The 57671-nt window shown below is 62.1% G+C and carries 53 protein-coding genes, 1 pseudogene and 1 riboswitch (1 of these 55 cut by a window edge); of the genes and pseudogenes, 24 read left to right on the forward strand and 30 right to left on the reverse strand.

Features of this window, described 5'->3' with window-relative positions; translation table 11 throughout:
- The coding region (locus QN222_RS14490) for a bifunctional diguanylate cyclase/phosphodiesterase (RefSeq protein WP_283962850.1) at positions 1–2278 on the forward strand (2278 nt) is incomplete at its 5' end.
- Positions 2279–2313: 35 nt separating this feature from the next.
- Here the strand turns inward: QN222_RS14490 and QN222_RS14495 are convergent.
- Positions 2314–2919: a YqgE/AlgH family protein gene (locus QN222_RS14495; RefSeq protein WP_283962849.1), complete on the reverse strand. Its 606-nt coding sequence runs from the start codon at positions 2917–2919 to the stop codon at positions 2314–2316.
- Between the two features lie 165 nt (positions 2920–3084).
- Between QN222_RS14495 and QN222_RS14500 the strand changes: the two genes are divergently transcribed.
- Both QN222_RS14500 and QN222_RS14505 read left to right on the forward strand, forming a co-directional pair.
- Positions 3085–3933, forward strand: coding sequence for a protein-disulfide reductase DsbD domain-containing protein (locus QN222_RS14500; RefSeq protein ID WP_283962848.1), 849 nt, complete (start codon positions 3085–3087; stop codon positions 3931–3933).
- A 50-nt stretch (positions 3934–3983) separates the two neighbouring features.
- Entirely contained in the window at positions 3984–4469 is a 486-nt protein-coding gene (locus tag QN222_RS14505) for a peroxiredoxin (RefSeq protein WP_283962847.1), read from the forward strand.
- Between the two features lie 52 nt (positions 4470–4521).
- On the opposite strand, the gene rnhA is transcribed toward QN222_RS14505, so the two are convergent.
- From rnhA to coxB, 11 genes are all read right to left on the reverse strand, one after another.
- Positions 4522–4983, reverse strand: a complete 462-nt coding sequence (gene rnhA, locus QN222_RS14510; RefSeq protein WP_283962846.1) for a ribonuclease HI — start codon at positions 4981–4983, stop codon at positions 4522–4524.
- Entirely contained in the window at positions 4980–5960 is a 981-nt protein-coding gene (locus QN222_RS14515; RefSeq protein ID WP_283962845.1) for a homoserine kinase, read from the reverse strand. The genes rnhA and QN222_RS14515 overlap by 4 nt, the downstream gene beginning before the upstream one ends.
- Positions 5961–6029: 69 nt before the next feature.
- The gene (ispH, locus tag QN222_RS14520) at positions 6030–7040 is read right to left on the reverse strand and encodes a 4-hydroxy-3-methylbut-2-enyl diphosphate reductase (RefSeq protein WP_283962844.1); all 1011 of its coding nucleotides are present in this window, start codon (positions 7038–7040) and stop codon (positions 6030–6032) included.
- Positions 7041–7198: 158 nt separating this feature from the next.
- Positions 7199–7987 carry an SURF1 family protein gene (locus QN222_RS14525; RefSeq protein WP_283962843.1) on the reverse strand — a complete coding sequence of 263 codons (789 nt, stop codon included), beginning with the start codon at positions 7985–7987 and terminating at the stop codon, positions 7199–7201.
- Complete coding sequence (locus tag QN222_RS14530) at positions 7980–8363, reverse strand: DUF983 domain-containing protein (protein ID WP_283962842.1); 384 nt, start codon at positions 8361–8363, stop codon at positions 7980–7982. The genes QN222_RS14525 and QN222_RS14530 overlap by 8 nt, the downstream gene beginning before the upstream one ends.
- A 74-nt stretch (positions 8364–8437) precedes the next feature.
- On the reverse strand, positions 8438–9316 hold the full coding sequence (locus QN222_RS14535) for a cytochrome c oxidase subunit 3 (protein ID WP_283962841.1): 879 nt from the start codon (positions 9314–9316) through the stop codon (positions 8438–8440).
- 64 nt (positions 9317–9380) lie between these two features.
- Positions 9381–9983 carry a cytochrome c oxidase assembly protein gene (locus QN222_RS14540; RefSeq protein ID WP_283962840.1) on the reverse strand — a complete coding sequence of 201 codons (603 nt, stop codon included), beginning with the start codon at positions 9981–9983 and terminating at the stop codon, positions 9381–9383.
- An 11-nt stretch (positions 9984–9994) separates the two neighbouring features.
- Positions 9995–10135, reverse strand: a complete 141-nt coding sequence (locus QN222_RS14545; RefSeq protein WP_153442220.1) for a hypothetical protein — start codon at positions 10133–10135, stop codon at positions 9995–9997.
- The gene (locus QN222_RS14550) at positions 10135–11091 is read right to left on the reverse strand and encodes a heme o synthase (RefSeq protein WP_283962839.1); all 957 of its coding nucleotides are present in this window, start codon (positions 11089–11091) and stop codon (positions 10135–10137) included. Before QN222_RS14550 ends, QN222_RS14545 begins: the two co-directional genes overlap by 1 nt.
- A 98-nt stretch (positions 11092–11189) precedes the next feature.
- The gene (gene ctaD, locus QN222_RS14555; RefSeq protein WP_283962838.1) at positions 11190–12878 is read right to left on the reverse strand and encodes a cytochrome c oxidase subunit I; all 1689 of its coding nucleotides are present in this window, start codon (positions 12876–12878) and stop codon (positions 11190–11192) included.
- Positions 12879–12898: 20 nt separating this feature from the next.
- The gene (coxB, locus tag QN222_RS14560; protein WP_283962837.1) at positions 12899–13783 is read right to left on the reverse strand and encodes a cytochrome c oxidase subunit II; all 885 of its coding nucleotides are present in this window, start codon (positions 13781–13783) and stop codon (positions 12899–12901) included.
- 447 nt (positions 13784–14230) lie between these two features.
- Between coxB and QN222_RS14565 the strand changes: the two are divergent.
- A pseudogene (locus QN222_RS14565) lies at positions 14231–14665 on the forward strand (invasion associated locus B family protein); the annotation flags it as partial.
- A gap of 71 nt (positions 14666–14736) precedes the next feature.
- On the opposite strand, the gene ribB reads toward QN222_RS14565, so the two are convergent.
- The 3 genes from ribB to QN222_RS14580 form a co-directional block, all read right to left on the reverse strand.
- Complete coding sequence (gene ribB / locus QN222_RS14570) at positions 14737–15837, reverse strand: 3,4-dihydroxy-2-butanone-4-phosphate synthase (protein ID WP_283962836.1); 1101 nt, start codon at positions 15835–15837, stop codon at positions 14737–14739.
- Between the two features lie 17 nt (positions 15838–15854).
- Entirely contained in the window at positions 15855–16952 is a 1098-nt protein-coding gene (aroC, locus tag QN222_RS14575; RefSeq protein ID WP_283962835.1) for a chorismate synthase, read from the reverse strand.
- Positions 16953–17070: 118 nt separating this feature from the next.
- Positions 17071–19788: an EAL domain-containing protein gene (locus QN222_RS14580; protein ID WP_283962834.1), complete on the reverse strand. Its 2718-nt coding sequence runs from the start codon at positions 19786–19788 to the stop codon at positions 17071–17073.
- Between the two features lie 289 nt (positions 19789–20077).
- On the opposite strand from QN222_RS14580, the gene QN222_RS14585 reads away from it, so the two are divergent.
- Entirely contained in the window at positions 20078–20338 is a 261-nt protein-coding gene (locus QN222_RS14585; protein ID WP_136507224.1) for a DUF1344 domain-containing protein, read from the forward strand.
- Between the two features lie 135 nt (positions 20339–20473).
- Here the strand turns inward: QN222_RS14585 and QN222_RS14590 are convergent, their stop codons facing one another.
- The 4 genes from QN222_RS14590 to QN222_RS14605 all read right to left on the reverse strand — a co-directional run bounded on the left by QN222_RS14590 (position 20474) and on the right by QN222_RS14605 (position 23848).
- On the reverse strand, positions 20474–21058 hold the full coding sequence (locus QN222_RS14590) for a histidine phosphatase family protein (protein WP_283962833.1): 585 nt from the start codon (positions 21056–21058) through the stop codon (positions 20474–20476).
- A gap of 52 nt (positions 21059–21110) precedes the next feature.
- Positions 21111–21929 carry an enoyl-ACP reductase FabI gene (gene fabI / locus QN222_RS14595; protein ID WP_283962832.1) on the reverse strand — a complete coding sequence of 273 codons (819 nt, stop codon included), beginning with the start codon at positions 21927–21929 and terminating at the stop codon, positions 21111–21113.
- Positions 21930–22130: 201 nt separating this feature from the next.
- Positions 22131–23189, reverse strand: coding sequence for a DnaJ C-terminal domain-containing protein (locus tag QN222_RS14600; RefSeq protein WP_283962831.1), 1059 nt, complete (start codon positions 23187–23189; stop codon positions 22131–22133).
- 206 nt (positions 23190–23395) lie between these two features.
- Positions 23396–23848 carry an RT0821/Lpp0805 family surface protein gene (locus QN222_RS14605; protein ID WP_283962830.1) on the reverse strand — a complete coding sequence of 151 codons (453 nt, stop codon included), beginning with the start codon at positions 23846–23848 and terminating at the stop codon, positions 23396–23398.
- Between the two features lie 141 nt (positions 23849–23989).
- On the opposite strand from QN222_RS14605, the gene pdxH reads away from it, so the two are divergent.
- Entirely contained in the window at positions 23990–24610 is a 621-nt protein-coding gene (pdxH, locus tag QN222_RS14610; protein ID WP_283962829.1) for a pyridoxamine 5'-phosphate oxidase, read from the forward strand.
- 12 nt (positions 24611–24622) lie between these two features.
- Here pdxH and QN222_RS14615 read toward each other — a convergent pair whose 3' ends face one another.
- A complete protein-coding gene (locus QN222_RS14615) occupies positions 24623–25678 on the reverse strand; it encodes a polysaccharide deacetylase family protein (protein WP_283962828.1) in 1056 nt (351 codons plus the stop codon).
- 200 nt (positions 25679–25878) lie between these two features.
- On the opposite strand from QN222_RS14615, the gene QN222_RS14620 reads away from it, so the two are divergent.
- Entirely contained in the window at positions 25879–27132 is a 1254-nt protein-coding gene (locus QN222_RS14620) for a D-alanyl-D-alanine carboxypeptidase (protein WP_283962827.1), read from the forward strand.
- Positions 27133–27152: 20 nt separating this feature from the next.
- Here the strand turns inward: QN222_RS14620 and QN222_RS14625 are convergent, their stop codons facing one another.
- The 3 genes from QN222_RS14625 to QN222_RS14635 all read right to left on the reverse strand — a co-directional run bounded on the left by QN222_RS14625 (position 27153) and on the right by QN222_RS14635 (position 30393).
- Positions 27153–27668, reverse strand: coding sequence for a GNAT family N-acetyltransferase (locus QN222_RS14625; RefSeq protein WP_283962826.1), 516 nt, complete (start codon positions 27666–27668; stop codon positions 27153–27155).
- A 34-nt stretch (positions 27669–27702) separates the two neighbouring features.
- Entirely contained in the window at positions 27703–29118 is a 1416-nt protein-coding gene (gene tldD / locus QN222_RS14630; protein ID WP_284005486.1) for a metalloprotease TldD, read from the reverse strand.
- Between the two features lie 75 nt (positions 29119–29193).
- Positions 29194–30393, reverse strand: coding sequence for a winged helix-turn-helix domain-containing protein (locus tag QN222_RS14635; protein ID WP_283965313.1), 1200 nt, complete (start codon positions 30391–30393; stop codon positions 29194–29196).
- 122 nt (positions 30394–30515) lie between these two features.
- Between QN222_RS14635 and QN222_RS14640 the strand changes: the two genes are divergently transcribed.
- From QN222_RS14640 to QN222_RS14660, 5 genes are read left to right on the forward strand one after another with little or no spacing between them, the layout of a single operon-like run.
- Complete coding sequence (locus QN222_RS14640) at positions 30516–31196, forward strand: energy-coupling factor ABC transporter ATP-binding protein (protein ID WP_283965314.1); 681 nt, start codon at positions 30516–30518, stop codon at positions 31194–31196.
- The gene (locus QN222_RS14645; protein WP_283965315.1) at positions 31190–31795 is read left to right on the forward strand and encodes an energy-coupling factor transporter transmembrane protein EcfT; all 606 of its coding nucleotides are present in this window, start codon (positions 31190–31192) and stop codon (positions 31793–31795) included. The genes QN222_RS14640 and QN222_RS14645 overlap by 7 nt, the downstream gene beginning before the upstream one ends.
- Positions 31796–31827: 32 nt before the next feature.
- Positions 31828–32391: a biotin transporter BioY gene (locus QN222_RS14650; RefSeq protein WP_283965316.1), complete on the forward strand. Its 564-nt coding sequence runs from the start codon at positions 31828–31830 to the stop codon at positions 32389–32391.
- Positions 32392–32395: 4 nt separating this feature from the next.
- Positions 32396–33895, forward strand: coding sequence for a class I adenylate-forming enzyme family protein (locus QN222_RS14655; protein WP_283965317.1), 1500 nt, complete (start codon positions 32396–32398; stop codon positions 33893–33895).
- Positions 33879–35072: a thiolase family protein gene (locus tag QN222_RS14660; RefSeq protein WP_283965318.1), complete on the forward strand. Its 1194-nt coding sequence runs from the start codon at positions 33879–33881 to the stop codon at positions 35070–35072. Before QN222_RS14655 ends, QN222_RS14660 begins: the two co-directional genes overlap by 17 nt.
- Here the strand turns inward: QN222_RS14660 and QN222_RS14665 are convergent.
- Positions 35060–35461 (reverse strand): thioesterase family protein, encoded by a 402-nt coding sequence (locus QN222_RS14665; protein ID WP_283965319.1) that lies wholly within the window; start codon positions 35459–35461, stop codon positions 35060–35062. The genes QN222_RS14660 and QN222_RS14665 overlap by 13 nt on opposite strands.
- Before the next feature lie 14 nt (positions 35462–35475).
- Here QN222_RS14665 and QN222_RS14670 point away from each other — a divergent pair, with 14 nt between their 5' ends.
- The 7 genes from QN222_RS14670 (at position 35476) to QN222_RS14700 (ending at position 43102) form a co-directional block, all read left to right on the forward strand.
- Positions 35476–36444 (forward strand): zinc-dependent alcohol dehydrogenase family protein, encoded by a 969-nt coding sequence (locus QN222_RS14670; protein ID WP_336621028.1) that lies wholly within the window; start codon positions 35476–35478, stop codon positions 36442–36444.
- A gap of 62 nt (positions 36445–36506) precedes the next feature.
- Entirely contained in the window at positions 36507–37436 is a 930-nt protein-coding gene (locus QN222_RS14675; RefSeq protein ID WP_283965321.1) for a histone deacetylase family protein, read from the forward strand.
- A 3-nt stretch (positions 37437–37439) separates the two neighbouring features.
- Positions 37440–37694 carry an exodeoxyribonuclease VII small subunit gene (locus tag QN222_RS14680; RefSeq protein WP_283965322.1) on the forward strand — a complete coding sequence of 85 codons (255 nt, stop codon included), beginning with the start codon at positions 37440–37442 and terminating at the stop codon, positions 37692–37694.
- Between the two features lie 337 nt (positions 37695–38031).
- A complete protein-coding gene (locus QN222_RS14685) occupies positions 38032–38955 on the forward strand; it encodes a pirin family protein (protein WP_283965323.1) in 924 nt (307 codons plus the stop codon).
- Between the two features lie 158 nt (positions 38956–39113).
- Positions 39114–41027 (forward strand): 1-deoxy-D-xylulose-5-phosphate synthase, encoded by a 1914-nt coding sequence (gene dxs, locus QN222_RS14690; RefSeq protein WP_283965325.1) that lies wholly within the window; start codon positions 39114–39116, stop codon positions 41025–41027.
- 57 nt (positions 41028–41084) lie between these two features.
- Complete coding sequence (locus QN222_RS14695) at positions 41085–41840, forward strand: TlyA family RNA methyltransferase (protein ID WP_283965324.1); 756 nt, start codon at positions 41085–41087, stop codon at positions 41838–41840.
- A complete protein-coding gene (locus tag QN222_RS14700; protein WP_284005487.1) occupies positions 41837–43102 on the forward strand; it encodes a class I SAM-dependent RNA methyltransferase in 1266 nt (421 codons plus the stop codon). Before QN222_RS14695 ends, QN222_RS14700 begins: the two co-directional genes overlap by 4 nt.
- Before the next feature lie 139 nt (positions 43103–43241).
- On the opposite strand, the gene mcpU is transcribed toward QN222_RS14700, so the two are convergent.
- The 3 genes from mcpU to QN222_RS14715 form a co-directional block, all read right to left on the reverse strand.
- Positions 43242–45383: a methyl-accepting chemotaxis protein McpU gene (gene mcpU / locus QN222_RS14705; RefSeq protein WP_283964893.1), complete on the reverse strand. Its 2142-nt coding sequence runs from the start codon at positions 45381–45383 to the stop codon at positions 43242–43244.
- 381 nt (positions 45384–45764) lie between these two features.
- Positions 45765–46517, reverse strand: coding sequence for a crotonase/enoyl-CoA hydratase family protein (locus QN222_RS14710; protein ID WP_283964894.1), 753 nt, complete (start codon positions 46515–46517; stop codon positions 45765–45767).
- 11 nt (positions 46518–46528) lie between these two features.
- Positions 46529–48310 (reverse strand): acyl-CoA dehydrogenase, encoded by a 1782-nt coding sequence (locus QN222_RS14715; RefSeq protein ID WP_283964895.1) that lies wholly within the window; start codon positions 48308–48310, stop codon positions 46529–46531.
- A 327-nt stretch (positions 48311–48637) separates the two neighbouring features.
- Here QN222_RS14715 and QN222_RS14720 point away from each other — a divergent pair, with 327 nt between their 5' ends.
- Both QN222_RS14720 and QN222_RS14725 read left to right on the forward strand, forming a co-directional pair.
- On the forward strand, positions 48638–49627 hold the full coding sequence (locus tag QN222_RS14720) for a transporter (RefSeq protein WP_283964896.1): 990 nt from the start codon (positions 48638–48640) through the stop codon (positions 49625–49627).
- Between the two features lie 372 nt (positions 49628–49999).
- Positions 50000–51064 (forward strand): glycoside hydrolase family 25 protein, encoded by a 1065-nt coding sequence (locus QN222_RS14725; RefSeq protein ID WP_283964897.1) that lies wholly within the window; start codon positions 50000–50002, stop codon positions 51062–51064.
- Between the two features lie 13 nt (positions 51065–51077).
- Here QN222_RS14725 and QN222_RS14730 read toward each other — a convergent pair whose 3' ends face one another.
- Together QN222_RS14730 and QN222_RS14735 are read right to left on the reverse strand one after the other, a co-directional pair.
- Positions 51078–52172: a hybrid-cluster NAD(P)-dependent oxidoreductase gene (locus tag QN222_RS14730; protein WP_283964898.1), complete on the reverse strand. Its 1095-nt coding sequence runs from the start codon at positions 52170–52172 to the stop codon at positions 51078–51080.
- A gap of 2 nt (positions 52173–52174) precedes the next feature.
- The gene (locus QN222_RS14735; RefSeq protein WP_283964899.1) at positions 52175–53419 is read right to left on the reverse strand and encodes an aromatic ring-hydroxylating dioxygenase subunit alpha; all 1245 of its coding nucleotides are present in this window, start codon (positions 53417–53419) and stop codon (positions 52175–52177) included.
- Between the two features lie 108 nt (positions 53420–53527).
- Positions 53528–53729, reverse strand: a riboswitch (cobalamin riboswitch).
- Positions 53730–54043: 314 nt separating this feature from the next.
- Here QN222_RS14735 and QN222_RS14740 point away from each other — a divergent pair.
- The 3 genes from QN222_RS14740 to QN222_RS14750 all read left to right on the forward strand — a co-directional run bounded on the left by QN222_RS14740 (position 54044) and on the right by QN222_RS14750 (position 57288).
- Entirely contained in the window at positions 54044–54643 is a 600-nt protein-coding gene (locus QN222_RS14740) for a DUF6656 family protein (RefSeq protein ID WP_283964900.1), read from the forward strand.
- 205 nt (positions 54644–54848) lie between these two features.
- Positions 54849–55823 carry an L-threonylcarbamoyladenylate synthase gene (locus QN222_RS14745; protein WP_283964901.1) on the forward strand — a complete coding sequence of 325 codons (975 nt, stop codon included), beginning with the start codon at positions 54849–54851 and terminating at the stop codon, positions 55821–55823.
- A 28-nt stretch (positions 55824–55851) separates the two neighbouring features.
- Entirely contained in the window at positions 55852–57288 is a 1437-nt protein-coding gene (locus QN222_RS14750; RefSeq protein WP_283964902.1) for an FAD-binding oxidoreductase, read from the forward strand.
- A gap of 104 nt (positions 57289–57392) precedes the next feature.
- Here QN222_RS14750 and QN222_RS14755 read toward each other — a convergent pair whose 3' ends face one another.
- A protein-coding gene (locus QN222_RS14755; protein WP_283964903.1) for a DUF1217 domain-containing protein crosses the window boundary here: on the reverse strand, positions 57393–57671 show its 3' end. The gene runs 1899 nt beyond the window's last position; only the last 279 of its 2178 coding nucleotides appear in the window; the start codon falls outside the window, past its right edge — the gene reads right to left on this strand; it ends in the stop codon at positions 57393–57395.

The raw sequence follows: 57671 nt of genomic DNA on the forward strand, positions 1-57671 counted from the left end.
GATCCTCTTCGTCGTCAAGGGAACGTCGATGCTGCCGGCGACCGCCGCGCTGGCCTGGGCGGTGCTCGCCTATATCTGCGTCGATTTCGGGTTCCTGTCGAAGCTGATCAGCGTCACCGCCGGCGACGAGCGAATATGGCGAGCGGGCACAGAAGTCTTCCTGGCGGCCGGACTGGTCGTTTTCCTGTTCACCTATCTCAATCTCAATCGCTGGCATCAGCACCTCGGCTATGCAACGCTCGCCTGGATTCTCGGCCTGGCGCTGCTCTTCGGCGTTGCGGTCTACGACCCGGCGATCGCCTCGGGTATTGCCCGCCTGTCCTTCGCGCTGACGGCAACCGCCGGCATCGTGCTGATCGCCTATCTCGGCTTCAACCGTTACGACCGCGCGATCCTTCTCGTTCCGGCCTGGCTATTGATCCTTGTCTGGCTTTTCGGCGCCTGGCTCGCGGTCACCGGCCAGCTTGCCAACGATATCGTCCAGCCGGCACTCGGCGGGGGCCTCGTGCTGATCGTGCTCCTGATCGGCTTCACGGTGATGCAGCATGCCTTTGCGGGCGGCGCCTATCAGCAGGGTCTTTTCTCCGATCTGGAGCGGCAGTCGCTCGCGTTGACCGGATCGGGCGACACCGTCTGGGACTGGGACGTGGCGCGCGACCGCGTCGTGACCATCCCCGACATCTCGCACCAGCTCGGTCTTTCGCTCGGCACGATGAACGGCCCCGTCCGGAATTGGGTGCCGCGCCTGCACCCGGACGACCGCGACCGCTTCCGCGCAACGCTCGACGTGCTCCTGGAGCATAGGCGCGGCCGGCTGAATCACGAGTTCCGCGTACGCGCCGAGGATGGCCATTACCATTGGCTGTCGATCCGCGCGCGCCCGGTGCTTGGCGCAAACGGCGAGATCATCCGCTGCGTCGGCACCATTGTCGACATCACCGAACAGCGCAATTCCGTCGAGCGGCTGTTGCACAATGCGCTCCACGACAATCTGACCGGGCTTCCGAACAGGCAGGTATTTCTCGACCGCTTGCAGGCAATCCTGCTTATGGCCGACGGCTCCAGCTCGGTGCGGCCGACCGTTCTTGCGATCGACATCGATCGCTACAAGCAGGTCAACGATTTGCTCGGCATCGCGGCCGGCGACAACATTCTCATCGCGTTGACACGCCGTCTGCGCCGGCTGTTGCGCCCGCAGGACACTTTGGCACGCCTCGGCGGCGATCAGTTCGGCCTGATCCTTCTGTCCGAGCGCGACCCGGCGAAAATCGCTGACTTTGCCGATGCAGTCAGTAAGGCGATCATGGTCCCGCTCAACTACGGCAATCGCGAGATCAATCTCACTGCCTCGATCGGTCTCGTTTCCTGGCTCGACCAGGAGCAGAGCGCAGCCGGTCTTCTCGACGACGCGGAGCTTGCGATGTTCCGCGCCAAGAAGGCCGGCGGCAACCGCGTCGAACCGTTCCGTCCGGCTTTCAGAACATCCGGGTCCGACCGCCTTCAGCTCGAGGCGGACCTGAAGCGAGCGATCGAGCGCAAGGAGCTTTCGCTCGTCTACCAGCCGATCGTCCGGCTCAGCGACGCCGAAATCGCCGGCTTCGAGGCGCTGATGCGCTGGGACCATCCGAAACGCGGCAACGTCTCGCCGACGGAGTTCATCCCGATCGCCGAGAATTCCGATCTCATCAATCAGCTTGGCATGTTCGCCTTCGACAAGGCGACCAGCGATCTCACCGATTGGCAGATACAGACGGGCGACCTGCCGATCTTCGTGGCGATCAATCTCTCGAGCGCACAGCTTCTGAACAACGAGCTCTATGACGACATCCGGACGGTTCTCAACAAGAACCGCTGCGATCCGGCAAAGGTCAAGATGGAGCTGACGGAATCGCTGGTGATGGAAAACCCGGAACAGGCGCGGCTCGTCCTTGAAAAGCTCAAGGAGGCGGGCCTGCGGCTGGCGCTCGACGATTTCGGCACCGGCCACTCGTCGCTCTCCTACCTGACGCGTTTCCCCTTCGACACGATCAAGATCGACAAGGCGCTCGTCCGCGACCCGAGCGACAAGCGCGGCATCCTCTTGCGTTCCGTGATTACGATGGCCCGCGAACTCGATATGCAGGTGGTCGCCGAAGGCATCGAATCCGAAGAGGACGCGATCCAGCTCGCGCAGATGGGCTGCGACTACGGCCAGAGTTTCCTCTTCGGCCCGCCGGTCGGATCGGAATCGATCCTGCGCCTGCTGAAGGAAAGGTTTCCATTGATGAAGAGGGCGTAGCCGAGCGACGAAGCGGACGGCCTGGCCGAAGAAGGTCAGGCGTGGCCGGCGTCCGTTGACAGCATGGCGGAACTGACGCCCATCAGTTCAAGCGCCCGGTCATATTTCTCGTCCAAGGCGCGGTCGAAGATGAGCTCCTCGCGAGCGGGGCAGGTCAGCCACCCGTTCTGGGCGATCTCGTTTTCGAGTTGCCCCGGCCCCCATCCTGCATAACCGAGCAGCATCGTCGCCTTCAGTGGTCCCTCGCCGCGAGAAATGGCTCTGACGATATCGAGCGTCGCAGTCAGGCAGATGTCATCGCTGACCGGAATGCTGGAGTCGCTGAGATAATCGTCGGAATGCAGAACGAAGCCGCGCCCTGTCTCGACGGGGCCGCCCGCCTGTATCTGAAAATCCCTCGTCGTTGGAGGGAGGCGGATCGCCTCCTCCTCGTCAAGGATCTGCAGATGCAAGAGGACATCCGGGAAAGTCAGCCGCTGGGGCCGGTTAATGACGAACCCCATCGCCCCGTCCTCGGAATGGGCGCAGACGAAAATGACCGTGCGGGCAAAATTGGCATCGAACATGCTCGGCATGGCGATCAGGAATTGACCGTCAAGGAAACCACGTTCGCGTGTCTTGTGCAGCACCGTTGTCGCCATAATGGATATAGCCTATCAATTCGCCACGAAATGAAAAGCGCCTCTACGTGGCGGCTGCGAAAATTTGCACGCGCGACGCTCGCGCGTGCCGATCAAGCGAATATGATCGCCGGCATAGGCCGGGGCGACTGGCGGCACGGGCCGAAGAACGGTAATGCTTAGCCCATGACCAAGCGCCCCACGGTAGAGAAGATGGCCCAACGCGTGGCTGCGGCAAGTCTTCTGCTCTTATTTTTTCTTCCTGCAAAATCACATGCGGCCGCCAGCGAATGGGTGACGTCAGCGGGCGGCGCCATCCGTCTCGTCGCCGCGCAGCCAGAAGCGGACGGCACCATTCCGGCTATTCTCGAGATCAAGCTCAAACCCGGCTGGAAGACCTACTGGCGCAATCCGGGCGCAAGCGGGATACCCCCACAGATTACGATCGACCCCTCCTCCGGCGTTGTTCTGGAGGGCATCGACTTCCCCGCGCCGAAGACGTTCGGTGAAGGACCGGCGCGCTATGTCGGCTATGACACGCCCGTCACCTTCCCGCTGGCGCTGAAGAGGACGCGTGACGATGGCGACCTCGCTGTCCGCGCGTCCGTCTTCCTGGGCATATGCGAGGACATCTGCATCCCGGTCCAAGGCGAATTGAGCCTTGTCCTGAAAAAGGGCGAGTTCGACAATCCACTCGACGGGGCACGGATCGCCGATGCCGTGGCGGCGCTGCCGCACGCCCCGTCGACCGATTTCAGGGTCACGGCAGCAAGCTTCGATGCAGAGGCAGGAGCGATCCGGCTCCGCCTGCAATTGCCTGCGGAAGCAAAGGCAGGCCAACCGGAGCTCTTTCTCGCCGGCCCTCCCGGCATGAGCTTCGGCAAGCCGGCTTTCGAAACTGAAACGGGCATCCAACGTACGGCAGATATTCCGGTAGCGTTCTCCGGCAAGGACAAGGACATCAAGGGAAAGCCCGTTGCGCTGACTGTGCGCGCCGGCGGCCGCAGCATGGAAACGACCCTTGCCTTTGATTGATGGCGACCTATAGTCCGCACCAAACCTCGCTCAAATCAGGGAGAAAGACCGTGACCATTTCCGTCGGAGACAAGCTGCCCATCGCAACCTTCAAGGAAAAGACTGCCGACGGCCCGGTTGAGGTGACGACGGACGAGCTCTTCAAAGGCAAGCGCGTCGTGCTGTTTGCCGTGCCGGGTGCCTTCACGCCGACCTGCTCGCTCAATCACCTTCCCGGCTATCTCGAAAATCGCGACGCGATCCTCGCGCGCGGCGTTGACGACATTGCCGTTGTCGCGGTCAACGACCTGCATGTCATGGGCGCCTGGGCGACCTCGTCCGGCGGCATGGGCAAGATCCATTTCCTGTCGGACTGGAACGCCGCCTTCACAAAGGCGCTTGGCATGGACATCGACCTTTCGGCCGGCACGCTCGGCATCCGCTCCAAGCGCTATTCCATGCTCGTCGAGGACGGAGTGGTCAAGGCGCTGAATGTCGAGGAGACCCCCGGCCAAGCGACCGTTTCCGGCGCCGCTGCCATGCTTGAACAGCTTTGAAAAGCTGACATCTTCGGGTCATTTTTGAAGCGGGCCTGATTGGCCCGTTTTCTTATACCGCAATACCAGGGCGGCGGTTTTTCTTGAACGGCTCCATGCCCTTGCGCGCGAGTTCATCCGCACGCTCGTTCTCGGGGTGTCCGGCATGGCCCTTGACCCAGTGCCAGGTCACGTTGTGGCGGCCCCTCGCCTCATCCAACGCCTGCCAAAGCTCGCCGTTCTTCACCGGCTTTCTGTCTCCGGTCTTCCAGCCGTTACGCTTCCAGCCGTGGATCCATTTTGAGATACCGTCCATGACGTATTTGCTGTCGGTATGAAGATCGACCTCGCAGGGTTGCTTCAGCGCGTTCAACGCCGAGATTGCCGCGAGCAGTTCCATGCGATTGTTGGTGGTCTCGGCTTCTCCACCGGACATTTCCTTCTCGACGTCGCCATAGCGAAGGACCGCACCCCAGCCACCCGGGCCGGGATTTCCCGAACAGGCGCCGTCGGTAAAGATGTCGACGTGTTTCATGCCGATGCCTCCTGGCGCGTGAGGCCGTATTCGGCGCTCGACAGGATGGCGCGATGGAAGCGGATCTTGGTGAGATATTCGAGCGGGTCCTTCTTCACCACGAGCGCGCCCGGTGGCGTCATCAGCCAGTCGTAGAGGCGCGTCAGGAAGAAGCGCAGGGCCGATCCCCGCGCGAGCAGCGGCAGGGCCGCCACTTCTTCCGCCGTCAGCCTTCGCACGCTCTGGTAGCCCGACAGCAGCGCCATGCCCTTGGTGATGTTGTAAGAGCCATTCTTCTCGAAGCACCAGGAATTCAGGCAGATGGCGACGTCATAGGCGAGGAAATCGTTGCAGGCGAAATAGAAATCAATGAGACCCGATAGACGATCGCCGAGAAAGAAGACGTTGTCCGGAAAAAGATCCGCATGAATGACGCCTTCCGGCAGGTTCTTCGGCCAACGTGCCTCCAGATAGCTCAGCTCCGCTGCGATCTCGTCCTTCAAGCCGGCTTGCACCTCATCGGCACGGGCCTCCGAGTTCTGCCAGAGCGGACGCCAACCACCAACCGAGAGCGCGTTGGTGCGCTTCAAGGGAAAATCCCGGCCGGCGACATGCATGGCCGCAAGCGCGCGGCCGACCTCGCGGCAATGCTGCGCCTCCGGTTTTCTCAGCCACATGCCTTCGAGGAAGGAGATCACGGCGGCCGGACGGCCGGACAGTTCTCCCAGAAGCTTGCCGTCCGCGCGCGGCAGCGGCAGCGGGCAGGACAGCCCCCTTTCGGCCAGATGGTGCATCAGGCCAAGGAAGAACGGCAGATCGTCCGCATTCACACGCTTCTCGTAAAGCGTGAGGATATAGGAGCCCGTGGTCGTGTGGAGAAGGAAGTTTGAGTTTTCAACGCCTTCCGCAATGCCCTTGTAGGAAGTCAGGGCACCCACGTCATAGGCTGCCAGAAAACGGATCAGATCGTCTTCCGTGATGTCGGTATAAACTGCCAAGGTTCGCCACTTTCAGAAATGTATGTCGAGTAGTTGGAGCACGCCGCGGGCGGAAGACCGCGCTTCGATTTATTCGCCGTTGACGAAGGCCATGTCGGCGGCAGTCAATTCGACGTGGCGGATCTCCCTGTTAACAAGGAAGTTCTCATTTTCCTCGACCGTGTCGGCAAGCTCCACAGCCGCATCGTAACGCTCGCGGAACGCCTCGATGATTTCGTTGACGATGACTTCCGGCGCGGACGCGCCGGCCGACAGGCCGACCGTGGAAATATCCCCGATCGCTTCCCAGTCGATTTCCGAGGCGCGCTGGACCAGAATTGATTTCTTTGCCCCGGCCCTCAGCGCCACTTCGACGAGGCGCTTGGAATTGGACGAATTCGGCGCGCCGACGACCAGGAACAGGTCGCAGCCGGGGGCCGCCTGCTTTACCGCTTCCTGGCGGTTCGTGGTCGCGTAGCAGATCGAATCGGCTGCCGGCGCGGTCAGATTCGGGAAGCGCTCGTGCAGCCGCTTGATGACGCCGGCCGTGTCGTCCACCGACAGCGTCGTCTGGGTGACGAATCCGAGATTATCGGGGTCCGGCGGCGTGTAGACGTTCGCGTCTTCGACGGTCTCGACAAGCGACACGGCGCCCTCCGGCAGTTGCCCCATCGTGCCGATGACCTCCGGGTGCCCGGCATGGCCGATGAGCACGACATGCCGCCCCAGCCGATGGTGGCGCATCGCCTGCTTGTGCACCTTCGACACCAGCGGGCAAGTGGCATCGAGATAGAACAGATTGCGGGCGTCCGCATCTGCCGGCACGGACTTCGGAACGCCATGGGCCGAAAAGACCACCGGTTGTTTGCGATGCTCCGGCGGGATCTCGTCCAGCTCCTCGACGAAGATCGCACCCTTGGCCTCAAGTCCCTCGACAACATAGCGGTTGTGCACGATCTCGTGGCGAACGTAGACCGGCGCGCCGAACTCCTTCAACGCCAGAACGACGATCTGGATCGCCCGATCGACGCCGGCGCAGAAGCCGCGCGGCCCGCAGAGGCGAATGGTAACCGGAGATTTTGCTGCCGCGGATGAGGCCATGAGTCACAAAACGGTAGAACAAACAGGAGCGAACATAGCCGGGCTGCCCCGGCCATGCGCCATATATAGCGGCAACGGCAACGCACACAAGAAAGAACACCGCCATCCGAGCAAATGCCGTGGCCCGGCCTGGACCGCCCGATAAGATCGCCTGCACCTCATGTGCCGGTTGAAACGTCGGAAGGAGAACTTTCTCGAGTGGGCTGCGGCCTGCGGCGATACAGGTATACGCCACTCACGGCCACCAGCGCGGCCGCAAGGCCGTACCACGTGAGAGCATATTGCAGATGGTTGTTCGGCAGATCGAATTGCGTGACGCCGCCGATCGGTAGGCCACCGGGATTTGCCGAAGCATCGGCGTCCACGAAGAAGGGGACAACACGATCGGTCGCAATACTGGCCGCACCCGCCATCGCGTCGAGATCCTTCCAATAGAAGATGTTCTTGGCGATGTCGTTGTCGGGAACGAGAGAGGAAGGCTTTTGCGAAAGTCTCGGGCGGGCGAGCCCGTTCACCGTCACCGTTCCGCCGACCTGCCCTTCCGGGCGAGTCGATGCGTCCTTCTTTTCGAAGGGCACGAAGCCGCGGTTGACAAAAAGGGCGCGGCCGTCTTCGAGCATCAGCGGCGTGAAAACGTAGTAGCCGGTGCGGCCTTCGTGGGTGGCGAAGAAATGGCGCTCCTTGGCGTGATCGTAAGTTCCCGACACCCGGACAGTGCGGTAGTCGATGTCGTCGCCGGCGGCGGCCATCGCCTCGATTTCCTCGAGCGAAATCGGGGGCGCCATGCGCCGCTCGGCGATCGCAGCCAGCAATGTTTCCTTCCATTGTAGCCGCTGCATCTGCCATGTGCCGAGCGACACAAGCACGCCAAGGGCCGCAATCACCAGGAAAAGGCCGGCGATCTTGCCGAGGCGGCCGCGTCCTGCCGGCTTGCGCTCCTCAACCACGATCGATCTCACCCGGACGTGCGCTGTTGCGGTATTGCAGATTGATCAGCACGCCCTTCAGCATCCGCGTCAGAGCGAGGCTGAGGACCGTGGCGAGCGGTATCCAGAGCAGGAAATGCAGCCAAAGCGGTGGACTGATGTTGACCTCCATCCACAGCGCCGCGCCGACGACGATGAAGCCGACGATCAGGATGACGAAGACAACAGGTCCGTCGCCGGAATCGGCGAAACGATAGTCGAGTTCGCAATTGCTGCAAGCGGGGCGCAATTTCAGGAACCCATCGAAGAGTTGACCCTGGCCGCAGCGCGGGCAGTGCCCTTTGATACCGGTCAAGATCGGGTCGACCGGCGGATAGAGCGCCTTGTCGTCAGTCATTGCTCACCTCCAAATGCAAGGGGCGGCCGCATTTCCGCAGGCCGCCCCGAATTCAGTACACCGTCGCCGGCCTGTTAGCCGTGGGCGACCGGCGCACCCCAGCTGCCCCAGATATAGATGGAGAAGAAGAGGAACAGCCAGACCACGTCAACGAAGTGCCAGTACCAGGCAGCCGCCTCGAGGCCGAAATGCTGCTTCGGGGTAAAGTCGCCACGTATCGCCCGCAACAGGCAGACCAGCAGGAAGATCGTGCCGATCAGAACGTGGAAACCGTGGAAACCGGTCGCCATGAAGAAGGTTGCGCCATAAATCGAGTCCCGGAAGGCGAACGGCGCGTGCGCATATTCGTAGGCCTGTACGCTGGAGAACAGGACGCCGAGCAGAACCGTCAGCGTCAGGCCGTAAACCAGACCTTTGCGGTCATCGTGCAGCAGCGCGTGGTGTGCCCAGGTAACGGTCGTGCCGGACAAGAGCAGGATGACAGTGTTGTAGAGCGGCAGGTGCCAGGGGTCGAGAACCTCGATGCCCTTCGGTGGCCAGACGCCGCCGGTGTAGGTCGCGCGCGCGGCCTGGATCGCTTCGCCCGGAAAGAGGCTTGCATCGAAGAAGGCCCAGAACCAGGCTACGAAGAACATCACCTCCGAGGCGATGAACATGATCATGCCATAGCGCAGGTGCAGCGACACGACGCGGGTGTGATGCCCCTCATGCGCTTCCTTGATCGTGTCCGACCACCAGCCGAACATGGTGTAGAGCACGAGCGCCAGGCCGATGAAGAAGACCCAGGGCGTGGCAAGCTCAGCTCCGAACAGCTTGAACGAACCACCGGCCACAAAGCGCATGAAGCCAACGCCGCCCAAAGCCATGACGAAGGCGCCGATGGAGGCGAGCAGCGGCCACGGGCTCGGGTCTATGATGTGGTAGTCGTGATTCTTCTGATGCGCATCGGCCATGTCAGTAATCCCCGATAGGTCTTTCTCTTGTCGCCCGCCCGGCATAGCCGAAACGGGGCCTCTGTCAAAGTTTGTTCTGTGCTTCCCCCGCCTTAGCCTTCACTTCTGCGAGCGGCTTGGACGGCTCGCGGGGGTAGAAGGTGTAGGACAGCGTAAGTGTCTTGATGCCCTTGGTCTCGACCGTTTTGACGATCTCCGGATCGACGAAGAAGACGACCGGCATCTCGATCTCTTCGCCCGGCTGAAGGGTTGTTTCCGTGAAGCAGAAGCATTGCACCTTGTTGAAATAGGCGCCTGCCGCCATCGGCGTCACGTTGAAAGTCGCCTGGCCAGTCGTCGGCTTCGACGATAGATTCTTCGCGCGATAGCTGACCTGCACGGTCTCACCGATCCTGACGTCGATGTCGCGCTGGACGGGCTTGAATTCCCAGGGCAGGCCCGAGGTGTTGGCGTCGAAGGTAACCTTGATCTTCTCGTCGAGGATGACGTCCGAGGCCTGCTCGACCCGCTGCGTCGTGCCGTTATAGCCCGTCACCCGGCAGAACATGTCGTAGAGCGGCACTGCCGCATAGGCCATGCCGACCATACCTGCCACGAAGGCAATGCAGGTGCCGACGATCACGCCGTTTGCGCGCTCTTTCCGGGTCGGTTGCGGGGCGTTGGTCATGCGCGGCGTTCTCAATGGACCATGCCGTTGCCGAACTTTATCAGCGTGACGACGTAGAAAAGGGCAACGAGGCCGGCGAGCACGAGACCAAGAGCGATGTTGCGGCTGCGCCGCGACTTGCGCTGTGCCTCACTGAGCTTGACGGTTTCCATCAGGCGATACCTCCGGCGTTGAGCCAGATCTGCGCGATCACGTAGTCGACCACCAGGGCCGAGAAGATCGCGAATAGATAGGCGATCGAAAAGGCGAAGAGTTTCTTGGCCGGCACCATTTTCTCGTCTCCCTCCGGCATCCGCAGAACTCCGATCGAATACCAAACGAAGCCGAGGCCCATGGCCGTGGCGAACGCGCCATAGCCAAAGCTTGCGAAGCCGAGGAAGGCGGGACAGATGCCGGTGATCGCGGTCAAGACGGCATAGATGACGATCTGCTTCTTCGTCGTCGCCTCGCCGCAGACATTGGGCATCATCGGCACACCGACGGCACCATAGTCACGCATCTTGAACAGGGCCAGCGCCCAGAAATGGGCCGGCGTCCAGAGGAAAGTGATGAGAAAAAGCACGATGCTTTCGATCGACACGGCGCCGGTCACACAGGCCCAGCCGATCATCGGCGGGAAGGCTCCCGCTGCACCGCCGATAACGATGTTCTGCGGCGTCGAGCGCTTCAGCCACATGGTGTAGATCACGGCGTAGAAGAAAATGGTGAAGGCGAGCAACCCGGCTGCGAGCCAATTGACGGCGAGCCCGAGGATGATCACGGAAAACGCCGATAGCGTCAGGCCGAAGGCGAGCGCCTCCTCAGGCAGGATCTTGCCGGCAGGGATCGGACGCTTGGCGGTACGGCTCATCACGGCGTCGATATCGGCGTCGTACCACATGTTCAGCGCACCGGAGGCACCGGCGCCAACAGCAATGCACAGGATGGCGATGAAACCGATAAACGGATTAATTTGTCCTGGCGCAAGGACGAGCCCTGCAAAGGCTGTAAAGACGACAAGAGACATGACGCGCGGCTTCAGGAGCTCGAAGTAATCGCGCGCAGAGGCCTCGGACAGGCGCGGTACGCCTTCCATGCCGACTGCTTCGTGATTGTCGATGAGCGTCATGTCTCGTCCTTGAAATTGCTGCGGCCATGGCAGCCGCATTCTGCCGGCAGGCCGGCGGTGTGAAGCCGCCGGAGCCGGCGGCTTCTGTTCGTTCCCCGTCACTTGATCCGCGGAAGCTGTTCCCACTGGTGGAACGGCGGCGGCGACGAGAGCTGCCATTCGAGCGTGTTCGCACCTTCACCCCACGGATTGTCGCCGGCAACGCGCTTGCGCGCAAAGGCTTCAGCGACACCGAAGAGGAAGATGAGCACGCCGACGGCGGCGATGTAGGAGCCGTAGGACGACACCATGTTCCAGCCGGCGTAGGCATCCGGATAGTCGATGTAGCGGCGCGGCATGCCTGCGAGGCCAAGGAAGTGCTGCGGGAAGAAGATCAGGTTCACGCCGATGAACATGACCCAGAAATGCAGCTTGCCGATGAATTCCGAATACATGTAGCCGGTCATCTTCGGGAACCAGTAGTACCAGGCAGCGAAGATCGCGAAGACGGCGCCGAGCGACAGAACGTAGTGGAAGTGAGCAACCACGTAGTAGGTGTCATGCAGTGCACGGTCGAGACCGGCATTGGCGAGCTGAACGCCCGTAACGCCGCCGACGGTAAAGAGGAAGATGAAGCCGATCGCCCAGACCATCGGGGTCGAGAAGCGGATCGAGCCGCCCCACATCGTCGCGATCCAGGAGAAGATCTTCACGCCGGTCGGAACCGCGATGACCATCGTCGCGAAGACGAAGTAACGCTGCGTGTCGAGCGACATGCCGACCGTATACATGTGGTGCGCCCACACGATGAAGCCGACGGCGCCGATCGCGACCATGGCGTAGGCCATGCCGAGGTAGCCGAAGATCGGCTTGCGCGAGAAGGTCGAAACGATGTGGCTGACGATGCCGAAGCCCGGCAGAATCAGGATGTACACTTCCGGATGACCGAAGAACCAGAACAGGTGCTGGAACAGGATCGGGTCACCGCCGCCTTCCGGTGCAAAGAAGGCCGTGCCGAAGTTGCGGTCGGTGAGCAGCATAGTGATACCGCCCGCGAGCACCGGCAGCGAGAGCAGGAGCAGGAAGGCGGTGATCAGCACCGACCAGGCAAAGAGCGGCATCTTGTGCAGCGTCATGCCGGGAGCGCGCATGTTGAGGATCGTCGTGATGAAGTTGATCGCACCGAGGATCGACGACGCACCGGCGATATGAAGGCCGAGGATCGCCAGATCCATAGCCGGGCCAGGCATGCCGGCGGTCGAGAACGGCGGATAGATCGTCCAGCCGCCGCCGGCGCCATAGGCACCCGCCGGACCTTCGACGAACATTGAAAGGAAGACAAGCAGGAACGCCGGCACGAGCAGCCAGAACGAAATGTTGTTCATGCGCGGGAAAGCCATGTCCGGCGCGCCGATCATGATCGGCACCATCCAGTTGGCGAAGCCGCCGATGAGCGCCGGCATGACCATGAAGAAGATCATGATCAGGGCGTGCGCGGTCGTGAACACGTTGAACATGTGCTTGCCGCCGTCGATGGCAGCATCACCCTCGAAGCCGTAGACCATCTGGGCCAGACCATGGAAGATCTGGATGCCCGGCTCCTGCAGCTCGGCGCGCATGAAGACCGACAAGGTGCCACCGATGAGACCGGCGACGATCGCGAACAGCAGGTAGAGCGTACCGATGTCCTTGTGGTTGGTCGACAGGAACCAGCGCTGGAAGAAGCTCAACGGCTTGTGCGCATGGTCTGCGTGGGCATGATCGGAGTGATCATGCCGGTGATCGTGGTGAACGGCTGTTCCAGCCATGGGTCGAGCTCCCCTTCCGATTACTGTGCGGCGTTTGCGGCGACGTCAACGGTCTTGGCCGCGCCGTCGATGGACGCCATGAGCGCCTTGTTCGCTTCGCCGATGTTGGTTGCGGCGGCAGCAAGCCAGGCGTCGTATTTATCCTGCGCGACTACGCGAATGGCGATCGGCATATAGGCGTGATCCTTGCCGCAGAGCTCGGAACACTGGCCATAATAGAGCCCTTCACGGTCCGCCTTGAACCAGGTTTCATTGAGACGGCCCGGGACGGCGTCGATCTTCACACCGAAAGCCGGCATGGCGAAGGCATGAATAACGTCCGCAGCCGTCACGAGCATGCGTACGGTCTTGCCGACGGGCACGACCACTTCGTTGTCGACGGCGAGAAGGCGCGGATACTGGGTCTTGTCTTCCTTGCCGAGGCTGGCGCGATCCTCTTCCTTCATCAGCAGGCTGTCGAAGGAAAGCGGATTTTCACCCACCTCGTATTCATAAGACCAGTACCACTGGTTGCCGGTCGCCTTGACCGTCAGGTCCGGGTTCTGCGGCGGCGTCAGCTGCGCCGTCAGAAGCTGGAAGGACGGAATGGCAAGGAAAAGCAGAACGATAACCGGACCGACGGTCCAAATGACTTCGATCAGAGTGTTGTGGCTGGTCCGGGAAGGAACCGGGTTGGCACCCTCGCGGAACCTGACCACGACGACAATCAGCAGGAGGAGAACCAGAAGTGTGATCGGAATGATGAACCACAGGGTATATTGTTCAAACCACGTGATTTCTTCCATGATGCCCGTAGCGGCCGTCTGAAGACGCGTCTGCCATTCGACAGGCTTGTCAGCAAAGGCGCTCGAAGCAAAAAGCAGACAGGCAAGCGCTGCCAGAACTGCATAAGCCTTGTTTTTCACAATGTGTCTCCCCAATGCGCTTGATCAGGATCAAACCGAAACGCAGAATCCCTGCGATACTGCAGCGCTTCAAACCACAGTTTGACCAGCGCCGCAACATCTGTCCAATCAACCCCGTGCGGCATTTTTGCACAAGGCGGCTTTTCTCACAGGCAACCCCTCGCGCCCGCCGGCGAATTGGGTTAGGCGTATCGCGGTCCGCGTGACTGCCAGTCTACGATTTGCGTTCCAGGCTTCCCCCGACGGGGCCCAATTTCCGCCATATGGCGCTGGAATGTAGCATGCAGGGCTTTTCATTTATCTTCGCGCGCATCAAGAATAGCCCTGATGATTCGACGTTTTGAGGTTTACATGGGCCTGTCCCTATTCTCCCGGCTGCCGGTTCTGGCCGCGCTCGGAATTGCCACCCTCGTCTTCCCCACCGCAAGCATGGCCCAGCAATCCGGTGCAACGCCAGGAACGGTGAAGTCAAACCACGGTGCCTGGTCGATCGTCTGCGACCAGCCGGCGGGCGCCTCGGCTGAGCAATGCGCGCTGATGCAGAACGTCATCGCCGAGGACAGGCCGGAAGTCGGGCTTTCCGTCGTGGTACTGAAAACCGCCGACCGCAAGGCGAAGATCCTGCGCGTTCTCGCGCCGCTCGGCGTGCTTCTGCCGAACGGCCTTGGTCTCAACGTCGATGGCAAGGATATCGGCCGCGCGTATTTCGTGCGCTGCTTCTCCGACGGATGCTATGCTGAAGTGGTGCTCGAAGACGAGCTCCTGAAGACTTTCCGCGCCGGTGCGACCGCGACCTTCATTGTTTTCCAATCGCCCGAAGAAGGTATCGGCATTCCTGTCGACCTTAAGGGCTTCGGAGAGGGTTACGACGCCCTCCCTTGATTTGCAGGGTACTGAGATTAGAAGCCGCGCTCCGAGCGCGGCTTTTTCTTGCGGTACGCAAAGACCGCTACTTACAGAATCTCGGTAGCCGCGATCTTGATGCCGAACCCCTCGAGGCCGACATAGTGGCGCTCGCGCGAGGAAATGAGGCGGATCGACGTAATGCCGAGATCCTTCAGGATCTGCGCGCCGAGACCGATTTCCAGCCATTCGCTTTCGCGGGCCTGGGCTTCCGAATGGTCCTCGCGATCATGCTTGCCCTTCCGCGCTGTTTGCGAAACACCGACGCCCACAGAGCCCTCGCGCAGATAGACGATGACGCCCCTTCCCTCTCCGGCGATGCGTTTCATGATCGCGTCGATCTGACGGTTACCACCGAAGACATCCGCGCCAACATTCTCAAGGTGCAGACGAACGGGGATGTCGACGCCGTCGCGAATGTCGCCGAAGACGACGGCAAGATGCTGCATCGGATCCCACGGCAGCGAATAGGTGTGCCCCTTCGCCTTGCCGTACGGCGTATCAATCTCGAAGCAATTGCCCTGCTCGATCAGCGTTTCCTTGCGCTGGCGATAGGCGATCAGATCCGCGACCGAGACCTGTTTCAGGCCGTGGATCTCGGCGAAGCTTTCGACCTGCGGGCCGCGCATCACGGTGCCGTCGTCGTTGACGAGCTCGCAGATGACGCCGACCGGCGGGAGGCTCGCAAGCTTGCAGAGGTCCACGGCCGCCTCGGTATGGCCCGAACGCATCAGCACGCCGCCCTCGCGCGCCACCAGCGGGAAGATATGGCCCGGGCGGACGAAATCGGCCGGTCCGATGTTCGGATTGGCGAGGTTGCGAACGGTCAGCGTCCGGTCGTCGGCCGAGATACCGGTCGTGGTTCCGTGCCGGAAATCGACCGAAACGGTGAACGCGGTCGTATGGGCGGAATCGTTCTCCGCCACCATCGCATTCAGATTGAGGCGCTTTGCCTCCTCGCGCGGCATGGGCGCACAGACGATGCCTGAGGTGTGGCGGACGATGAAGGCCATCTTTTCCGGCGTGCAATGCACGGCTGCGACGATCAGGTCGCCCTCGTTCTCGCGGCCGCCGTCATCGGTGACGACGACGATCTCGCCGGCCTCGAAGGCGCGAATGGCGTCGACGACGCGCTTCTGGTCATAGGACATCAAGATTCTCCCGCAAACTACTTCAGCCTCCCGGTCTGGCCCCGGTCGCGCAGGTAATGGTCGGCGATCGTGCAGGCGAGCATCGCCTCGCCGATCGGCACGGCCCGGATCCCGACGCACGGATCGTGGCGACCCTTGGTGCGCACATCCACCTCATGGCCGTCGCTGTCGATCGAGCGCCGCTCGGTCAGGATGGACGACGTCGGCTTGATCGCGAAGCGTGCAACAACCGGCTGCCCCGTGGCGATACCGCCCAGGATGCCGCCGGCATTGTTGGAAAGAAAAACCGGCTTGCCGCCGGGCCCGATCCGCATCTCGTCGGCGTTCTCCTCGCCGCTGATCTCGGCGGCGGCAAAACCATTGCCGATCTCCACGCCCTTGACCGCGTTGATCGACATCAGGTTCGAGGCGATGTCCTGATCGAGCTTGCCGTAGATCGGCGCTCCGATGCCCGCAGGTACCCCCTCGGCAACCACCTCGACAACTGCACCGATCGATGAACCAGCCTTGCGGATGCCATCGAGATATTCTTCCCAGACCGGAACGATGGCCGGGTCGGGGGCGAAGAACGGGTTGTTGTTCACCTCCGCCCAATCCCAGTTGGCCCGATTGATCCTGTGCTTGCCGATCTGGACGAGCGCCCCGCGCACGACTAGGCCGGGCACCACTTTGCGGGCGATGCCGCCCGCAGCAACGCGCGCCGCCGTTTCGCGCGCCGAGGAGCGTCCGCCGCCGCGATAATCGCGAATGCCGTATTTGACGTCGTAGGTGTAATCCGCGTGACCGGGGCGGTAACGCTTGGCGATCTCGGAATAGTCCTTCGAGCGCTGGTCGGTGTTCTCGATCATCATCGAGATCGGCGTACCGGTCGAGATCATCGTCTCGCCGTCGTCGTCGAACATCACGCCGGAGAGGATCTTGACTAGGTCGTCCTCGCGGCGCTGGGTCACGAAACGGGATTGCCCGGGCTTGCGCTTGTCGAGCCAGGCCTGGATTTCGGCGAGCGTGAAGCGAATGCCGGGCGGGCATCCGTCGACAACGCAGCCGAGCGCCGGCCCATGGCTTTCGCCCCAGGTGGTGACGCGGAAGAGGTGACCGAAGCTATTGTGCGACATGACGACAACCAAACGCTGACAACCGCGCGCAAAAAAGACACGCGCGCCCTCTCTTAGTGGAAAGCCGTCAAAGGGAAAAGACTTTCTGCAGCACCGTCGAGCTTTGTCGATAATTCGATCAGGAAGCGAGGCGGAATCCGCGGTCCGCCGCAAAGGCGATGAAGCCTTCGCTGCTCAACGGCTTGGAAAAGGCGTAGCCCTGCAGAAGGTCGCAACCGAGAATGCCGAGCATTTCCGCATGCGCCATGGTTTCCACGCCTTCGGCGACGGTTTCGATGCCAAGCGAACGGCCGATGTCGATGATCGAGCGCACGAGCGCTTGCTCTGTTCGGGCGCCGAGCACCGGCGCCACGAGCTGACGATCGATCTTCAAGCGTTTCGGCTTGATCTTCAGAAGGCTGACGATCGAGGTGTGCCCGGTACCGAAATCGTCGATCTCGATGTCGATGCCAAGTTTCTTGATCCCGTCGATATTGGCTGTGACGACGTCGTCGCTTTCGTCGAGGAAGATCGACTCGACCAGTTCGAACGAAATCTGGCCGGGCATGATGCTGAGCCCCTTGAGCGAGGCGAGCAGATCCTTTTCCTGCAGACGCTTGGCAGAGACGTTCACGGAAATCTTCGGCACATGGAGACCGGCCGAGGCCCAGCGCATCCGGTCGGCAAGAGCCTTTTCTAGGACCAGCCGATCGAGCGTCGCTGTCACGTTCAACTCTTCGGCGATCCTCAGGAACCGGTCCGGCGTCAGGATCCCCTCACGCGGGTGCTGCCAACGGATCAGCGCCTCGACACCGGACAATGCGAGCGTCGAGGCGTCGAACTGCGGCTGGTACCACGGCACGAATTCGTCGCGTTCAATCCCTTCCAGGATCTCATCGGCGATGCGCTTGTTGGTCACCACTTCGGCCTCCAACGCCTGCGTGAAGAACTGATGGCGGTTACGTCCACTTTCCTTGGCTCGATAGAGCGCGATGTCGGCATTGACGAGCAGCTTGCGCGCATCCGCCGTGGACCGATGCGCCACCGCAACGCCGATGCTGACGCCGAAGCGACAGGGAAACCCGTCATAGTCGACCGGTTGACGCATCTTGGCGATGATGTGGTCGCACAGCGCGGCCAACGCCCTATCGTCGGCTGCTCCGGAAATCACCACAACGAATTCGTCTCCGCCGATGCGGGCGACGATGTCATCTGGCGAGATGCTCGAGCGCAGGATCTCGGAAGCGTGGACGAGCATAGCGTCGCCGGCCGCGTGCCCGAGCGTGTCGTTGATCTGCTTGAAGCGGTCGAGATCGATATGGAGGATGGCGATGCCCTCGGACTTTACGGCATTCGCCGCGAAGAGCCGATCCAGCGCCTTGTCGAGCATCCGGCGGTTGCCGAGTCCCGTCAGCGGATCATGCAGGGAATTGTGCTCGATGCGATCCTTTGCATCGGCGAGCTCGGCATTCTTCATATCTGCTGTCGCCTTGGCCGCCCTAAGCTGCTCGGTCATCAGCACGTCGTCGGTGACGTCCCAGCTTATACCGGTGATCTTCGCCCGGCCGTCGGCTCCCTCATGGGCCGAGCCCACATGGCGGACGTGGCGGATGGCGCCATCCGCCGTCACGACGCGGTATTGCGAGCGATGTTCAAGTCCTTCGTCCAGGCTACGGAACAAGGCGATGGAGGCAGCGGCGATGTCGTCAGGGTGCACGGTCGCACGCCATTGCTCATGAGTTGGATCTCGGCCGGTGCGGACAAGCCCATGCAGATGGAACATCCGGTCGTCCCAGGACCGTTCCTGCGTGGCAATGTCGATTTCCCAGATTCCGATCTTCGAAGCATCCAGAGCCAGGTTGAGCCGATGAGACAGGGCCATCACCTCGCCTTCGCGCGCCTTCAGCTTGGCTATGTTGCGCTGCCGCTCATTGACGAGACCACCGGCGAGAAAAATAGGTACGACGACGACCACGACTGCGGTGATGGTCGCAAGCCTGATCTCACCGCTGTTTGCCGGTTCCTGCGCCCAGCCGGCGACGGGAGTAGCGGCTAATTCCCATACGCCACCGGGCAGGATCAGCTCGCGGAGGACCGGCGAGTTCAGGAACACCCCGGTCTCGTCGAGAAACGGTTCCAGAACGTTGTCGCTCACCGAAACGTCGCGAATGGCAAGATGAACAGGCACATGCCGATGGTCGCGGCCGCCTGCCTCGCGCATTTCCATCCTTTCCTCATTCAGGCGCACCGACCGATAGAGCGCCTCTTCGTCAAGGACGGCCTCAACGAAGCCCCAGAACGCGGTTCGTCCGCCGACATTGGAGGAGACCGGCACAAAGATCTCGAAGCCATTGCGACTGCTCGGCAGGCGCACCGGTCCGACGACCACAGGCTTCGTCGTCAAGGCTGCACGGTCGAGCGCCACCCGCATTGCTCGGAACCTGCCGAAGTCCGTGCCGACGAAGGATTGTTGGCGCTCCTGCGAGAAAGTCATCGTGACGACGCCCGCCGGCGCCGCGGAAACACGAACAAGTTGAGGATTTTGCAGGAGCAGTTTCGACGCCAGTTTGCTGAAATCGGTTTCCTTCATCTCCGGTTGGACGGCGATCCCGTTCGCCAGTCCATTGAGCGCAGCGATATTGGTGTTGAATTCCGCGCGGAAACGGCCCGCAATCAGGTTCAATTCGTTTTCGACATCGATCTTGAGGTCTTTGCGAAAGTTCTCGCGGTGCTGACGCTCATAGATATTGCCGCCGATGAAGACCACGGCGCCCGCAATCAGCGCCGGAATGAGCGACGGCTTCGCAAAATTGGCAATCGCACGAATGCGGCGGCGCAGAGCGACGATAATCTTCAATTGTCTTTCCCCAATCCCCGGGGCGCACGGTAGTCTTGGAGTCTTAAGATAGGCTTTCGCAAAAATTTCATTGGAAAACATGGTGACAACGGCTATCCGCCGGGCAACCGATCAGCCTCGTCGGCTTGAAATTGCCCACTACGGCGTCCACTGTCCGACCACCGGCCGCACTGTCCTAAACCAGCCGACAGTTGCGCTAAAGCAACGGTATTAGGCAACTTTTGCCACAATCGGGGATCAGATGGTGATGACAAGAATATTCGCAGAATCATTGAGGAGGGCAAGAGGGATGCGATTTGTCATTGCCGCACTCATGGCCACTGCAGGTTTGCTTTCGCCGCTTTCCGCGCATGCTGAAAGCGCCGACGTGGAGGCGGTGATCACCAGTGTGGACACCGAGCGCCTGAGCCTCTCGCTGGATGACGGCAAGAGCTATCAGGCTCCCGAGGAGTTCAACTTCGAAGGTCTCGAGGCAGGCGTCAAGGTTCTCGTCTTCTACACCGAAGTCGATGGCAAACGCGTCATCAACGACCTGGAAATCGTCCAATAACCGTGACTACAGCGCCGTGCGTATTCAGACGCACAAAGGTCACTGTAGGACTGTGGATCGCTGTATATGCAGTAGGCCCGCATAAGAGCGGGCCTTTTCAGCAACCCGCCTCGCTCGACCCGTCGCAGTGGTTGCCTAGACCCAGCCGATCGTGCCATCGGCGATCCTCAGCAGCCGGTCCTGCGGAATGGCCGATGTCGCTGCTTCGTCCGCGCTCATTTCTCCGAGAAGCTTGAACAACACGCGAATGACGCCGCCATGCGTGACGCAGACTGTCGGCCGCGTCGCGTCCTTCAACCAGGCGCCGACACGCCATGACAGGATTTCGTAGCTTTCCGCATTCTGGCCCGGCGGGATGAAATCCCATTTGGCAGCGCGTCTTTCGGCGATGCGCTGCGGCACCTGGCGCTTCAATTCGGGCAAGGTGTAGCCTTCCCAGTCGCCGAAGGAGACTTCCTTCAGCCTGTCGTCAGTGCGGTAGGAAAGCGGATCGAGGCCCATGGCGTATCGCAGCCGCTCCATGGTCTCGCGTGTGCGGCCGAGCGGGCTGGCGACGAAATCGAAGTTATTCGCCTCGCGCCCGAGGATCGCCGCCAGTGAAAGGCCGTTCCCGGTCGCCTGCCGGCGACCGGTTTCGTTGAGGGGAATGTCCTTTTGTCCCTGAAGACGGCTTTCGGCATTCCAATCCGTTTGTCCATGCCGAACCATGTAGACGAGCACAGCGTTCACTCCGGGCGAGCTGTCACCACCGCCGTCATATCAAGAAAGGAAATCAGTCCTTCAGAACGGAAATGTCCGGTGCATCGACGGCCTTCATGCCGACCGTATGATAACCGGAATCGACGTGGTGCACTTCGCCAGTTACGCCGCTCGACAGATCGGAAAGCAGATAGAGCGCCGAATTGCCGACCTCCTCAATCGAGACGGTGCGCTTCAACGGCGCATTGTACTCGTTCCATTTGAGGATATAGCGGAAATCGCCGATGCCGGACGCCGCGAGCGTCTTGATCGGGCCGGCCGAGATCGCGTTGACGCGGATACCGCGGTTGCCGACATCGACCGCAAGGTAACGCACGCTCGCCTCGAGCGCCGCCTTGGCAACGCCCATGACGTTGTAATGCGGCATCACCTTCTCGGCGCCGTAATAGGTGAGCGTCAGCATCGAGCCGCCGTCGTTCATGACGCGCTCGGCACGTGCGGCGACAGCCGTGAAGGAATAGACGGAAATATCCATCGTACGCGCGAAGTTGTCACGGCTCGTATCGAGGTAGCGCCCCGTCAGTTCATCCTTGTCGGAGAAGGCGATGGCATGCACGACGAAGTCGATCTTGCCCCACTTCTCTTCGAGTGTTGAAAAGACGGCGTCAATCGATGCAAGGTCGGTCACGTCGCAATGGCCCGCCATGAAGGCGCCAAGTTCCTGCGCCAACGGTTCGACACGCTTCTTCAGTGCGTCGCCCTGCCAGGTCAGCGCGATTTCAGCACCCGCTTCCGAGCAAGCCTTTGCGATGCCCCATGCGATCGAGCGGTTGTTTGCGACGCCCATGATGACGCCGCGCTTGCCATTCATCAGACCCGATGCCTGAGCCATGGAATGTCCCCAATACTGTCTGCCTGCACCGGCCGCCGCCGGTGCGAGAGTTCACGAATGTCACGCCGCCGCACAAGATCCTGTGCGGTGCGGCAAATTGTCGAGCATTTGCCTATGGCATAGCCGTTAAAACGGTTCAAGCGCGGTGCAGATCAGGAACTGTTAGTCCCCGTAATATTGGTTCAGCTTGTCAGAAAACCGTCACAGATAAAGCCCATGGCGCAAGGACCGCATAAGGTCCGTTACTTTGTCGTCCGGCTTTTCGCGAAGCATCAGCCGCAGTTCGACAAGCAGGTCCCCGGCTTCTCCATCCGTACCGCGCAACCCCGCACCGGCAACCCGGATGACCTTGTCCGACCCGGACCATGCAGGAACGGTCACCGCAACCGGTCCGCTCGGTGCTTCTACGACAGTCTCACAGCCGAGTACGGCATCTTCAAGGTCAAGCGGCAGCGTGGTCGCCAGGTCGAGACCTTGCGTTCGGAACGGCCCATCCTGGTTGACCCGCAATGTCGCCAGGACATCGCCGCGCGCCATGCCCGTCACACGGTAACCCTGTTCCCTCAGTCGGATGGCCTGGCCGTCGGTTGCGCCGGGTGGGATCGAGAGCTTCACGGTTTCGCCGTCCGGTAGTTCGACGGATACCCGGGCGCGATTGACAACTTGCTCGACGCTTACATGAACGTCGACCGCCAGATCCGGCACTTTTTCGGCGGTCTTTGCGGCGCGACCACGAATTCGCCTTACGATCGCTGCGACCAGGTCCGCTGCCGGTGCTGCCGAGCGCCGGAAAGCCGTTGCTTCGAGCTTGAACGCTTCCTCCCGTTTCGAATCCGTGGTCGCCTCCGGCGCGGTATCCGCCGGCAGCTCGGCCTTCTCGACTGGCCGCGCAGACGCTGTTTTTGGTTTCGAGGGCGATGCTGCAGGCTGCGGTTCGACACCGAAGATCCGCGAGATGGCCTCTTCAGCCGTTTCGGCGTCGACCGGCTGCTCAGCAGGGTCCGGTCCGCGCATTTTCTGCTTCATCGCTTCCATGCGGCGCAGCTCGGCTTCACGCCGGACGCGATCGTAACGGCTTCTCAGCACCGGATCGCGCAACAGTTCATAAGCCCTGCCCGCCTCGGCAAAGCGCTGTGTCGCCAAGGGATCGTCCTGGTTGTGGTCCGGATGCACGGCCTTGGCTACCAATCGCCAAGCGGCCTTGATCTCATCCTGGCCGGCATTGCGGCGCACGCCGAGAATAGCATAGGGATCACGCATGGTTCGTCACCATCTTCTCCGACCGGCGGCCCTTCGCTCGCCATATCTCACCACGGTAAGAAGGCCGCGCCTTGCGACTTTCTTTCCCGGCGATGATCTGGAGAAGTTGCTAAATATAGGTTAGTCGGCGGTTCTGGGACCGGCTCAAACGAACGGGTCGCGATGCTTTTCCGCGGCTTTGAAATAACGTGGTTAATCGAGGATTTTCAGCCCTGCGGCCCGAAGCTCGTCAGGTGCCATTCGCCGTTGCCGAGTTGGCAGGCGCTTCCGTCGAACTTCGCTATGCCTTCATAAGAGTGGCGGGTCGTCGTGAAGCGCCGGCAGAGCATGCCGCTTGCACGGTCTTCCTGGATGGCACTGATCACGCCTGCACTTCCGGACGTCGCGTTTGCCCACGGGATCGGGCTATCGCCACCCTGAGTGATATCGGCAGAGGACACGGCGTTGCGCACTGCGACGGCGTCCGAGAGACCGTCGGCGGTTTTTGCGACCGGTACCGTTCCCGTCGACACACGATCGACGCTTGGACCGCCAAAGAGATCAAGGCCCGCGCCCATGCACCCCGGCAGAGCGAGAAGTGCCATACAAAGCACTCCGCTGCGCAGCAAGGCGAAGGAAAAGTCCTTCTTGCCATCGATCGACTTTGCTATGTCTTGCACGGCAATCCTGTCAGACTCGCAAGAGCTGCACGTTTTCCGAGGAAGTCCACAGGCAGGCTCTGACACTTTTCGATGCGGAAACACCGACCGGGCTCATCCCGAGGCGTTCCCGCGCCAGATATCACGGCATTGGAAGGCACTATGACCGCGAATGAGTTAACAACCGGTGACTTCACCGAAGCGAATGAACCCTTTTCCCTTTTCGGCACATGGTTGAAGGACGCCGAAGAGAACGAGATCAACGATCCGAACGCTTTGGCGCTTGCGACCGTCGATCCGGATGGGCTGCCCAATGTGCGCATGGTGCTGCTCAAGGGATTCGATGAACGCGGTTTCGTCTTCTACACAAATTTCGAAAGTCAGAAAGGTCGTGAAATTCTTTCCTCGCGCAAAGCCGCGATGTGTTTCCACTGGAAATCACTGCGCCGGCAGGTGCGAATCCGCGGTCCGGTCGAAATCGTCTCCGACGAAGAGGCGGACGAGTATTTCAGGAGCCGGCCACGCGGCAGCCGCATCGGCGCCTGGGCCTCGAAGCAATCGCGTTCACTCGAAAGCCGTTTCGCTCTGGAAAAGGCGGTCGCCGAATACACGGCACGCCACGCCATCGGCGAAATCCCGCGCCCGGAATTCTGGTCCGGATTCCGCATCCGCCCTACCTCGATCGAATTCTGGCACGATCGGCCCTTCCGGCTGCACGACCGGGTGGAGTTCCGTCGCCAGAAACCGGAGGGCGGCTGGGCCAAGGTGCGGATGTATCCGTGAGAGGCCGGTGGATTATCCCACCATCAGCCGAAAGGGAATTCCGGAAGCAAGTGCCGAGACGTGGCGGCGGTTCTGGAAGTGGCCGTTGAGCGAGATTCGCGGCAGCGCGTGGAGATTTGAAGCGGTGCCGGCTGAAAGCGTGGCGGGTTGTGTCGTCACCGCCACCGTGAAACCCAGCCGTTCGGCGAGACGATGGTCTCGCTCCGAGACGGCATGCCTGTCGCCATAAGGATAGGCGAAAGTCGCCGGCCAGCGGCCGGCAAGGGCCTCGACGCGCGCGGCAGATTCCGACATCTCTCGCTGCGCCTCGACGTCGCTCAGCCGCGCCAGTGCGCGATGGCTGATCGTATGCGCGCCAAGACTTGCTAACGGGCTTTGCAGCAGGGAGCGCAAACCCGCCTTGTCGAGCGTCAAACCTGCGGTGATCGCAAGGGAATCAATGCCCTGGGCACGCGCCAACTCATTCAGTTTGCCGACGGCACCTGCCTCGTCATGACGGCGAACGTAAGTGGAGACGCGGTCGAATACAGCCTGCTTCTCGGCGGTGCTTGCGGCTCTCATGGTCTCCGTTCCGGAGCCGAAATCGAAGCGGAAATCACTTGCGGTCGAGAGCATGTCGGCAAGCGTCTCCCACCATAGCGTGTGGGTGCGGTCGACGTAGCCCCCCGTGACGAAGACAGTGAACGGCACGCCGTAGTGCTCGAAAACCGGCAAAGCGTATTCGAGGTTGTTGCGGTAGCCGTCATCAAGCGTGAAGCAGGCGACCGGCCGGGCATCATTGAGAACCAGGCTTTCTGGCAGATCTTCCAACGCGACGAAGCGATAACCATCACGCTTCAGCGCCAGGATCGCTTCCTCGAGAAACGCCGGCGTAATTTCCAGGTGAGCGTTGGGGTCAAACGCGCGCGGAAGCCTGGGACGAACATGATGCAGGGTGAAGATCGCGCCGCATCCGCGTGCGCCCGTCATCAATCCGGAGCGGGCGAGCAGTTGCGCGATTTCGAGCCCGCCGCCAATGGCGACGCGCCTCACTCGGTTTCGGACCACCCCCGCGATGCCCTGCTTCATCCGGTAACCCCCATCTGCCGGGGGGAAACTAGCGCCGGCCGGTTAAGCCTTGCTGAATCTGGCTGACTTCACGGGGCGTTCCGCAAACGTTCCGCCTTTTTGAGAAGCGTTCATGGCCTCGATATTGCAACAGAGCGGCTACCCTGTCACAAAGCGAAACATCGTTCCTGACAAGCGTCGTTTTGGAGAGGGGAAATCCGATGAAGAGCTTCCGATTCGCCCTGGTGGCGGTCGCCGCTTTCGTGTTCGGCGCCGCGCACGCGGTAGCGGGTAGCGCGTCCCTCATTCTTGATGCGCGGACAGGCAGGATTCTCGCTGCCGAGAATGCCGACACGCTCAACCATCCGGCGTCGCTGACGAAGATGATGACGCTCTATTTGACCTTCGAGGCACTGCATCGGGGCAAGATCGGCTGGAGCACGCCATTGGTGATGTCGCCGACGGCTGCGCGCAAACCACCGACCAAGCTCGGCGTCAGGGCCGGCGATACGATCACAGTTCAGGAGGCCGTCTACGGCATGATCGTTCGCTCCGCCAATGATGCGGCGGCAGCGGTCGCCGAAGCGCTCGGAGGCTCGGAGGCCGCCTTTGCGCAGATGATGAACGCAAAAGCGCGTCGCCTCGGCATGACACGTACATACTTCGTGAACGCCTCCGGTCTGCCGGCACGTGAGCAGGTAACGACAGCGCGCGACATGGCGCGGCTTGCCATCGCGCTGATGAGAGATTTCCCGGGGGAGTATCGCATGTTCGCTGCCCAGGGCTTCACCTTTCGCGGCCGCACGATCCGCGGTCACAACAATCTGATGTATCGATACGCAGGCATGGACGGGATCAAGACTGGCTACACCAACGCATCGGGCTACAACATCGTGAGCGCCGTCAGGGATGGCAGTCGCCGTATCATCGGCGTGGTGCTCGGCGGTCGGTCGGCAAAGGGTCGGGATGACAAGATGGCTTCCCTGCTCGACCAGCATCTGGGTAGGGCGGCAGCGCCCGCCGGCAACCGACTGGTCGCCGTGGCGAGTTCGCAGGGCGCCGTTGAAGTGGCTGGGCTGCCGGGCGTCCGGCTCTCCTATACCGACGCCGCCCGGACGAGCGAAAGCGGCCTCGCCATTGCGGCGGCATCCACCGCGCCAGCGATGCCGTCGGACCGCCCGACAGCCGTCGATGACAGCGCAGGCGTAGCACCAACCGCCAACGGCCACTGGCAAATTCAGATCTCCACCGCCGCAACGGCAGAAGGCGCCCGGAAGATTCTGGTCGAAGCGCAGTCGGCCGGTGGCGCGGCCCTGCTCGGCGCCTCCCCTCATACGGAAGTGTCCGGCACCGGCAGCGCCAAGCAATATCGCGCACGCTTCATCGGCTTCGCCAGCCGTGAGGCGGCCAATTCCGCCTGCGCCATTCTGAAGAAGCGATCCTACGATTGCACGCTGCTACCGGATCGCGGTTAGTCTGCACGTAAGCCGCAACGCTATGCGGCGGAGGCAAGTCGTCGAACGTAGAATTTCGTGTCGACGCTCATGACCGGAAAGCCAGCGGGCAGATCATCCTTCGTGATCTCGGCAAACCCGTTCTTCTCATAAAAACGATGCGCCGCGAGGAACTTGTCCGTCGTGCCGAGAAAGAGGGCTGCGATCTTCCGGCGCTCTGCGTGGACAAGCAGGCTTTCGAAGAGGCGTGCTGCCACACCGTGGCTGCGGCCACGGAAATCGGGAGCGACGAACATCTTGCGGATTGCTGCCTGAGAACCGCCGATATCCTTGAGCCCAAGGGTACCGACGACCCGGTCGCCCGCGGTGGCTACCCAGAAATCTCCAATCCCGCTCTGATAGAAGGCGGGGATCGAATGCAGATCCGGTTGATCGTCGATGGTGATTGCGATGCCGAATTCTTCGCGCTGGATCGGCAGAATGACGTCGATGACGCCTTGTTCGTCCTCCGCTGCGAAGCGGCGGATTTCCAGCTCTCCAGGTGCTTCATCGGTCATGACGTCGTCCCTCGGCTCTCAACCGGTGTTTCATTCACGCCTGCGTGCCGCCGACGGTGATCTGATCCATCCTGAGATGCGGCTGGCCGACGCCGACCGGCACCCATTGACCGGCTTTGCCGCAATTGCCGATGCCTGTATCGAGCTTCGTGTCGTTGCCGACCATCGTCACCCGCTTCATCGCATCCGGCCCATTGCCGATCAGCATTGCCCCCTTGACGGGCGCGCCGACCTTACCGTTCTCGATCAAATAGGCTTCGGTGCAGCCGAACACGAACTTGCCGGAGGTGATGTCCACCTGACCGCCGCCGAAGGAGACGGCGTAAATGCCCTTCTTGACGGAAGCGATGATTTCCTCCGGCGTCCGATCGCCGGAAAGCATGTAAGTGTTCGTCATTCGAGGCATCGGCACATGCGCATAGCCCTGCCGGCGGCCGTTGCCCGTAGCCTTCATACCCATCAGCCGTGCATTCTGCCGGTCCTGCATGTACCCGACCAGCTTGCCGTCCTCGATCAGCACGTTGTAGCCCGACGGGGTGCCCTCATCATCGACCGAGATCGAGCCGCGCCGCGCCTCGATGGTGCCGTCGTCGACGACAGTAACCCCTTTGGCAGCCACCTGTTCGCCCAGGAGGCCGGCAAAGGCGGACGTCTTCTTGCGATTGAAATCACCCTCGAGCCCGTGGCCAACCGCTTCATGCAGCATGACGCCGGGCCAGCCGGAGGCGAGCACGACGTCCATCGTGCCTGCCGGGGCATCGATGGCCTCGAGGTTGACGAGCGCCTGCCGCAACGCTTCGTCGGCACCGCGCTTCCAGTTCTCTTCCGTGACGAAGTCACCTAACCCGCGCCGTCCGCCGACGCCGAACGAACCCGTTTCCTGCCGATCCCCATCGCCAACGACGACCGAGAAGTTGATGCGAGTCATCGGCCTCACATCGTGGACGCGGTGACCGTCGGCCCGCAGAATGTCGACCACCTGCCAGCTGGCGGAGATCGACGCCGTCACCTGCCTGACCTTCGGATCCTTGGCGCGCAGATAGGCGTCAACCTCCTGAAGCAAAGCGACCTTGGCCTCGAAGCTCGGTTCGCCGATCGGATTTTCGTCGCCGTAGAGTTTCTTGTTGGTGCGCTGCGGGGCCGCGGCATAGGAACCGGCATAGCCACGCGTCACCTGGCCAACGGCGTCCGCCGCCCTGCGCAGGGCGGCAAGCGACAATTCGCCGGCATGCGCGTAACCGACCGATTCACCGGCGACAGCACGCAAGCCGAAACCCTGGTCGGTGTTGAAGCTGCCGCCCTTGAGACGTCCGTTATCAAAGGACAGGACCTCGGCTTGCGCGTGTTCCAGAAAGAGCTCGCCGTCATCTGCGCCGGAAAGCGTCTCGGACAGAACCTTGCGGACCGTAGCCTCGTCCGCATCGAAGAGGCTTATCAGATCGGTGTTCATGGTCGTCTGCTCCCGGTGGTTCAATGTCCTGAGCCCCTCATTTAGGAAGCAGGGGGACGCAAGCCAAGAAAAATCTCAGGAAACGGGCGCGTTCCAGCCGTCGAGCAGGTTGACGTCTTCGACACCGGTGAAACGGGCGATGCGGTCGAGTTCGGCGGCAAGCTTTTCCATGCGGCCGGACGAGACCCTGACACCCGGCTCCAGCCAGAGACGCCGGACGTCGAGGCGTCCGAGCTTTCGGTCCGCTTTCATGTCGATGCGGCCGATCAAACGGTCGCCTTCGATCAACGGGAAGACATAATAGCCGTATTCCCGCTTCGCCTCCGGCACAAAAACCTCGATACGATAGAAGAAGCCGAAAAGCCGCTCCGTTCGATTGCGATCACGCAGCAAGGGATCGAACGGGCTGAGCACGCGGATGCGTCCCGGCGGCTCGGCAATGTCGCCGAGGTTATCGGGGAATCCGGAAAGCGCATAGGAAGCGCGCGGCTTGCCGCCATTGGCGGATTCGATCAGCACCTCCGAAAGCTCATCCCGATGCGCCGCAACCCAGGCTTTCGCCTCATCCGGCGACACCAGATCCCAGAAGGCGGCGATCTCTCCATGGGTCGCGAAGCCCAGTCGATCGAGCGCGCTGCGGCACGCCCAGTCGATAAACTCCGCGTGACCCACCTCGCCTTCGTAGTGCTGCGGAGGAATGACGCGCTCGGTAAGATCGTAGACCTTCTGGAAGTTCTCCCGGCGCGCGATCGCCAACCTGCCCTGGCGCCATAGCACTTCGAGCGCGGTCTTCGACGGATGCCAGTTCCACCAGCCGCCGGATACGTGGCCGTCCATCTTGAGATCGCGGGCCATCACCGCGCCGTCGCTGACGATGCGTTCGTAGGTTTCCTCGCAACCGTCGTCAAACCCCTCGCCCCGCCATTTGAGCCAGCGCTCGCGCAGCGTCTCACTTTCCCATTTGAAGCGATGTTTCCAATAGATGAAAAAGGCGCTTGGAATGATCGAGGCGTCATGGGTCCAGTGTTCGAAGAGCTCGCCGTCCTTTTCGAGCAATTCAGTCAGGTGTTCGCGACGATAGGTCTGGTTGCGGGAAAAAAGGATTTGGTGATGGGCCCGCTCGACCGTCGCGATGCTGTCGACCTGGACGAAGCCGAGGTCGCGGATGAGTTTTAAGAGCCCTTCCTTGCCGAGCGCACGCTGCGGCGCGGCAGAAAGGCCCTGCTTGGCGAGAAAGATGCGCCGGGCATCGCGATTGGAGAGGCGAATCGTCATGGTTTGAAAGAGTAGGCTTTTATTCCCATTATTGAAATGCCACAGTGCAACGGTCTGGGCGCATTGCCCTTGCCGATCGACTTGCCCTATAGAGCCACCACGCAAACTGCGAGGGACAAGGCTTGGATATTCGCTTTACCGATTGCTCGGTCAGCTTCGGCGAACGAGTCGCGCTCCATCCCCTGACACTCGCCCTTGACGAACGCCGCATCGGCATCATCGGCCTCAACGGCTCCGGCAAGACGACCTTCGCGCGGCTGATCAACGGGCTCGTCAAGCCGACCAAGGGCCACGTGATGGTCAATGGGCTCGATACGGTCAAGGACGACAAAGCCGTCCTTGCAGAGGCAGGCTTCATCTTCCAGAATCCGCAGCACCAGTTGATCATGCCGATCGTCTCCGACGATATCGCATTCGGGCTGAAGAATCGCGGCTTGCCTCAGCACGAAATTGCCGCACGGACCGAGGCGGCGCTGGAGCGCTTTGGTGTTACCCCCCTTGCCCGGCGGCGTGTGCATGAGCTTTCTGGTGGCGAAACGCAACTGGTCGCCATGGCGAGCGTCGTCGTCACCGGGCCGAAGATCCTGATTCTCGACGAGCCGACCAACCAGCTTGACCTCCGCAACCGCCGCATGGTCGCTGACACGATCGATACACTCGACGAGGATACCATCGTCATCACCCATGACCTTGAACTCGTCGAAAGCGTCGAAAGGCTGTTGCTCTTCCATGAGGGCCGGCTGCTCGCCGATGGCAAACCCGCCGAAACGATCCGGCGCTATCACGAGGTCGCCGGATGCTGACGAGCCTCTATGTGGAGGGCAGAAGCTGGTTTCACCGTCTGCCGGTGCGCGCGAAGCTCATTGCCCTCGTGCTTCTCAGCCTCTCGCTCTTCGCGACGCAATCGCTCTATCTGCTTGCGCCCGCCTTCCTGCTCTGCGGATGGCTCTATTTCTCCCTCGGCCTGACAATCCGCCAGGCGCTCGCGCGTATCGGTTTCGTTTTTTTCACCATCCTGGTCCTTGCCGCCGTCAACCTCTTTCTTCTCCCCTTCCCCGAGGTCGCCGCGCTGGTGCTGCGGCTGATGGCGCTGGTGTTCTTCGCCGCAGCGGTTACAGCGACGACGACGATCAGCGCCTTCATGGACGAGATCACCATCCTGCTGAAGCCGATCGAACGCATGGGCTTGCTCAATGCCGCCGACGTCAGCCTGGCGCTCGGCCTCGTGCTGCGTTTCGTTCCGGACATTTTCGCGCGCTACGAGGCGATCCGCGAGGCGCATCGCGCGCGGGGCCTGCCGATACGGCCACTGACGATCATCGGACCGCTTATCATCCTGACGCTCAAAGATGCGGATACGATTGCCGCGGCCATTGACGCTCGCGGATTTCGGCGGCAATAAATTCGCGCTTTCTAATAAAAAGGTACGACCACATGAACACCAGAGATCTCGTCCTCATCGCGCTTTTTGCCGCGATCGTCGTCGTCCTTGGCCTCATCCCACCGATCACGCTCGGGTTCATCCCCGTTCCGATCACGGCGCAATCGATGGGCGTGATGCTCGCCGGCTGCATCATCGGTGCAAAACGCGGGGCGCTCGCCTTCCTGCTGTTCGTCCTTCTGGTCGCCATCGGCCTGCCCGTGCTCTCCGGCGGACGCGGCGGTCTCGCTGTTCTGGCAGGCCCTTCGGGCGGCTTCATCCTTGGCTGGGCAGTCGCAGCCTACATTACGGGCATCATCGCCGAACGCTTCATTCATGAGGGCCAGTCGGAGAGCCGCCAGTTCGGCGGGTTCTTTCTGGCCTCGGTCGTCGGCGGCATCGTCGTGCTCTACGGGATCGGTGTGCCATGGCTGTCCGCCGTCACCGGCACGCCGCTGCTCGCGGCCGCGACCGGTTCGCTCGCCTTCATCCCCGGTGATTTTCTGAAGGCGGCGATCGCAACACTTGCCGCCCGCGCCGTTTACGCCGGTTATCCGCTGCTGCCGGTCCGCGCTTGAATCAATGCCGCTCGCCGAAGCCATCATGCATCACGCGGGTGAACGCCCGCATGAACCGGCCTTCCGCATCGAAGACCGGGTATTCTCCTTTGGAGAGCTTGCCGTCGACGCGGGCCATATCCTCCACGCGCTAGGACAGCGGTTATCGGCCGAGACGAGTGACAGTGTGCTGTCCGGACGCGCGCGGCTGATCGCGCTCCAAACCGGCAATCATCCGCTCTTTGCTGCTGCATTCATCGCCGCGACCGCAGGCGGCAATTGCGCCGCGCTCATCGATCCGCATCTGCCGGAGCCGACGCGCCGCCGGATGATCGAGCAGTTGCGGCCCGACATCGTCGTCCATCCGGAGGGCGATGCGCTGCGGCTCGAACGGCCGGCGACGGGCGAAAACGCTCCCATCGACACCGACGCCGATGGCATCGGTACGATCCTTGTCGGCGAGGGCGGCGAACCTTTCCTCATCGTCTTCACATCCGGCACGACGGGAGAACCGAAGGCGATTGTCCGCGATCGCCGATCCTGGCGTCTCAGCCTCGAAACCGGCCAGGGCTTTTTCGGCATCGGAGCGGAAACGACAACCTATGCGCCGGGGCCGCTTGCTCACGGCCTGACGCTCTACGCGCTCGTCGAGAGCTTGAAGGCAGGCGCCGAATTCATCGGTGCCCGGCATTTCGATCCTCGCCAAGCCGTGGCGACGATCATTGCCAGAAAGGTCAAGCGGCTCGTCCTGGTGCCGACGATGCTGCGGCGGCTCTGCGAACACGTGCGAGGCTCCGCCCTGCCCTCTGTCGAAGCAATCACCGTCGCCGGAGCCAAACTCACGCCCGCGGACCGGAACGCCGCGCGTATTGCCTTTCCCGAGGCGTGCGTTATCGAATACTACGGCGCCTCGGAGCTCGGCTTCATTACCGTCGCCGCGGTGTCGGATAATCACGCGCCAACGGCCGTCGGCAAGGCGTTCCCTGGCGTCCGACTCCATATCCTTGACGAGGCGGAAAAACGCCTCCCCGCAGGCGAGACCGGCACGATCTTCGTCGAAAGCCCGCTCATATCCGATGGCTATGTGGCGGGAGACGATGGCACAGGTTTTCGCCGCTGCAGCAATCTCGCAACGGTCGGCGATCTTGGCTTCCTCGACCCCAACGGCACGCTGCATCTGATCGGCCGTGCCGGAGGGATGGTGCTCTCGGGCGGCAACAATATTTATCCGTCCGAGGTCGAGGCCGTTATCATGGCCGCCGACAATGTGAGCGCCGTCCAGGTCCTGGGTCTCGACCACCCCGACCTCGGCAGCGAGCTCGCAGCCATCATCCAGCCGCGCGGCGAGGCTTTCGACCATCTTGCACTCGAACGTCATCTTGCCGCCGCTCTGCCGCGCTACAAGCATCCGCGCAAGATCTGGCTCTGCCGTGAACTGCCGATGACGGCCTCCGGCAAGATCGCCATCAAGGAGCTGCGGCAATGGATCGCGGAGGGAAACGGTGCCCTTGAACGCCTCGTCTGATCCGGCCCGCACACCCGTTATCATCGCCGCATTGCGCACGCCGATCGGCCGTGTGAACGGCAGCCTGGCCAAGATCGAACCGGCGACGCTCGCCGCCCCGCTGATTGCCCGGATCATTGCCGACATCGGCATCGCTGGCGATGAAATCGACGACGTGCTCATCGGCAACGCCGCCAACAGCGCTGGCAATCTCGCGCGGCTTGCGGCGCTCGAAGCCGGCCTGCCCGTTGCGATCCCCGGCGTCACGGTCGACAGGCAATGCGGCTCGGGCCTCGAAGCCATCATACTTGCGGCGCGGCAGATCCAGGCTGGCGCGGGACGGTTCTATCTCGCCGGCGGCAGCGAAAGCGCCAGCCGCGCCCATATCCGGCTTCGCCCGCCGCTTGCACGCGACGAGGAACTTCAGCCGGTCAAGCGGGCGCGGATGGCACCTGATTCGATCGGCGACCCGGACATGGGCGTTGCAGCCGAGAACGTCGCCGCTGCCTGCGGTATTTCCCGCGAACGGCAGGACCAGTTCGCACTGGAAAGCCACCGCCGTGCCGTTGCGGCCGCGGCGGCCGGTAGGTTCCAGCGCGAGATCGTCGCGGTCTCGACGCCGACGGGTCTTGTCGCCAGCGATGAATGTCCCCGGGCAAATGCGGCAGCCGAGACGCTGGCGCGGCTCAAACCGATTTTTGTCAGGGACGGCACCGTGACAGCCGGCAATGCCTGTCCGATCAATGACGGGGCCGCCATGGTGCTGGTGACGAACCTCGCGGAGGCGCACCGGCTTGGCATTCCCTTTGCCCTGGAGTTCGTCGACGCGGCGACCGCGGGCGTTGACCCGAACCTGCTCGGGCTCGGTCCGGTTCCAGCGATGGCGAGACTTCGCGCCCGCAATCCGGCGCTCGACGTCGCCACGGTCGATTTCATCGAATTCAACGAGGCTTTCGCTTCACAGGTTCTCGGCAGCCTCGACCAACTCAACATCGGACCGGAACGCATCAATTCCGACGGCGGGGCGATTGCGCTCGGCCACCCCTATGGCGCGTCGGGGGCAATTCTCGTCGTCAGGCTGTTTTCGCAAATGCTCGCGGCTCGATCCGATACGGTGGGCCTGGCAATGATGGGGATTGGCGGCGGCATGGGCGTGGTCGCACACTTCCGCAGCCTTCGGCCCGATCACGCGAGATAGGTAGTCAGCCATTCGCGTGTGGTGACAGGCAGCGGTACCGGGGCATGGCGCGCGGGATCGACCGCCACCCAGACAATCTCGACCTCGGCGACAAGTTGGCCGCCAGCCTCCACGCGCACGGCAAAGCTCACCGAGCTGCCGCCGATCTTCGAGACGTTGACGATGAAACGGGCCGGCTCGTCGTAGCGCAGACCGCGATGGAAGACGCAGGCCGATCGGCGCACGAGATAGGCAGGCTCTTTCCTGATCGTCGGCCGGTGGCGCCAGAGGTTGGACAGCGCGGCCTCGGCATGCGCGTAGTAGGCCGCATTGTGCATGTGGCCGTGCATGTCTATATCGCGAAACGGAATGCGGATTTCCGTAACGTTTTCCCGCTGCGTGCCGTCCATGCGAGGCCCTCACGATGCTCTCTTCTCTGGTTAGACAGTTTGGCGATCCCGGACAAGTGATCGAACTGGTAGACACCGACCGCGGCACGCCGGGGGCCCAGGAAGTCGAGATCGCCGTCTCGCTTTCGGCCGTCAATCCGTCGGACCTGATCCCCGTGACCGGTGCCTACAGCGCGCGCACGGTCCTGCCCTTCGTTCCCGGCTTCGAGGGCGTCGGGGTCGTCACCCGGGCCGGGGCGCGCGTAAAGGATCTAAAGTCCGGAGATCGCGTCATTCCCATCGGCGCGAGCGGCCTGTGGCAGCAGTTTCTCGTCCGCCCGGCCGAATGGTGTTTTTCCGTACCGGACGACGTCGACGACCAACAGGCTGCCACGAGCTACGTCAACCCGCTGACGGCCTTGAGGCTCATCGAGCACTTGAGAGAGCATTTCGGGTCACTCAAGGGCCGCAGCGTCGGCGTGACCGCGGCAGGCTCCGCGATCGGCGGCATGCTCTTGCGCCTGCTCGCCCTGGAGGGCGTGGCGACGACCGCCATCGTTCGCCGCGAAAAGAGCGTGAGCCACCTTGCCGATGCGGACCGGGTCATTGTCGCGGACGGCGATAACCTTCCGGCACAGCTCGCGTTCGACGCCGTGCTGGATGCCGTCGGTGGGACTCTGGCCGGCGCGTTGATTGCGCGGTCCGTCCAATCCGGCGGAACCTTCGTGCAATACGGTGCCTTGAGCGGCGTGCCGGTGCCGCAGGCCGCAATCAGCGGCCGGCCGGATGTCCGTTTCGCGTTCCTTTGGCTCAGGACCTGGGTGCATTCGGCCGGCCGCGATGCGCTCGAAGCCGCCTTTGAGCGAAGCTTCGCGGGTCTTCGCGACGGGTTGTTTGCGAGCCCGATCGCAGGCACCTATCCGTTGAGCCGTCTCGCCGAAGCCCTCGCGCATCAGACGGACCCGCTTCGCGACGGCAAGATCCTGCTCGATCCGCGCTGTTGAAAATCGCCACTTTCACCGCCTCAACCATGGACCTCCGGCAGTCCGCGCACTAGGTTTGCGCCATGGCTACGTTCCTCTACGAAAATCCGGTCTTCCTGGAGCACAAGGTTCCCGAGGGACATCCCGAGCGGCCGGACCGGCTGAGGGCGCTGAACCTGGCACTGGAACATCCGAATTTTGCCGAGCTCAAACGGATCAAGGCGCCAAGGGGCAGCGAGGAGTTGGTTCTGCTCGCCCATCCGGAAGATCACCTGAGGTCGATCGTCCGGGCGATCCCGGAAGAAGACATAAACCAGTTCGAGGCGGATACCTGTGCGAGCCCACAGAGCCTTGTTGCAGCGCTGACGGCTATTGGCGGCGCTGTCGCGGCGGTCGACGCCGTCTTCACCGGCGAGGCGAATAACGCCTTCGTCGCCGCACGCCCGCCGGGACACCATGCCGAAAAGATGAAGGCAATGGGTTTCTGCTTCTTCAATACGATTGCGATCGCCGCGCGCCATGCGCAAAAGGCCCACGGCGCCGAGCGCGTCGCGATCGTCGACTGGGACGTCCACCACGGCAACGGCACACAGGACATTTTCTGGAACGATCCGTCAGTGCTCTTCTGCTCCACCCACCAGATGCCGCTTTATCCCGGTACCGGTGCAAAGGACGAGACCGGCGTCGACGACAACATCGTCAATGCACCACTCTCGCCGAACAGCGGGAGCGAGCACTTCCGCGATGCGTTCCGGACCCGGGTGCTCAGCGCACTTGATGATTTCCGTCCCGACTTCGTGCTGATCTCCGCCGGCTTCGATGCCCATCACCGCGATCCGCTGGCGCAGATCAATCTCGTGGCCGAGGATTTCGACTGGGCAACGGGTCGCCTGATGGAAGTCGCCGGCAGGACTGCGGGCAACCGTATCGTCAGCCTGCTCGAGGGCGGCTATGACCTGCAGGGGCTCGCCGAATCGGCGGGTTTGCATATTCTGAGATTGATGAGAGGGTAATTGATGACCACTACCACGCAACCGGACGTTTCCGCCCTCTCCTTCGAGCAGGCCGTCGAAGAACTGGAGCGCATCGTCTCGGCGCTTGAACGCGGCGACGTCGCGCTCGACAAATCGATCGAGATCTACGAGCGCGGCGAGGCGCTGAAGAAGCATTGCGAGATGCTTTTGAAGGCCGCCGAGGACCGCATCGAGAAGATCCGGCTCGACCGCGCCGGCAAGCCGCAGGGCGTGGAACCGCTCGACGCGGACCAGTGAGTTGGCGGGATGAGGTTGTGCCAAGTTTCGCCCCTCATCCGCCTGCCGGCACCTTCTCCCCGCAAGCGGGGCGAAGGGACGAACTGCGCCCGCTCATTCCTTCCGATAGGTGGGCTAGCGGGAAGGGCTGACGGAACACTCCCAGTCCCCTCGCCCCGCTTGCGGGGAGAGGGCTAGGGTGAGGGGCCAAGCCCGCGTCCACCGTCTTCTGTCTATGCCGAATGACCGCGATCGTTGACGCGGAACGAGAAACGCAGCGTCTTCTGGCGCCCGCTACCGGACTGAGGGGATTGGCGCTACTCTCCCCACGAGGAAGCACACCAACGGAGTGATTGCCATGTCGTTCTTTCCTGGTCCCGATCCGCTCGCCGGTGACAAGCCCGCCTGCGATGCCATCGAACATCTCATCATTCCGCGCACCAGCGACATAGGCGGCCTTGAGGTTCGCCGGGCGCTCCCGACCGCAAAGCGCCGCCTCGTCGGTCCCTTCATTTTTTTCGATCGGATGGGACCGGCACTATTTCGTGCCGGCCAGGCAATCGACGTTCGCCCGCATCCGCATATCGGCCTTTCGACCGTCACCTATCTCTTCGACGGCGAGATCAAGCACCGCGACAGCCTCGGCACCGAAATGGTGATCCGCCCCGGGGATGTGAACCTGATGACCGCCGGTCGCGGCATCGTGCATTCCGAGCGCTCGCCGGAAAATCAGCGTGGTCACGAACGTTCGCTGTCGGGTCTGCAGACCTGGCTGGCGCTCCCCGATCACAAGGAAGAAATCGACCCGCTATTCGATCACACGGAAAGGCATATGCTGCCGGCTCTTTCCGATGGCGGCGTAGAGGCGCGCGTTGTCATTGGCGGCTTCGAGGGAGCAACCTCGCCGGTCTCCACCTTTAGCGATACGATCTATGTCGACCTGATGATCGAACCGGGCAAGAGCGCGCCCTTTGCCGCCAACTGGGAAGAACGGGCACTCTACATCCTCTCCGGTGAAGCGATCATCGCCGGCGATCACTTTGCCGACAACCAGTTGCTCGTCTTCCGCCCCGGCGATGAAATCACGGTGACCGCCGGCCCCGCTGGCTGTCACGTCATGCTGTTCGGCGGCGCCGCTCTCGGCTCGCCGCGCCACATCTGGTGGAACTTCGTTTCCTCGTCCAAGGAACGGATCGACAAGGCAAAGGAAGAATGGCGCAGCGGGCGCTTCGATATCGTGCCGGGGGACGAGGAAGAGTTCATACCATTGCCCGAAAGCTAAATTTCGTTAAGCTCTTGGTTGAAGTCGCAGGAAAGCCTAATTTTGCATTCAACGGCGATTGCGTCTAAAGATCCGTTTCGACGAACACCTTCAACAGTTCGCGCGCCGTCCTCGGCGCGCATGAGGCATGCAGCGTGACACAACTGCCAACCAATCCTATGCCGGCGACGCCCTTGCTTGATCAGGTTAAGTTCCCCGACGATCTCAAGAAGATCGACGACAAGGATCTGCCGGAACTGGCAAGTGAACTGCGCGCGGAAATGATCGATGCGGTGTCTCGCACCGGCGGCCATCTCGGCGCCGGCCTCGGCGTCGTCGAACTGACGATCGCGATTCACAAGATTTTCGATACGCCGCATGATCGGCTGATCTTCGACGTCGGCCATCAGTGCTATCCGCACAAGATCCTGACAGGGCGGCGTGATCGCATCCGCACGCTGCGCCAGGAAGGCGGCCTTTCCGGCTTCACCCGGCGGGCCGAAAGCGAATACGACCCCTTCGGCGCGGCGCACTCCTCGACTTCGATTTCCGCCGGACTCGGCATGGCGGTCGCCGCCGATCTCGACGGCAAGTCCCGCAACGTGATTGCCGTAATCGGTGACGGCGCGCTCTCGGCCGGCATGGCCTATGAAGCGTTGAACAACGCCGGGGCGCTCGATGCACGGCTCATCGTCATCCTTAACGACAATGACATGTCGATCGCGCCGCCTACCGGCGCGATGAGCGCCTATCTCGCGCGGCTTGCTTCGGGCCGCACCTATATGGGCATCCGCGAGGTCGGCAAGAAGCTGACGGCGTATCTCGGAAAGAGCGTCGACCGGGCGATCACGCGCGCCGTGGAGCATGCCCGCGGCTATGTCACCGGTGGCACGCTCTTCGAGGAAATGGGCTTTTATCATATTGGCCCTATCGACGGTCATTCCTTCGATCACCTGCTGCCCGTGCTGCGCAATGTCCGGGACAACGCCAAGGGACCGGTGCTGATCCATGTGGTGACGCAGAAGGGCAAGGGCTATCCGCCGGCGGAAGCGGCTGCCGACAAGTATCACGGCGTCAACAAGTTCGACGTGATCACCGGTGCCCAGGCGAAGGCGAAACCGAATGCGCCGGCCTATACGTCGGTGTTTGCGGAAGCGCTCGTCCAGGAAGCAAGCCTTGACGACAAGATCGTCGCCATCACCGCCGCGATGCCGTCCGGCACCGGTCTCGATAGGTTCGCGATGGTCCACCCGTCGCGCTGCTTCGATGTCGGCATCGCCGAGCAGCACGCAGTGACCTTCGCGGCGGGGCTCGCCGCCGAAGGCTACAAGCCCTTCGCAGCGCTCTATTCCACGTTCCTGCAACGCGCCTACGACCAGGTCGTCCATGACGTGGCGATCCAGGGGCTGCCGGTCCGCTTCCCGATCGACCGCGCCGGCTTCGTCGGCGCCGACGGGCCGACGCATGCCGGTTCCTTCGATACGACCTACCTCGCCACGCTGCCCGGCTTCGTGGTGATGGCCGCCGCCGATGAGGCGGAACTGAAACACATGGTGCGCACTGCAGCCGCCTATGACGAAGGCCCGATTTCCTTCCGCTATCCGCGCGGCGAGGGCGTCGGCGTCGACCTGCCGGAACGTGGGCAGATCCTGCAAATCGGCAAGGGACGCATCGTCAAGGAAGGCTCGAAGATCGCGCTGCTTTCATTCGGCACACGGCTTGCCGACTGTCTGATGGCGGCGGAGGATCTGGACGCTGCCGGCCTCTCGACGACGGTTGTCGACGCTCGCTTTGCAAAGCCCCTCGACCACGATCTCATCCGCCAGCTCGCACGGCATCATGAAGTGCTGATCACCATCGAAGAGGGCGCCGTCGGCGGCTTTGGAGGCCATGTACTCCAGTTCCTTGCGCAGGACGGCCTGCTCGATGGCGGGCTCAAGGTGCGGCCGATGGTAATGCCGGACATCTGGATGGAACAGGCAAAGCCCGAAGCCATGTATGCCACGGGCGGGCTCGACCGGGCCGGCATCGTCTCGACCGTCTTCAAGGCGCTTGGCCAGAAGCATGCGGTCGGCCTCGGGGCCGCAGGCTGAGACCTTTTCGGTCACACGCTTCAACGAAGAAACGACGCCAAGGCGCGATGAGACCGCATGTCTGAAGCAACCAAGATATCCCTCCGCCTTGACCAATTGCTGCTGAACAGCGGTCTCGTTGCCAGCCGCGCTCGCGCCCGCGACGCGATCCAGCGCGGAACCGTCCAGGTCGAGGGCCGCACTGTAACGAAGCCCGCCGCGACCTTCGTTGAAGGGGTCGCGATCACCATCGACGATCCGGCGCAGGCCTATGTTTCCCGTGCGGCGCTGAAACTCGTTGCCGCGCTCGACCATTTCGGCTTCGACCCGGCGGCGCAGACCTGCATCGATATCGGCGCCTCGACCGGCGGCTTCACCGAGGTTCTGCTCCAGCGTGGTGCCCGCCATGTCGTTGCCATCGACGTCGGTCACGGACAGATGCATCCGCGCATCGCGGCAGATCCGCGCGTCACCAATATAGAAGGGCTGAACGCCCGGGCCATGACAGCGCAGGACGTGGGCAACCAAACGATCAGCTTCGTCGTCTCCGACGTCTCCTTCATCTCGTTGAAACTGGCTCTTCCGCCCGCGCTTGGGATCGCCGAACCCGGCGCGCATTGCGTTCTCCTCGTCAAGCCGCAGTTCGAGGCCGGGCGCGAGGCGATCAGCAAGGCGGGGCTGCTCAAGGATCCCGACAGCGCCCCTGCCGTTGCCGCCGAACTCGAGCGCTGGCTCGTGGAGGATATGGGCTGGCAGAGCCTCGGTCTCATTCCCTCCCCGATCGCCGGTGGCGACGGCAATACAGAATTCCTCCTTGCCGGTGTGAAGCCATGAGCACGCAAACCGTCACGATCGCCCGTCTTGGCGCACAGGGCGACGGCATCGCGCAGACTGAGGCGGGTCCGGTCTATGCGCCGTTCACGCTCCCCGGCGAAACCGTCGCGCTTGCCGTCAACAAGGCGCACGGCACGCTGATGTCGCTGAAGGAGCCCTCCCCGGACCGCGTCGAGCCGAAATGCCGTCATTTCGGCCCCGACGGCGTCAACGGCGCCTGCGGCGGCTGCACCCTCCAGCACGCATCCGACGACCTCTATCACGCCTTCAAGCGCAATCTCGTTATCGATGCCTTGAAGTCGAAAGGGTTGACGCCGGATGTGGCGCCGCTGGTCGTTGCCCATCCGGGCGAGCGGCGACGCGTCGTGTTCACCGCACGGCGGACCGAAAAGGAAATGCTGCTCGGCTTCAACCAGGCGGAAAGTCATCACATTGTGGCGATCAGCGAATGTCCCATCTCGGGCCCTGGCATCGTCTCCCGGCTTGCGACCATCCGCAAAATCGCTGCCGCGATGGCATCGAGCGCGGAGCCGTTCCGCATCACCGTGCTCGAAACCAACGCCGGTCTCGATCTCGCTTTTGAAGGCATCAAGCTCGCAGACCGGCAGCGTCGCCTGACAGTCGAGACAGTATTGGGCGAACGTGGGATCGCCCGCGTCAGCCTCAACGGCGAGATCATCGTCGAACCGGTAAAGCCGGTGATAGATTTCGGCAGCGTAACAGTGTCGCCGCCGCCGGGAAGTTTCACCCAAGCGACGCGGCCCGCCGAAGAGGCGATGGCAAAGCTGGTGCTTGAACATGTCGGCAAGGCCAAACATGTCGCCGACCTCTTCTCCGGCATCGGCACCTTCGCTCTCAGGATTGCGCAAAGAGCGCGCGTGCACGCCGTCGAAGGCGACGACAAAGCATTGAAAGCGCTGGACTTTGCCGCACGCAACACGCAAGGCCTGAAGCCTGTGACGATCGAGAGGCGCGACCTTTTCCGTCGGCCGCTGATGGTGCAGGAGTTGAAGAGCTATGACGCGGTCGTGTTCGATCCGCCGCGTGCCGGCGCCGAGGCCCAATGCCACGAACTCGCCCGCTCGGGCGTGAAGAAGATTGCAGCCGTTTCCTGCAACCCCGTGACACTTGCCCGCGATCTCGCAATCCTCACCGCTGCAGGCTATCGGATCACATCGGTGACACCGATCGACCAGTTTCTCTGGTCAGCGCATGTCGAGGCAGTGGCGACGCTGGAAAAGCCCCAGCGCGCGTTTCCTTAAATCGTAGTCGATTTAAGGAAACATGCAGCAATTCAAAGTGCTACAGCGACCTTTGCGCGTCTGATAAGACGCGCGGCGCTGTAGAAATGACGAAGGCCCGGCAAAATGCCAGGCCCCAAATGTTTCCAGTCGCCTCTGATCAGGCCGCGCGGCGCCGGTAGCTCGTCGCGCTCGTATGGGCCACTTGCGTCTCGCCGAGGTTGAACTGGGCGAGCAGCGTGTTTAGTGCTGCCGCCTCCTGGGCGAGGCCGTGGCTTGCCGCCGTCTGTTCCTCCACCATTGCCGCATTCTGCTGCGTGCCCTGGTCCATGGTGTTGACGGCGGTATTGATCTCCTGAAGACCCGTCGACTGCTCGCGCGTCGCGGTCACGATCGCGCTGACATGCTTGTTGATCTCCTGCACCTCGGCGACGATCGCTTCCAGAGCGCGGCCGGTATCGCCGACGAGCGTCACGCCGGAGCGCACCTGGTCGCCGGAGGTCGTGATCAGCGCCTTGATTTCCTTGGCGGCATTGGCCGACCGCTGGGCAAGCTCGCGCACTTCCTGGGCGACGACGGCAAATCCCTTGCCGGCTTCGCCTGCACGGGCCGCCTCGACGCCGGCATTCAGCGCCAGGAGGTTGGTCTGGAAGGCGATGTCGTCGATGACGCCGATGATATTCGAAATCTCGCCGGACGACTTCTCGATCGCGTGCATCGCCTGGACGGCGTTCTGGACGACTTCACCGGACTTCTCGGCGCCGGCGCGGGTGCGGGCGACGAGTGCTCCGACCTCTTCCGCCCGGTGCGCCGAGTCCTTCACCGTCGTGGTGATCTCCTCGAGCGCTGCGGCCGTTTCCTCGACCGAGGCTGCCTGCTGCTCGGTGCGACGGGCAAGATCGTCAGCGGCCGAACGGATCTCGCTGGCGCCGGCATCGATCGCGCGGGCGTTGACGCCGACCGCACGGAGCGTGTCGTGCAGCTTGGCGACCGAATTGTTGAAGTCGGCCCTCAGGCGATCGAGGCGATCGGCAAAGGGGCTGTCGATGCGGAAGGCGAGATCGCCGTTGGCGAGCCGACCGAGGCCGGTCGCAAGCGCGTCGACAGCGTGCTGCACTTCTGCCGCATCGCGCGCCTTCTGGGCCTCGCGGTCCAGGCGCTCGCGCTCGGAGAGCGACCGATTCGCGTCCGCTTCGTCCGCGAGCCGCGCGCGTTCGACGGCGTTGGCGCGGAAGACGGCAACGGCCGCGGCCATCGATCCGATCTGGTCGCGACGCGTCTCGCAGGGGATTTCGACCTCGATATTGCCGGCGGCGAGCTTTTCCATCGTGCCGGTCATTTCGGTGATCGGCCGGATGACCAAGCGGCTGAGCAGCGTCGCGAGGAAGGTGATCATGGCACCGACTGCAAGGATCGTCGCAACGGTAGCGGCGACGCGGAACTGGCTGATCGCCGAATAGGCGACGTCCGCGTCCACGACAAAGCCAACATACCACTCGACCGAGGGAAGCCCCTTGACCGGCACAAAGCTAACTAGCATCGGCTTGCCGTCGAGTTCGGTGTTGGCGATGCCGCTACCGATCTTCGGCGTGCTGGCCGGAAAGGCGTCGGCGAGCGTCTTCGTCACCAGCTTGGCATTCGGATGCACAAGAATCTGGCCATCCTTGTTGGCAAGAAACGCGAAGCCCTCGCCCCCGACGTCGATCGCCTTGACCATGGAGACCAGGGTCTTCAGCGAAAAGTCGCTCCCTGCCACGCCATAGAGCTTGCCATCATGCTTGACCGGCACCGCTGCGCTGATGATCAGATCGCCGCTGGAGGCGTCGATGTAGGGTTCGGTCAGCACGCGAGCATCGGCCTTGACGGCCTGCTGATACCACGGGCGCTGGCGTGGATCGTAGCCTTCCGGCATCGGCGTTTCAGGCCAGGTGATGAACTTGCCGCTTTCGTTGCCGACATAGGTGGAGATGAACTCGGCGGTGAGGACATCATTCTTCAGAACCGGTTGGACACCGGCGTCGTCCCCGACGCGACCGACGGCGTCGGCGACCATGGCCGTCAGCGTCACGCGGCCGTTCAGCCAATTGGCGACGCTTGTCGCCGCCTGGTTGCCGGACGAGGCGATATTTTCCTCGACGGCCTTTGTCGTCGCGCTGTTCTGGAGCGTATCGATGTAGACGGAAAAGCCTGCAAAGGCGCCGACGACAACGCAGGACGCAGCAACGAGAATGCGCGTCATGAGATTCGATCGTTTGGACAAGGAGGGGCTCCTCTGGATTCGCCGGCATTCTTCGCCGGACATGAGCTCGTGGATTTCCCGCGCAGAGCGGATCGGTCGCGGCGAGCGACGCGCAAAATTGCGGGAAATGATTGGACATGCCGCGAAGGCAAGACCGGCCATGCCTCATGCGGCCGGGGCCGCCCGCACGACGAGCGTCTGCCTGTTCGGATGAAGGCGTAAGAGGACGCTCGGCGCTATGGTTCCGGAGCATCCGGTCCGGTTTTTTCGTGTTTCCACTTTGGACGCGGATCTTCCGGAGAAGGCCTACTGCGACCGCACGCTAGCGATCGCTATTTAAGAAGCGATTAAAATTGACATATGCAAGTTCGGGATTTCTGCCGCGACGCGCACCTCAAATCCGGAACACACACACGCGGGCGCCATCTGAACATCGCCCCCGAACTAACGACGCATGAAGGCTTCGAAAGCCGCCCGCGCTTCGTTGCTCTTCAACTGCGAGGCGAAGTGCGCAGCTTCCTCGTCGATGCGGGAGAGCACGTCACTTCGATCCCCACGAATGAGATCTCGTGCGATCCTGAGCGCTTCCGGCGGTTTCCTGGCGAGACGTGCCGCGAGCGAGAGCGTCTCGTGCTCCACCGCTTCTTGGTCGACGACCTTCCAGATCAGCCCGGCTTGCAAGGCATCGGCGGCCTCCAGCGGTTCTCCAGCGGCAAGAAGCGCGAAGGCGCGCTGGTGCCCCATGATGCGCGGCGCGATCAGGCTTGAGGCAGCTTCAGGCACGAGCGCAAGATCCACGAAGGGTGTCTTGAAGATCGAACGCTGCGAAGCAATCGTCAGGTCGCAATGAAGATGGATGGTCGTGCCGATGCCAATCGCCAGGCCGTCGACGCCGGATATGACCGGCTTTCTCGCTCCCGCGAGCGCCCGCACGAAATCGAGCACCTCGGTCCCCATCGTCCCGCCCATGGCAAAGGCGAGAAAGTCGGCCATGTCGTTTCCGGCCGAGAAGCATCCGTCGGTGCCGAGGAAGGCAGTGGCGCGCACCGCCGGATCGGTTCCGGCCACCGTCAACGCGTTCGTCATCTTCGCGTACATTTCGCGCGTGATGGCGTTCTTCTTTTCCGGCCGGTTGAAGCGGATGACCTGGACGCTGGGGAAGGCCTCCGGGCGTTCTACGAGCACATGATCGGTCATAGCTTCCCCCTTCAAACCAGAACGGCGCGCGCAGCCGCAAGGCTTTCGGCGCCACTGACGACGCGATCCTTGAGCGCGCCTGTTTCCGCGAGCAGGTTCTCTGCGGTGAAACGGCAAAGCGCGATGCGCGCATCTTCCTTGCCGTCACCGGCCTCCGCCATCCCGCCCTTGGCCAGGTAAACGCCTGTCAGTATCAGTCCGAAGAGGCGCTGATAGGCGGTTGCACCGGATAGCACATCGGTAAGTTTTCCGCCGTCCAGAGCGGCCAGCAGCCACTCGGTCGCGTCGGAAAGATCCGCGATCGCAGCATCGAGCCGCGCTGCCGTCTCGCCGAACCCCTTCCTGTTCGTGGCCCTGACAGCGGCGGCGACCTCGCTCAGTTCGGCGATGAAGCCGCGCACATGGGCACCATCGGACAAGGGCAACTTGCGGGTGGCGAGATCGATCGCCTGGATACCGTTGGTGCCCTCGTAGATCGGCGCGATACGCGCATCGCGCAGATAACGGGCGGCGCCGGTTTCCTCGATGAAGCCCATGCCGCCATGCACCTGGATTCCGAGGGAGGCGACGTCGACACCGGCATCGGTGGCAAAGGATTTTGCAATCGGCGTCAGCAGGCTCGAACGCTCCTGCCAATGGCGGGCTTGGTCGCCCCTGCTGGCGTCTGCCATGTCGACCGCGTGGGCGCAGGCATAGGCGATCGCCCGCGACCCTTGTGTCAGTGCCTTCATCGTCAAAAGCATGCGGGCGACATCCGGATGCTCGATGATCGGGCTCATGCCTTCGGCGCTCCAGCCGGGCGCCCTGCCCTGCGTGCGCTCCTTCGCATAGGCGATCGCCTTCTGGGTGGCCGCGTCGGCGATCGCGACACCCTGCATGCCGACGGCCAGCCGGGCGTTGTTCATCATCGTGAACATGCAGGCGAGACCGCGATTTTCCTCGCCGACCAGATAACCGATCGCACCTTTTTCGTCGCCGAACTTGCCGTCACCATAGATCATCGTGCAGGTGGGCGAGCCGTGAATGCCAAGCTTGTGCTCGAGCGAATGGCAGAAAAGATCGTTGCGGGCACCGAGCGAGCCGTCGGCGTTGACAAGGAACTTCGGCACGAGAAACAGCGAAATGCCCTTCGTGCCGGAGGGTGCGTCCGGCAGGCGCGCCAGCACCAGATGGACGATGTTGTCGGTGAAGTCGTGCTCGCCCCAGGTGATGAAAATCTTCTGGCCGAAAATGCGATAACTGCCATCGTCGCGACGTTCGGCGCGGGTCTTGAGCACGCCGAGATCAGAGCCGGCATGCGGCTCCGTCAGATTCATCGTGGCGGTCCACTCGCCTGAAACCATTTTTGCGAGATACGTTGTCTTCAGCGCCTCGGAACCGTGCTTCTCCAGCGCTTCGATGGCGCCCATCGTCAGTGTCGGGCCAAGTGCGAAAGCCATCGAACCGGCATTCCACATCTCCATCGCGGCGACGTGGAGCATGTGGGGCAGATTTTGGCCGCCGAAGGCCTCGGGCGCCGTCAGGCCATTCCAGCCGCCGCCGATCCAGTTGTGATAGAGATCGCGCCATCCCTCCGGCGTCTTGACCGCGCCGTCGACGAGCTGCGCCCCCTGCCGGTCACCGACTTCGCCGAGAGGAGCCACCTCTTCCATCGCGAAACGCCCGGCTTCCGCGAGGATCGCGTCGACCAGATCTTCACCAAGTTCACCGAAAACACCAGCGTCCAAGGCCTCGGCCATCCCGGCCACGTGCTTCAGTGTGAATGCGATCTCGTCGACGGGTGCTTTGTACATGATGATCCTCTCCGCGCAGCCGCAGTCATGAGCGCCGCGCGTCCTTCTTCGAACCCGAAGACTATTGATTTTTACGTAAACGTCAACGTCAATTGCGGTCGGTAGCAAGCTGCAGAGATTGTAACAAAACTGTCATCGAGGGGGATTAGAAGCCGAGTGCGGGATGCAGGCGGAAAACCGTGCCCACCTCCCCTCATCCCGCTCTACTGCATGATTTTGTCCCTGAATCGAAATCGATTTAGGGACAAAATCATGCAGAAACTCAAAGCTCTACAGCGACCTTGGCGCGTCTGATCAGACGCGCGGCCCTGTAGCCAAGGCGCTGCGATGAACCTGATTTCTCCCGACATACCGGGCCTTGTCTGGGCCTACCGCTTCATACCGGGGGAGAGCCGATGCCAGCGCATCGCGGCCGACTCTTCGATCGACGACCTTTCTGCCGGCGACGGCTGGGTCTGGCTGCACCTGGCACTCAGCGATGCGCGAACGCCCGCGCTGATCGAACGCATCAGCAACCTTCCGCAAGCGGCGATTGCCACGCTGACCAGTCACGACACACAGGCGGCGATCACCGTTTCCGAGGACGCCGTCCACGGAACGCTGGTGGATTTCGAGCGCACGTTCGACGCGGTTACCAAGACGATCGGCTGGCTGCACTTTGCAGTGAGCGACAAGATCATCATCACCACGCGGCTGCACCCGCTGCGCGGCCTCGACCGGGTTAAGGCGGCCGTCGAGAAAAGCGCCAAATGCAGCCGGCCGATCGATCTTTTCGAAATGCTGGTCATCGAGTTCCAGCGCACGTTGATCTCACTCGTCCTGGAACTGACCGAAGAACTGAACATCATCGAGGATCGCGTCTATGGCGAGGCAGAGCACAGGCAGCAGCCCGGATTGGCTCCACTGCGTAGAACAGCCGTGCGGCTGCATCGGCACCTGCGGACCATTCTCGCCCTCTTGCGGCGGGCCGGGGCATCGGAAGAGGACGAGGTGCCGCCGGGTTTCATCGACGCGGCAGAGCGGCTCTCCGATCGGCTGGAGGCAGTCGATCGCGATGTCTTCGCGCTTCAGGAACGCGCGAGGCTTCTGCACGAGGAAATCGACAGCAAGATTTCCTCGGAGACAAACCGGCATCTCTATATCCTGTCGCTGATGACAGCTTTTCTCTTGCCGCCGACGCTGGTGACCGGCTTCTTCGGCATGAACACGGGAGCCCTGCCCTTCGCTGATGGAAGCGGCACGCTCTATGCGGCTTTGATCATCGCCTTTTCCATGGGACTTGCCTGGCTCATTCTTCGCCGGATCGGGATTCTGTAGCATGCTTCCACCTGCGCCGATCCGAAGGAGAACCACTTCCAACCTTGCCTCCTAGCCTGCCTCCATGGCCGAAAAGCCGGAATCACCGGCGGGGCGAATGCATAAGTAACGGGTTTTGTTCTCTCTTTTTGGAAGATGCGGCCGACGACTGTGCCTTTGCCATGATGAAACTTAGAGCACGGATCGCGAGATGAAACCATGTCGCCAAGGGCCTTTCCCGATCGGACCGGCGCCGTAGCACCACAATCCAGAGCCGAATCTGCCAATGACGCTTCTGCTGGAGGTCTGTGTACAGGAGCGTTCGTCTCGCGCAGGATCGAGGCGGGGCTGAGATTTACGACCTTTTAACGCTAATGTCGGCAATCTCAGTGAATGGAAAAGCGGGGACTCTCGATCTCGGGGACGATCTTGCGCCTGGTGGCCCTTCTGGGTCTGACCTTCGCGGCGGTGAATGTTCACGCGCGTGATCTCGAACCCTGGAAACAGCGGCAGAACGCCATCATCGTCGATGCCTATGAGATGAACAGCATCGACTGGGAAGCGCTGCTGAAGGACAAGCGCATCGCCGGCTTCATCGCCAAAGCCTCCGACGGCCTGCCCGAAAGTTTCTCCTGCACCGGAGACCACGGCGGCGACACGGTCGCCCATTGCAAGACGATGTGGCGCAAGTACGCCGTCAGCCGCGAGCTCTACCAGACGCGCCGAATGATCGCACGCTCGTATGGTCTGCTCTGGGGGGCCTATCATATGGCCCGTCCCGGCAATCCTGTCGATCAGGCCAATCATTTCCTCGACTATGCCAGCCCCCGCGACGACGAGGTGATGGTCCTCGACATCGAGGGGATCGATCCGGAAAAATACATGTCGCTGGAGGACGCGGCCATCTTCGCCGGGCATATCAAGGCCCGCACCGGACGCTACCCGATCCTTTACACCAACCACATCACCGCGAGATACATAGCCGCCAACCGCCACAAGCACCGGTTGCTGTCGCGGCTTCCGCTGTGGTACGCCCGCTACAAGCCGGACATCCGCAAGGTCTTTCCGATGGGGAACTGGGACAGCTACGCCCTCTGGCAATTCTCCTCGTCGCACAATTGCGGCAAGCGGCGCTGCCCCTATCGGGTGCCGGGCACGCTGGACGATATCGATGTGAACGTCGCTCCCATGCCCGCTCCTGCACTTAGGGCCATCTGGGCGCAAGGGGCACTGCTGCCCGAGAAACCGCCGGTGCTGACCGTTATCGCTGCGGCGACGCGCGGCACGGCGCCGGCAGCCAGTGCCAAGGCGGTTGTCTCCCTCAGGCGGCCTGCGCTGCTCGTCAGCCGCGCGACGGCCGAGAGCAAATCGGGTAGCGGCGTTGACATGACCGTTACCGGCTCGATCGCCGTTAGAGCTGCCGAAATACACTTGCCCCAGCAGACCGAGCGGCGCTGAGGGCCCGCGCCCGTCAAGCCTCGATCTGCACGTCGCCGAGCGGCAGTGAGCAGCAAGCAAGGATGTAGCCTTCCTCGATCTCGTCATCGAGTATGCCGCCATTGTGGTTCATCTCGACGTCGCCGGCGACTTTCATCACACGGCAGGTACCGCATATGCCGCCCTCGCAGGCGGCGCCGATGCGGACGCCGTTGGCGCGGGCGGCCTGCAGGATCGTCTGGCCCGGCACCACCGTCACGTCCTTGCCGCTCATGGTGAAGGTGACGCGCGCCGCCTCGGCCGCAGTGCCCAGCCCCGCGCCGGCGCGCACCGCGAGCTCCTCGGCCGCCGGCGCGGCTGCCGGCTGGAAACTCTCCTCGTGATAGCGCGCCATATCGAAACCGGCGCCTTTCAGCATCTCCCTGACGCCGCGCATGAAAGGTTCGGGCCCGCAGCAAAAGACCGTCCTCTCCAGGAAGTCTGGCGCGAGCAGAGGCAATTTCGTCGCATCGATGCGACCGCGCAGCCCATGCCAGCCGTGGCGCGCCTCATGGCCTTCGACGAGAAAGCCGAGATTGAGCCGCGGCATCTGGCGGGCGAGAACCTCCAGTTCGGAGCGGAACAGGAGGTCCTCCGGCCGGCGCGCGCAGGAAATGAAGTTGACGTCCGTGTCGGGCGCGCAGTCCGCCATCCAGCGCGTCATCGACATCATCGGCGTGACACCCGAGCCAGCCGAGATAAACAGGTATTTCTCACCCGGATGGCGAACGAAGCTGAAATCGCCGAGCGGCCCGAGCGCCCTCAGCTTCATGCCGGGCTTCAGATTGTCGAACATCCAGCGCGTACCGATACTGTCCGGCTGCGCCTTGACGGTGACGGCAACCGAGAGCGGACGTGATGGCGAGGATGACAGCGTGTAGGTGCGCATCACCGGCTCCTCGCCGACGGGCAGCTCGAGCGTGACGAACTGCCCCGGCAGATAGCGGAACCAGGCCAGTTTGTCCGAACGGAAGGTGAAGGTCATCACGTCCGCGGTCTCGACGACGGCCGATATGCATTCGAGCAGATGCTGCCGATCGATCCACGGATGCAACTCATCGAAATGGCGAAAAGAGGAACCCATTTCCATGATCAGGCCACCTGTGAGAGAGGAGCGGCGGCGTCCTGCAGGCGGTTCCGCATGAAACTGCAGTACCATTCGACGAACTGCATCACGCCACCCTCGTGCTCGGCCGAATAGGGGCCCGGCTCATAGGCCGGCGAGCGGATGCCGAAGGCGTTTTCCTCTACGATCTGGCGATCCTGGTCATTGGTCTCCGTCCAGACATGAGTAAGGTCCTCGATTGTGTAATCGACACCCTCGACTGCATCCTTGCTGACCAGCCATTTGGTGGTGACCTGCGTCAGTTCCGGGCCAAGGGGCAGCACACGGAAGGTGACCGCGTGATCGCCGAGCACATGGTTCCAGGTGGTCGGGTAGTGGAAGAGCAAGAGCGTGCCGATCCCGCGCTCGTTGACGCCGGCCGAAAGCGGTTTGCGGACGGCCGCCTGTCCGGACATGGTGTAGCTCTCCGCCCCGTTGATCAGCGGCATCCGCGTCATCCGGAACTGGCCGGTCGGTGCAATCCTGAAGCTGCTCGGAAGGCCCGCCGCCTCGCACCTTTCCCAATGGGCGCCGATCTCCGGGTCGTCCATTGCGCCCTGGACACCCGTCACCGTCGGAGCCTCGGGGTAGGTGCGGCAAAGCTCCGGATGGTTGGCAGCGCAATGATAGCACTCGCGGTTGTTTTCCCAGACAAGCTTCCAGTTGCCCTTCTCGACGATCGTGCTCTCATAGGCGACCTTGGTTTCACCAAGGCGATGCGGCGCGAGATAACCGGCAACCGTCTCGCGGAACGGCTGGAAATCCATCGGCTCGTCGGCGAGGCTGATGAAGATATAGCCTCCAACCGTTTCGCAATGAACCGGCTTCAGGCTGTGCTCAGCCGGATCGAAGCCTTCGGGCATCTGCCGCGCGAAAAGCAGTTTTCCGTCCAGTTCGTAGGTCCACTGGTGATAGGGACAGACGAGCTTGGCCGAGGAGCCCTTGTGCTGCGTGCAGACGCGCGAGCCGCGGTGGCGGCAGGAATTGTGGAGTGCCCGGATCGTTCCCTGCCGGTCGCGGACGACGACGATCGGATAGTCGCCGACCTGAACGGTGAAGTAGTTGCCGGCCCGCGGAATTTCGCAGTCATGGCCGATGAAGAGCCAGTCCTTGTACCAGATGTGCTCGAGGTCTTGCCGGTAATAGTCCGGGTCGGTGTAGAAGGCCCGGTCGAGGCTATGGCCCTCACGGCGGTTTGTGAGCCGACGCAGCATATCGTTCTGAATGTCCATGTCCTGTCCTCTTTCATCAGTTCGGAGAGGCAGGACAGGAACCAACGCCGACGATAATGCCGGCGCATCAAAGGCTCCGATCCGGCTGCCCGCCGCAACCAGTTACGGTCGATTTTTTCGTCCCAAGGCTGGTTTCCGGGCTCTGGAGCGGCCCCAAGAAGGACCCGCCCGGCGCCTTCCCGGACACACCGTCCAGTGGCTTTTTGCCGTGGCTTTCGCTCCACCACCGTTGCGGGGGCAGCGCCGGGATCTGACCGGCTTCCCAATTCTCCGCCCTCCCTGGAGCGGCACCTTGAGTGTCGATATCTAAGCGCGCGCAGCGTCTTTTCATTTGCCGATTGACGACATCCCCTTCCAGAAAGACGACACGATGTTCGCGCATCAATCCGCCATGCTGTGATTGATATTATTTATTATAAACAATGTGATAGTCGGAAATATAAGCAGCTGTTGAATTTTTTCGGCAGCGTCATCGCCGGCACGAAATGAACTGTCCATTTTGCGACACTACTGCGGAGTGCTTGCCGTCGACAAAATGTATTGAAAAATCATCTGTTAACCCTGAAGGGCTAGCATTCCGGGACGGATCAACTCGTTTCGCGGACAAGGATGGCGCCGGCGCCAATGGCAAGACTCAGATATTATGACACCGGCACGAGAGCTCCGGTTGCCGCGTCAAAGGCCACGCCCCACGCGGAGTTCCTCCGCACCGGACGGATCGACCGGCGACGGCACTGGATGGCCGGGCAACGGCGCTACCTGACGCATGAGGAGGTCGCGGAGCAAACGGGGCGGAAGCTTTCGGCGGCCGGAGACACGACCCACAAGCGCATCAACGCATTCCATTCTTCGATCCAGTTTCCGAAGATGATCTTTCACCGCACCCTGCCGAACAGTCCGCATCTCGGCTACTGCCATGTGACGGCCGGGAAAACGCATCTCGAGCGCTCCCACGACATCACCTGGGCCTTTTATTTCGCGAACTTCTTCTCCGATCTCGGTGACGAGACGCATTTCTTCGATCGAATAGAGAGGGGTTATTCGCGCATGTATTTCGCGGTCGCTATCGAACCCGGCGGCGACGATGGGCAGATGGTCATAAACCGCAATGTGCGCGGCAATGGCCTGATCTTCCGGACGCAGGACCCGAAGATAGCGCTGAAGAACGTGCTGATGCTGGGTGCGCGCGACGACGCGCTGCGCCAGATCATTCGCAGCCTTTGACCCAGGCTTGGTCGGCATTGTTCTTATACATGTCGTGCTCCAAAACCGCTGCGCACTTTTCGGGCGACATCCGCTCCTTGTTTTAGTGCATGTCGTTGTCCCAAAACCGCTGCGCACTTTCGGGCGACATGCATTGACGAAGAAAATCGTTCTGTTTTTCCGGCGCGTCCGTTAAGGAAGCGACGAAAAGGCAAACGGAACCGCCATGGCCGAAATCATCGATACACGCACAGAGCCAGACCGGGCGATCGAGAAAGCCTGCATCGTTCTTTCCGGAGGCGAGCCGGTCGCGATCCCGACGGAGACGGTTTACGGCCTCGCGGCCGACGCCACAAACCCTGACGCGATAAGCCGCATTTACGAGATGAAGGGCCGGCCCCGTTTCAATCCGCTGATCTGTCATGTCTCGGATTTGGCGATGGCCGAGGCGCATGTGACGTTCGATCCGATTTCGCGTCGACTGGCGGAGGCCTTTTGGCCAGGCCCTCTTACCCTTATCCTGCCGCAGCGGCCGGAGAGCACCGTCCATGCGCTCGCTTCCGCCGGGCTCGATACGCTCGGCATCCGCATGCCCGACGGTTTCTCACGCCAGGTAATCGCCCGCTTCGGACACCCGCTTGCGGCGCCGAGCGCCAACACGTCCGGCAAGATCAGCCCGACCAGCGCCGCCCATGTGCAAGCCGACCTCGGATCCAAGCTGAAACTCATCCTCGATGCCGGCCCGGCCGAAATCGGCCTCGAATCGACAATCATCAAGGTTGAAGACGGCACGCTGCGGCTCCTCAGACCGGGCGGGTTGGACGCCGACGAGATCGAGAAACTCACCGGGCGCGAGGTCATGCGGCCGGAAAGCGCCGGCGCGACGATCGAGGCGCCCGGCATGCTTGCGTCACATTACGCTCCAGGCGCGGCCGTAAGGTTGAATGCCGCGGACGTGCGGGCGGGAGAAGCGTTGATCCGCTTCGGCGGCAGGCCGCTTCCCGGCGAGGGCGAAGCGACCATCGTGCTGGACTTGAGCCCCGGCGGCAACCTCCGCGAGGCGGCCGCCAATCTTTTCGACTACATGAAGCAAGCGGATGCGAGCGGCGCGCGGACGATAGCCTTCGGCCGCGTTCCGGAAGAAGGTCTCGGCGAGGCGATCATCGACCGCCTGCAGCGAGCAGCAGCGCCCAGAGGCTGAACTATCGTCGGAAAACGAGGGAACGATCATGACGACCATACTTTCTCCCGAGCTGATCGCCTCTTTCATCGACATCGTCGGCGGCCGCAATGCGTTCAGCAGTCCGGCGGAGACCGCGCCTTATCTCGTCGAATCACGCGGGCTTTATCACGGCACCACCCCGCTCGTTCTCAGGCCAGGCTCCGTCGAGGAAGTCTCGCGCATCATGCGCCTGGCAAGCCAGACCCACACCGCGATCGTCCCGCAGGGCGGCAATACCGGACATGTGGCCGGCCAGATTCCGCGCGAGGGAAAAGCCGACATGGTTCTTTCACTCGAGCGGCTGAACCGCATCCGCGACGTCGATCCCGTGGGCAACGTCATCGTGGCCGATGCCGGCTGCATCCTAGCGGACATCCAGAAGGCTGCGGACGATGCCGGACGGCTCTTCCCGCTGTCGCTCGGCTCCGAAGGTTCAGCCCGGATCGGCGGCAATCTCTCGACCAATGCCGGCGGTACGGCCGTGCTCGCCTACGGCAATATGCGCCAGCTCTGCCTGGGGCTGGAGGTCGTGCTGCCGACCGGCGAAATCTGGGACGGATTGCGCCGGCTGAAGAAAGACAATACCGGCTACGACCTCCGAGACCTTTTCATCGGTGCTGAAGGAACGCTCGGCGTCATCACCGGCGCCGTGTTGAAGCTGTTCCCGAAGCCGCTTGGCCATCAGGTCGCATTCGCGGGCCTTAAGAGCGTCGAGGATGCGCTTACCCTTTTCGATCGGGCTTCGAGCCTATGCGGGCCGGCGCTGACAGGGTTCGAACTGATGCCGAGGATCGGCATAGAGTTCACCTCCCGGCATATTCCGGGCGTGCGTGACCCGATGGCGACAGTCCATCCCTGGTACGCGCTGATCGATATTTCGACCTCGGATTCCGCGGAAAGCGCGGAGCGTATGGTGCAGGGCGTGCTCGAAGCGGGCGTCAGCGGTGGCCTTGTCGAAAATGCGGTCATTGCGACGAACGAGACGCAGCGCAAGGCGCTGTGGCACATGCGCGAAAGCATGTCGCCGGCACAGAAACCGGAAGGCGGTTCGATCAAGCACGACGTGTCGGTGCCCGTGTCGAGCATCCCTGCCTTCATGGCTGAGGCCGATGCCGCCGTAATGAGAGCCATACCCGGAGCCCGTATATGTGCCTTCGGTCACATGGGCGACGGCAACATCCATTACAACATTTCCCAGCCGGTTGGCGCCGACAAACAGGCCTTCCTCGACCGTTGGCACGAGATGAACGGCATCGTCCACGGGATCGTGCTGAAATATCGCGGATCGATCTCTGCCGAGCACGGCATCGGTCAATTGAAGCGCGATGAGCTTGCGGAAATCCGCCCGGCAATCGAGATCGAACTGATGCAGCGAATCAAGCATGCCTTCGACCCCGCAGGCATCATGAATCCCGACAAGGTGCTGCGCTCAAGGTCTATGTGATCTCGAGCGCCGTGCGTTCAAGTGAACGCACAAAGGACGCTCTATCACTTTGATTCTAGAGCATCTTATCCACTTTCAGCGATTCCACTTGAAAGCAGGATGCTCTAGCCGCCCATCCTGAGCTGTGTCAGCTGCATCAACGTGTCGGCGCTGATGCCGAAACCACCGCTGCCTGACAGGATGGTGGCGGCTGGGGAGACATCGGTGTTGTTCTCTACGTCATAAAGCGCGGTGAAACGCTGCAGGAGTTTTTCGAGCTTCTGGGGATCCTGGAGATCCGCGATATTCATCACGCGCTTGATGTATTCGGCTTGAATATCGATGTCGCTGCTTGCCATCTCCTGCGGGATGCTGAAGGCGGTTCTGACGACCTGCATCAAGGC

This window comes from Sinorhizobium sp. 6-70, from assembly GCF_030124375.1.
Lineage (GTDB): Bacteria > Pseudomonadota > Alphaproteobacteria > Rhizobiales > Rhizobiaceae > Sinorhizobium.

Excerpts from the sequence above, each read along its gene's own strand:
- QN222_RS14735 (WP_283964899.1), bottom strand. The coding sequence starts at position 53,419 with ATGGACATTCAGAACGATATGCTGCGTCGGCTCACAAACCGCCGTGAG.
- QN222_RS14700 (WP_284005487.1), top strand. The coding sequence starts at position 41,837 with ATGAGCACGCAAACCGTCACGATCGCCCGTCTTGGCGCACAGGGCGAC.
- fabI (WP_283962832.1), bottom strand. The coding sequence starts at position 21,929 with ATGGCTCAGGCATCGGGTCTGATGAATGGCAAGCGCGGCGTCATCATG.
- QN222_RS14670 (WP_336621028.1), top strand. The coding sequence starts at position 35,476 with ATGCTCTCTTCTCTGGTTAGACAGTTTGGCGATCCCGGACAAGTGATC.
- QN222_RS14625 (WP_283962826.1), bottom strand. The coding sequence starts at position 27,668 with ATGACCGATGAAGCACCTGGAGAGCTGGAAATCCGCCGCTTCGCAGCG.
- QN222_RS14530 (WP_283962842.1), bottom strand. The coding sequence starts at position 8,363 with ATGACTGACGACAAGGCGCTCTATCCGCCGGTCGACCCGATCTTGACC.
- QN222_RS14600 (WP_283962831.1), bottom strand. The coding sequence starts at position 23,189 with ATGCGTGATCCCTATGCTATTCTCGGCGTGCGCCGCAATGCCGGCCAG.
- QN222_RS14500 (WP_283962848.1), top strand. The coding sequence starts at position 3,085 with ATGACCAAGCGCCCCACGGTAGAGAAGATGGCCCAACGCGTGGCTGCG.
- rnhA (WP_283962846.1), bottom strand. The coding sequence starts at position 4,983 with ATGAAACACGTCGACATCTTTACCGACGGCGCCTGTTCGGGAAATCCC.
- tldD (WP_284005486.1), bottom strand. The coding sequence starts at position 29,118 with ATGAACACCGATCTGATAAGCCTCTTCGATGCGGACGAGGCTACGGTC.
- QN222_RS14715 (WP_283964895.1), bottom strand. The coding sequence starts at position 48,310 with ATGTACAAAGCACCCGTCGACGAGATCGCATTCACACTGAAGCACGTG.
- QN222_RS14635 (WP_283965313.1), bottom strand. The coding sequence starts at position 30,393 with ATGACGATTCGCCTCTCCAATCGCGATGCCCGGCGCATCTTTCTCGCC.
- QN222_RS14495 (WP_283962849.1), bottom strand. The coding sequence starts at position 2,919 with ATGGCGACAACGGTGCTGCACAAGACACGCGAACGTGGTTTCCTTGAC.
- QN222_RS14745 (WP_283964901.1), top strand. The coding sequence starts at position 54,849 with ATGGCCGAAATCATCGATACACGCACAGAGCCAGACCGGGCGATCGAG.
- QN222_RS14730 (WP_283964898.1), bottom strand. The coding sequence starts at position 52,172 with ATGGAAATGGGTTCCTCTTTTCGCCATTTCGATGAGTTGCATCCGTGG.
- QN222_RS14665 (WP_283965319.1), bottom strand. The coding sequence starts at position 35,461 with ATGGACGGCACGCAGCGGGAAAACGTTACGGAAATCCGCATTCCGTTT.
- QN222_RS14685 (WP_283965323.1), top strand. The coding sequence starts at position 38,032 with ATGTCGTTCTTTCCTGGTCCCGATCCGCTCGCCGGTGACAAGCCCGCC.
- ribB (WP_283962836.1), bottom strand. The coding sequence starts at position 15,837 with ATGTCCTATGACCAGAAGCGCGTCGTCGACGCCATTCGCGCCTTCGAG.
- QN222_RS14615 (WP_283962828.1), bottom strand. The coding sequence starts at position 25,678 with ATGAAGCAGGGCATCGCGGGGGTGGTCCGAAACCGAGTGAGGCGCGTC.
- QN222_RS14675 (WP_283965321.1), top strand. The coding sequence starts at position 36,507 with ATGGCTACGTTCCTCTACGAAAATCCGGTCTTCCTGGAGCACAAGGTT.
- ctaD (WP_283962838.1), bottom strand. The coding sequence starts at position 12,878 with ATGGCTGGAACAGCCGTTCACCACGATCACCGGCATGATCACTCCGAT.
- QN222_RS14695 (WP_283965324.1), top strand. The coding sequence starts at position 41,085 with ATGTCTGAAGCAACCAAGATATCCCTCCGCCTTGACCAATTGCTGCTG.
- mcpU (WP_283964893.1), bottom strand. The coding sequence starts at position 45,383 with ATGTCCGGCGAAGAATGCCGGCGAATCCAGAGGAGCCCCTCCTTGTCC.
- QN222_RS14720 (WP_283964896.1), top strand. The coding sequence starts at position 48,638 with ATGAACCTGATTTCTCCCGACATACCGGGCCTTGTCTGGGCCTACCGC.
- aroC (WP_283962835.1), bottom strand. The coding sequence starts at position 16,952 with ATGTCGCACAATAGCTTCGGTCACCTCTTCCGCGTCACCACCTGGGGC.
- QN222_RS14585 (WP_136507224.1), top strand. The coding sequence starts at position 20,078 with ATGCGATTTGTCATTGCCGCACTCATGGCCACTGCAGGTTTGCTTTCG.
- QN222_RS14680 (WP_283965322.1), top strand. The coding sequence starts at position 37,440 with ATGACCACTACCACGCAACCGGACGTTTCCGCCCTCTCCTTCGAGCAG.
- QN222_RS14535 (WP_283962841.1), bottom strand. The coding sequence starts at position 9,316 with ATGGCCGATGCGCATCAGAAGAATCACGACTACCACATCATAGACCCG.
- QN222_RS14550 (WP_283962839.1), bottom strand. The coding sequence starts at position 11,091 with ATGACGCTCATCGACAATCACGAAGCAGTCGGCATGGAAGGCGTACCG.
- QN222_RS14645 (WP_283965315.1), top strand. The coding sequence starts at position 31,190 with ATGCTGACGAGCCTCTATGTGGAGGGCAGAAGCTGGTTTCACCGTCTG.
- QN222_RS14710 (WP_283964894.1), bottom strand. The coding sequence starts at position 46,517 with ATGACCGATCATGTGCTCGTAGAACGCCCGGAGGCCTTCCCCAGCGTC.
- QN222_RS14655 (WP_283965317.1), top strand. The coding sequence starts at position 32,396 with ATGCCGCTCGCCGAAGCCATCATGCATCACGCGGGTGAACGCCCGCAT.
- QN222_RS14725 (WP_283964897.1), top strand. The coding sequence starts at position 50,000 with ATGGAAAAGCGGGGACTCTCGATCTCGGGGACGATCTTGCGCCTGGTG.
- dxs (WP_283965325.1), top strand. The coding sequence starts at position 39,114 with ATGCCGGCGACGCCCTTGCTTGATCAGGTTAAGTTCCCCGACGATCTC.
- QN222_RS14540 (WP_283962840.1), bottom strand. The coding sequence starts at position 9,983 with ATGACCAACGCCCCGCAACCGACCCGGAAAGAGCGCGCAAACGGCGTG.
- QN222_RS14740 (WP_283964900.1), top strand. The coding sequence starts at position 54,044 with ATGGCAAGACTCAGATATTATGACACCGGCACGAGAGCTCCGGTTGCC.
- QN222_RS14545 (WP_153442220.1), bottom strand. The coding sequence starts at position 10,135 with ATGGAAACCGTCAAGCTCAGTGAGGCACAGCGCAAGTCGCGGCGCAGC.
- QN222_RS14650 (WP_283965316.1), top strand. The coding sequence starts at position 31,828 with ATGAACACCAGAGATCTCGTCCTCATCGCGCTTTTTGCCGCGATCGTC.
- QN222_RS14620 (WP_283962827.1), top strand. The coding sequence starts at position 25,879 with ATGAAGAGCTTCCGATTCGCCCTGGTGGCGGTCGCCGCTTTCGTGTTC.
- ispH (WP_283962844.1), bottom strand. The coding sequence starts at position 7,040 with ATGGCCTCATCCGCGGCAGCAAAATCTCCGGTTACCATTCGCCTCTGC.
- QN222_RS14750 (WP_283964902.1), top strand. The coding sequence starts at position 55,852 with ATGACGACCATACTTTCTCCCGAGCTGATCGCCTCTTTCATCGACATC.
- pdxH (WP_283962829.1), top strand. The coding sequence starts at position 23,990 with ATGACCGCGAATGAGTTAACAACCGGTGACTTCACCGAAGCGAATGAA.